At 73.5% G+C, this 56,815-nt stretch carries 50 protein-coding genes and 1 pseudogene (2 of these 51 only partly in view); 29 read left to right on the forward strand and 22 right to left on the reverse strand.

Annotated elements, in window-relative coordinates; genetic code table 11:
- Together ABZ117_RS03540 and ABZ117_RS03545 are read left to right on the forward strand one after the other, a co-directional pair.
- Positions 1-33: pseudogene (locus tag ABZ117_RS03540) on the forward strand (hypothetical protein) (its annotated part extends 617 nt beyond the left edge of the window); the annotation flags it as partial.
- 136 nt (positions 34-169) lie between these two features.
- Positions 170-1,420, forward strand: coding sequence for a M14 family zinc carboxypeptidase (locus ABZ117_RS03545; RefSeq protein ID WP_356816972.1), 1,251 nt, complete (start codon positions 170-172; stop codon positions 1,418-1,420).
- Positions 1,421-1,459: 39 nt separating this feature from the next.
- On the opposite strand, the gene ABZ117_RS03550 is transcribed toward ABZ117_RS03545, so the two are convergent.
- Together ABZ117_RS03550 and ABZ117_RS03555 are read right to left on the reverse strand one after the other, a co-directional pair.
- Positions 1,460-1,873 (reverse strand): SSI family serine proteinase inhibitor, encoded by a 414-nt coding sequence (locus tag ABZ117_RS03550; RefSeq protein ID WP_356816974.1) that lies wholly within the window; start codon positions 1,871-1,873, stop codon positions 1,460-1,462.
- Positions 1,874-1,981: 108 nt separating this feature from the next.
- Positions 1,982-2,533 (reverse strand): DUF1707 and FHA domain-containing protein, encoded by a 552-nt coding sequence (locus tag ABZ117_RS03555; RefSeq protein ID WP_356816976.1) that lies wholly within the window; start codon positions 2,531-2,533, stop codon positions 1,982-1,984.
- Positions 2,534-2,727: 194 nt separating this feature from the next.
- On the opposite strand from ABZ117_RS03555, the gene treZ reads away from it, so the two are divergent.
- Positions 2,728-4,473: a malto-oligosyltrehalose trehalohydrolase gene (gene treZ / locus ABZ117_RS03560; protein ID WP_356816978.1), complete on the forward strand. Its 1,746-nt coding sequence runs from the start codon at positions 2,728-2,730 to the stop codon at positions 4,471-4,473.
- A 19-nt stretch (positions 4,474-4,492) separates the two neighbouring features.
- On the opposite strand, the gene ABZ117_RS03565 is transcribed toward treZ, so the two are convergent.
- The 7 genes from ABZ117_RS03565 to ABZ117_RS03595 form a co-directional block, all read right to left on the reverse strand.
- A complete protein-coding gene (locus ABZ117_RS03565; protein WP_356816980.1) occupies positions 4,493-5,428 on the reverse strand; it encodes an aminoglycoside phosphotransferase family protein in 936 nt (311 codons plus the stop codon).
- A gap of 49 nt (positions 5,429-5,477) precedes the next feature.
- On the reverse strand, positions 5,478-6,605 hold the full coding sequence (locus ABZ117_RS03570; protein ID WP_356816982.1) for an aminopeptidase P family protein: 1,128 nt from the start codon (positions 6,603-6,605) through the stop codon (positions 5,478-5,480).
- Positions 6,606-6,872: 267 nt separating this feature from the next.
- The gene (locus ABZ117_RS03575) at positions 6,873-7,436 is read right to left on the reverse strand and encodes a PDZ domain-containing protein (RefSeq protein ID WP_356816984.1); all 564 of its coding nucleotides are present in this window, start codon (positions 7,434-7,436) and stop codon (positions 6,873-6,875) included.
- 123 nt (positions 7,437-7,559) lie between these two features.
- Positions 7,560-9,434, reverse strand: coding sequence for an O-aminophenol oxidase PhsA (gene phsA / locus ABZ117_RS03580; RefSeq protein ID WP_356816986.1), 1,875 nt, complete (start codon positions 9,432-9,434; stop codon positions 7,560-7,562).
- 115 nt (positions 9,435-9,549) lie between these two features.
- Positions 9,550-11,712, reverse strand: a complete 2,163-nt coding sequence (gene cyc2, locus ABZ117_RS03585) for a germacradienol/geosmin synthase Cyc2 (protein WP_356816988.1) — start codon at positions 11,710-11,712, stop codon at positions 9,550-9,552.
- Positions 11,713-11,864: 152 nt separating this feature from the next.
- Positions 11,865-13,064 (reverse strand): damage-control phosphatase ARMT1 family protein, encoded by a 1,200-nt coding sequence (locus ABZ117_RS03590; RefSeq protein WP_356816990.1) that lies wholly within the window; start codon positions 13,062-13,064, stop codon positions 11,865-11,867.
- 22 nt (positions 13,065-13,086) lie between these two features.
- A complete protein-coding gene (locus ABZ117_RS03595; RefSeq protein ID WP_356816992.1) occupies positions 13,087-13,734 on the reverse strand; it encodes a ScbR family autoregulator-binding transcription factor in 648 nt (215 codons plus the stop codon).
- Between the two features lie 345 nt (positions 13,735-14,079).
- Here ABZ117_RS03595 and ABZ117_RS03600 point away from each other — a divergent pair, with 345 nt between their 5' ends.
- On the forward strand, positions 14,080-15,006 hold the full coding sequence (locus tag ABZ117_RS03600) for a lytic polysaccharide monooxygenase (RefSeq protein WP_356816994.1): 927 nt from the start codon (positions 14,080-14,082) through the stop codon (positions 15,004-15,006).
- 18 nt (positions 15,007-15,024) lie between these two features.
- Here ABZ117_RS03600 and ABZ117_RS03605 read toward each other — a convergent pair whose 3' ends face one another.
- Positions 15,025-15,675, reverse strand: a complete 651-nt coding sequence (locus ABZ117_RS03605; RefSeq protein ID WP_356816996.1) for a Tat pathway signal sequence domain protein — start codon at positions 15,673-15,675, stop codon at positions 15,025-15,027.
- 638 nt (positions 15,676-16,313) lie between these two features.
- Here ABZ117_RS03605 and ABZ117_RS03610 point away from each other — a divergent pair.
- The 3 genes from ABZ117_RS03610 (at position 16,314) to ABZ117_RS03620 (ending at position 18,623) form a co-directional block, all read left to right on the forward strand.
- A complete protein-coding gene (locus ABZ117_RS03610; protein WP_356816998.1) occupies positions 16,314-17,012 on the forward strand; it encodes a DUF6230 family protein in 699 nt (232 codons plus the stop codon).
- Positions 17,006-17,470, forward strand: a complete 465-nt coding sequence (locus tag ABZ117_RS03615) for a DUF6114 domain-containing protein (protein WP_356817000.1) — start codon at positions 17,006-17,008, stop codon at positions 17,468-17,470. Before ABZ117_RS03610 ends, ABZ117_RS03615 begins: the two co-directional genes overlap by 7 nt.
- Positions 17,471-17,618: 148 nt before the next feature.
- Complete coding sequence (locus ABZ117_RS03620) at positions 17,619-18,623, forward strand: sporulation protein (protein ID WP_356817002.1); 1,005 nt, start codon at positions 17,619-17,621, stop codon at positions 18,621-18,623.
- A gap of 143 nt (positions 18,624-18,766) precedes the next feature.
- On the opposite strand, the gene ABZ117_RS03625 is transcribed toward ABZ117_RS03620, so the two are convergent.
- From ABZ117_RS03625 to ABZ117_RS03660, 8 genes are all read right to left on the reverse strand, one after another.
- Positions 18,767-19,726, reverse strand: a complete 960-nt coding sequence (locus ABZ117_RS03625) for an ABC transporter substrate-binding protein (RefSeq protein WP_356817004.1) — start codon at positions 19,724-19,726, stop codon at positions 18,767-18,769.
- A 208-nt stretch (positions 19,727-19,934) separates the two neighbouring features.
- Positions 19,935-20,603 (reverse strand): ABC transporter permease, encoded by a 669-nt coding sequence (locus ABZ117_RS03630; protein ID WP_356817005.1) that lies wholly within the window; start codon positions 20,601-20,603, stop codon positions 19,935-19,937.
- The gene (locus ABZ117_RS03635; protein WP_356817007.1) at positions 20,600-21,253 is read right to left on the reverse strand and encodes an ABC transporter permease subunit; all 654 of its coding nucleotides are present in this window, start codon (positions 21,251-21,253) and stop codon (positions 20,600-20,602) included. Before ABZ117_RS03635 ends, ABZ117_RS03630 begins: the two co-directional genes overlap by 4 nt.
- Positions 21,253-22,380 (reverse strand): ABC transporter ATP-binding protein, encoded by a 1,128-nt coding sequence (locus ABZ117_RS03640; RefSeq protein ID WP_356817009.1) that lies wholly within the window; start codon positions 22,378-22,380, stop codon positions 21,253-21,255. The genes ABZ117_RS03635 and ABZ117_RS03640 overlap by 1 nt, the downstream gene beginning before the upstream one ends.
- 183 nt (positions 22,381-22,563) lie before the next feature.
- Positions 22,564-22,971, reverse strand: a complete 408-nt coding sequence (gene msrB / locus ABZ117_RS03645) for a peptide-methionine (R)-S-oxide reductase MsrB (RefSeq protein WP_356817011.1) — start codon at positions 22,969-22,971, stop codon at positions 22,564-22,566.
- 17 nt (positions 22,972-22,988) lie between these two features.
- A complete protein-coding gene (gene murC, locus ABZ117_RS03650) occupies positions 22,989-24,380 on the reverse strand; it encodes a UDP-N-acetylmuramate--L-alanine ligase (RefSeq protein WP_356817013.1) in 1,392 nt (463 codons plus the stop codon).
- A gap of 101 nt (positions 24,381-24,481) precedes the next feature.
- Entirely contained in the window at positions 24,482-24,955 is a 474-nt protein-coding gene (locus ABZ117_RS03655; protein ID WP_356817014.1) for an indole-3-glycerol phosphate synthase, read from the reverse strand.
- Positions 24,956-25,125: 170 nt separating this feature from the next.
- Complete coding sequence (locus ABZ117_RS03660; protein ID WP_356817016.1) at positions 25,126-26,001, reverse strand: pyrimidine reductase family protein; 876 nt, start codon at positions 25,999-26,001, stop codon at positions 25,126-25,128.
- A gap of 37 nt (positions 26,002-26,038) precedes the next feature.
- Here ABZ117_RS03660 and zapE point away from each other — a divergent pair, with 37 nt between their 5' ends.
- The 14 genes from zapE (at position 26,039) to ABZ117_RS03730 (ending at position 42,243) form a co-directional block, all read left to right on the forward strand.
- Positions 26,039-27,142 carry a cell division protein ZapE gene (gene zapE / locus ABZ117_RS03665; RefSeq protein ID WP_356817017.1) on the forward strand — a complete coding sequence of 368 codons (1,104 nt, stop codon included), beginning with the start codon at positions 26,039-26,041 and terminating at the stop codon, positions 27,140-27,142.
- A gap of 206 nt (positions 27,143-27,348) precedes the next feature.
- Positions 27,349-27,744, forward strand: coding sequence for a hypothetical protein (locus ABZ117_RS03670; RefSeq protein WP_356817019.1), 396 nt, complete (start codon positions 27,349-27,351; stop codon positions 27,742-27,744).
- Between the two features lie 87 nt (positions 27,745-27,831).
- Complete coding sequence (locus ABZ117_RS03675; protein WP_356817021.1) at positions 27,832-28,410, forward strand: carbonic anhydrase; 579 nt, start codon at positions 27,832-27,834, stop codon at positions 28,408-28,410.
- A gap of 8 nt (positions 28,411-28,418) precedes the next feature.
- Positions 28,419-29,924 (forward strand): SulP family inorganic anion transporter, encoded by a 1,506-nt coding sequence (locus ABZ117_RS03680; protein ID WP_356817022.1) that lies wholly within the window; start codon positions 28,419-28,421, stop codon positions 29,922-29,924.
- Positions 29,925-30,030: 106 nt separating this feature from the next.
- Entirely contained in the window at positions 30,031-30,942 is a 912-nt protein-coding gene (locus tag ABZ117_RS03685) for a slipin family protein (RefSeq protein WP_356817023.1), read from the forward strand.
- A gap of 258 nt (positions 30,943-31,200) precedes the next feature.
- A complete protein-coding gene (locus tag ABZ117_RS03690; protein WP_356817024.1) occupies positions 31,201-32,070 on the forward strand; it encodes a PPK2 family polyphosphate kinase in 870 nt (289 codons plus the stop codon).
- A 28-nt stretch (positions 32,071-32,098) separates the two neighbouring features.
- Positions 32,099-33,643: an FAD-dependent oxidoreductase gene (locus ABZ117_RS03695; protein ID WP_356817026.1), complete on the forward strand. Its 1,545-nt coding sequence runs from the start codon at positions 32,099-32,101 to the stop codon at positions 33,641-33,643.
- 197 nt (positions 33,644-33,840) lie between these two features.
- On the forward strand, positions 33,841-34,689 hold the full coding sequence (locus ABZ117_RS03700) for a polysaccharide deacetylase family protein (RefSeq protein ID WP_356817028.1): 849 nt from the start codon (positions 33,841-33,843) through the stop codon (positions 34,687-34,689).
- Between the two features lie 18 nt (positions 34,690-34,707).
- On the forward strand, positions 34,708-34,890 hold the full coding sequence (locus tag ABZ117_RS03705; protein WP_356817030.1) for a hypothetical protein: 183 nt from the start codon (positions 34,708-34,710) through the stop codon (positions 34,888-34,890).
- 91 nt (positions 34,891-34,981) lie between these two features.
- A complete protein-coding gene (locus tag ABZ117_RS03710; protein ID WP_356817031.1) occupies positions 34,982-35,722 on the forward strand; it encodes a peptidyl-tRNA hydrolase in 741 nt (246 codons plus the stop codon).
- Positions 35,723-36,644: 922 nt separating this feature from the next.
- Entirely contained in the window at positions 36,645-37,976 is a 1,332-nt protein-coding gene (locus ABZ117_RS03715; protein ID WP_356817033.1) for a DUF692 domain-containing protein, read from the forward strand.
- 671 nt (positions 37,977-38,647) lie between these two features.
- Positions 38,648-39,436: a DUF4142 domain-containing protein gene (locus ABZ117_RS03720; RefSeq protein WP_356817034.1), complete on the forward strand. Its 789-nt coding sequence runs from the start codon at positions 38,648-38,650 to the stop codon at positions 39,434-39,436.
- A gap of 107 nt (positions 39,437-39,543) precedes the next feature.
- Positions 39,544-40,326 carry a TIGR04222 domain-containing membrane protein gene (locus ABZ117_RS03725; RefSeq protein WP_356817036.1) on the forward strand — a complete coding sequence of 261 codons (783 nt, stop codon included), beginning with the start codon at positions 39,544-39,546 and terminating at the stop codon, positions 40,324-40,326.
- 267 nt (positions 40,327-40,593) lie between these two features.
- Positions 40,594-42,243 carry an alpha/beta hydrolase gene (locus tag ABZ117_RS03730; protein WP_356817038.1) on the forward strand — a complete coding sequence of 550 codons (1,650 nt, stop codon included), beginning with the start codon at positions 40,594-40,596 and terminating at the stop codon, positions 42,241-42,243.
- Positions 42,244-42,270: 27 nt separating this feature from the next.
- On the opposite strand, the gene hemQ is transcribed toward ABZ117_RS03730, so the two are convergent.
- Entirely contained in the window at positions 42,271-43,002 is a 732-nt protein-coding gene (hemQ, locus tag ABZ117_RS03735; RefSeq protein ID WP_356817040.1) for a hydrogen peroxide-dependent heme synthase, read from the reverse strand.
- 5 nt (positions 43,003-43,007) lie between these two features.
- Positions 43,008-44,543: a protoporphyrinogen oxidase gene (hemG, locus tag ABZ117_RS03740; protein ID WP_356817042.1), complete on the reverse strand. Its 1,536-nt coding sequence runs from the start codon at positions 44,541-44,543 to the stop codon at positions 43,008-43,010.
- A gap of 157 nt (positions 44,544-44,700) precedes the next feature.
- Here hemG and ABZ117_RS03745 point away from each other — a divergent pair, with 157 nt between their 5' ends.
- The gene (locus tag ABZ117_RS03745) at positions 44,701-45,663 is read left to right on the forward strand and encodes a DUF4349 domain-containing protein (protein ID WP_356817044.1); all 963 of its coding nucleotides are present in this window, start codon (positions 44,701-44,703) and stop codon (positions 45,661-45,663) included.
- Between the two features lie 28 nt (positions 45,664-45,691).
- Positions 45,692-47,095 carry an FAD-dependent oxidoreductase gene (locus ABZ117_RS03750; protein WP_356817046.1) on the forward strand — a complete coding sequence of 468 codons (1,404 nt, stop codon included), beginning with the start codon at positions 45,692-45,694 and terminating at the stop codon, positions 47,093-47,095.
- Positions 47,096-47,113: 18 nt separating this feature from the next.
- Here ABZ117_RS03750 and ABZ117_RS03755 read toward each other — a convergent pair whose 3' ends face one another.
- Positions 47,114-47,374 carry a hypothetical protein gene (locus ABZ117_RS03755; protein WP_356817397.1) on the reverse strand — a complete coding sequence of 87 codons (261 nt, stop codon included), beginning with the start codon at positions 47,372-47,374 and terminating at the stop codon, positions 47,114-47,116.
- 122 nt (positions 47,375-47,496) lie between these two features.
- Between ABZ117_RS03755 and ABZ117_RS03760 the strand changes: the two genes are divergently transcribed.
- Entirely contained in the window at positions 47,497-48,321 is an 825-nt protein-coding gene (locus tag ABZ117_RS03760) for a rhomboid family intramembrane serine protease (protein ID WP_356817048.1), read from the forward strand.
- A 1-nt stretch (position 48,322) separates the two neighbouring features.
- Here ABZ117_RS03760 and hemE read toward each other — a convergent pair whose 3' ends face one another.
- Positions 48,323-49,390 (reverse strand): uroporphyrinogen decarboxylase, encoded by a 1,068-nt coding sequence (gene hemE / locus ABZ117_RS03765; RefSeq protein ID WP_356817050.1) that lies wholly within the window; start codon positions 49,388-49,390, stop codon positions 48,323-48,325.
- 86 nt (positions 49,391-49,476) lie between these two features.
- Here hemE and ABZ117_RS03770 point away from each other — a divergent pair, with 86 nt between their 5' ends.
- From ABZ117_RS03770 to ABZ117_RS03790, 5 genes are all read left to right on the forward strand, one after another.
- Complete coding sequence (locus ABZ117_RS03770; RefSeq protein ID WP_356817052.1) at positions 49,477-50,148, forward strand: DUF3000 domain-containing protein; 672 nt, start codon at positions 49,477-49,479, stop codon at positions 50,146-50,148.
- A gap of 284 nt (positions 50,149-50,432) precedes the next feature.
- Complete coding sequence (locus ABZ117_RS03775; RefSeq protein WP_121786344.1) at positions 50,433-51,092, forward strand: response regulator transcription factor; 660 nt, start codon at positions 50,433-50,435, stop codon at positions 51,090-51,092.
- Positions 51,093-51,237: 145 nt separating this feature from the next.
- Positions 51,238-52,527: a ribonuclease D gene (locus tag ABZ117_RS03780; protein ID WP_356817054.1), complete on the forward strand. Its 1,290-nt coding sequence runs from the start codon at positions 51,238-51,240 to the stop codon at positions 52,525-52,527.
- 1,675 nt (positions 52,528-54,202) lie between these two features.
- On the forward strand, positions 54,203-55,420 hold the full coding sequence (locus tag ABZ117_RS03785; RefSeq protein WP_356817055.1) for an acetyl-CoA C-acyltransferase: 1,218 nt from the start codon (positions 54,203-54,205) through the stop codon (positions 55,418-55,420).
- On the forward strand, positions 55,417-56,815 hold the 5' portion of the coding sequence (locus ABZ117_RS03790) for a 3-hydroxyacyl-CoA dehydrogenase NAD-binding domain-containing protein (RefSeq protein ID WP_356817056.1). 731 nt of this gene lie beyond the right edge of the window; only the first 1,399 of its 2,130 coding nucleotides appear in the window; the start codon lies at positions 55,417-55,419; its stop codon lies off the right edge, out of view. Before ABZ117_RS03785 ends, ABZ117_RS03790 begins: the two co-directional genes overlap by 4 nt.

Consider the following 56,815-nt stretch of genomic DNA (forward strand, 5'->3'; position numbering starts at 1 on the left):
ACGCTCGCGGGGCGCGGTCTGCACCAGCAGTGAGCCCACGGCACACAGCCGGCCGCGGCCCCGCCGGGGAACCGCTCCCGGACGCCGGGGACAACTCCTGCCGCACGCTTGACAGTTCACACCTCCCGTGCGGGACTGAGAGGGCGAAGCCGGGCGGAACCAGTCGGGGGTGAGTCTTCTGCCGGAGCTGCGCTATCCCAGCGTTCCCGAACTCATCGCCTGCGCGCGGACGCTGGCCGCTCGCGATCCCGGGCTGTGCGCGCTGCGCGAGGTGGGTGTCTCGCGCGCGGGAAGACCGCTGCACCTGCTGTCGGTGGGGCATGCCCGCCGGGCGGTGCTGGTCGTGGCGGGTGCCCACGCCAACGAGCCCGCGGGCGGTTCCACCCTGCGGGTGCTGGCCGAAAGAGTGCTGTCGGAACGGGAGCTGCGGGGGGACACCTCCTGGCACTTCCTGCTGTGCGCGGACCCGGACGGGGCGAGCCTGCACGTGACCCCGGCGCCGCGCAGCCTGCTCGACTACCACCTCGGGTTCTACCGGCCGACGGGCGCGGAGCAGCCGGAGTGGTCGCCGTCCGTGCTGCCCCCGGACCGGCTGCCGCCGGAGACGCGGACGCTGACCGGGGTCATCGACGAACTGCGCCCGTACCTCCAGGTGACGCTGCACGGCACCGATCTGGGCGGCAGCTGGGTGCAGCTGACGAAGGACGTGCCGGGGCTGGCCGAGCCGTTCGCCAAGTCCGCGGCGGAGCTGCACATCCCGGTGGAGACGGGGGCCTCGGACGCGGCGCTCTGGCCGGCCTCCGGTCCCGGGGTGCATGTGATGCCCGGCCCGGAGACGGGCGTGGCCTACCCGAGCATGCCGGACGACGCCCGGCACAGCACCTGGTACCACGCGCACCGGTACGGCGGACTGACGGCCGTGGTCGAGGTGCCGATGTGGGCCAGCGACCTGGTGGGCGACCCGGCGCCGCACCCGGCACCGGCCGCGGCCATACAGCGGCTGGCGGCGCGGCTGCTGCGGGACGCGCGGGAGGTGGAGCGGGTCCTCGCCGAGGCGCTGCCCCGGTTGGACGGCCGGGACGGGCCGCTGCTGCGGGCCGCGCGGTGGGCGCTGGAGCTGGTTCCGGGCCTGGCCGAGGACTGGGTCCACACGCCGCCGGCCGGCAACACGATGGCGTACGTCGGCAGTGTGGACGCCTTCGGGCGGCGGCTGCCGCTGCGGGCGGCGTCGATGCTGCTCCGGGTGCTGCGGGAGGCGGACGACCGGGCGGCGCCCCGGCTGCAGGAGCTGGTCGCCACCTGGTGCGACGCCTTCGCCGCGCGCTTCGGGGCCCGCTGGGTGCCGTTGGAGCACCAGGTGGAGCACCAGTCGCGGACGGTGCTGGTGGCGGCGCAGCGGGCGCGCGACCGGGTGGCGTGAGCCGCTGCCGGCCCCCACCGCCCGGTCACCGTGCGCCGGTCAGCCGTCCAGGGCGAAGACGGAGCCCGTACGCGCGTTCATCACGCACGCACTGGTGTACGTCTGCTGGAAGTCGACCGCCCGGCCGTTCCAGTGCCCGCGCGCGTGGGTGGTCACCGGGGCGTAGATCATCGGGCAGAACACCTCCTTGGCGGGGATACGGCCGACGTCGCCGTCGGCGGCGTCCAGTTCGGCGCACGCGTCGGCCGCGTGGGCGTGCCCCTGCGGCGGGTCGCACAGCAGTACGGTGCCGCGCGTGTCGCCGGACCGGGCGTCACCCCTGGTGATCGTCAGGTAGAGCCAGTTGTCCGGGCGGATGTCGCGGGAGGCGGCGTGGGCCGGGCCGGCGGTGAGGAGGCCGGCGGCGGCCAGCAGGGCGCCGGCCGCCGCTGCCGCTCTGGTGAGGTAGGTCATGTCCGTTGCATCGGCACGGCGGCCCGTCTTCCGCAGTCCGGCTCACCCGATCGGTGCGGTACGCACGCCTCGACGGACGTAAGTTCGAACGCGTCCGGCCAGGGGGACTCAGCCCGTGGCGAGGCGGTACGCGATCCTGCCGAAAGCGACCTGGTCGCCCTCGCGGACGACGACCGACCCGATGACCCGGCGGCCGTTGACGGTGGTGCCGTTGGTGGATCCCAGGTCCCTGAGGATCCACAGGCCGCCCCGGTGGCGGAGCTCGGCGTGCACGCGGGAGACCGTCTCGTGGTTCAGGCGCAGCCCGTTCGCGGGGTCGCGGCCGATGCGCAGCGGATGGGTGTGCGCCGGGTGCGGCAGCAGCAGCTTGGGCAGCCGCTCGGCCTGCCAGGCCCGGCGCAGCCGTACGGTGAACCCGGACACGGCCTCCACGGAGCCGAGGACCGCGCGGGAGAAGCGGTTCTCCCGGGGCAGGTCGGCGACGAGCACGGCCAGTTCGTCGGACCGGCGGGCCACGAGCGCCAGTTCCATGCGGCGCACGAACGTGTCGTGCGAGAGCCGGCCCACGGCGACGCCGTCACGCAGCACCTGGAGCGCCTTGTCGCGCTCCGCGTCGGACGGACGCGCCGGGTAGGTGGAGAACTCGAAGGACGACGTCACGAGGGTGATTGTCGGGCAGTGGACCCCGGGTGTCCAGAAGACGCGGGACGGGTGCCGGGACAGGGGTACTTCCACGACACCCGCCGGGAAACGGAGGATTCGCAGGCGGACCGGTCATGCGGAACGGCACGATGGGAACGCGGGACATCACGGTGGCAGACGCACCGACACAGGTAGACGAAGGGGAACCGTCCGTGCAGTTCGAGGTGTGGGCACCGCAGGCAGACCGAGTGACGCTCCATTGCGAGGGCAGCACGCGCGCGTTGACGCGTGACCCCGGGCGCCCCGGCTGGTGGACGGGTGAGGCGGAGGCCGGGGACGGCGCGCGGTACGGCTTCGCGCTGGACGACGGCCCCGTGCTGCCGGACCCGCGTTCCCGCCGCCAGCCCGACGGCCCGGACGGGCTGAGCGCGGTCGTGGACCACGGGCGGTACGCGTGGCGGACCGAGTGGGCGGGGCGCGGGCTGCCGGGTGCGGTCCTGTACGAGCTGCACGTGGGCACGTACACCCGCGAGGGCACGCTGGACGCCGCCGCCGAGCGGCTGGAGCACCTGGTGGAACTCGGCGTGACCCACGTGGAGTTGATGCCCCTGTGTCCGTTCCCGGGGCGGCACGGCTGGGGGTACGAGGGGGTGTCGCTGTGGGCGGTGCACGAGCCGTACGGCGGCCCGGAGGCCCTGAAGCGGTTCGTCGACCGCGCGCACGCCCTCGGACTGGGCGTCGTCCTGGACGTCGTACACAACCATCTGGGCCCGTCGGGCAACTATCTGCCGCTGTTCGGGCCCTACTTCACGGACACGCACACCACACCGTGGGGCTCGGCGGTGAACCTGGACGCGCCCGGCTCGGACGAGGTGCGTGCGTTCCTCCTGGGCAGCGCGCTGGCCTGGCTGCGGGACTACCGGCTCGACGGGCTGCGGCTGGACGCCGTGCACGCGCTGTACGACACGCGCGCGAGTCACTTCCTCGAGGAGCTGTCGGCGGCCGTCGACGGACTCGCCGGGGAACTGGGCCGGCCGCTGTTCCTGGTCGCCGAATCCGACCTGAACAACCCCCGGTTCATCACCCCGCGCACGGAGCACGGCCTCGGACTGCACGCGCAGTGGAACGACGACTTCCACCACGCCCTGCACACCACGCTGACCGGCGAGTCCCAGGGTTACTACGCCGACTTCGCGCGTGAGCCGTTCGCCGCGCTCGCCAAGACCCTCACCGGGGGCTACTTCCACGACGGGACGTACTCCAGCTTCCGGGGCCGCCACCACGGCCGCCCGCTGGACCGCGCGCGCGTGGGCGGGCACCGGCTGCTCGGCTACAGCCAGACCCACGACCAGGTCGGCAACCGCGCCCAGGGCGACCGGCTCGCCGCCCACCTCTCCCCCGGCCTGCTGGCCTGCGCGGCCACGCTCACGCTGACCGCACCCTTCACCCCGATGCTGTTCATGGGCGAGGAGTGGGCGGCGGGCACGCCGTGGCAGTTCTTCACCGACCACACCGACCCGGAGCTGGCCGAGGCGGTACGGCGGGGCAGGCGGCGGGAGTTCGCGGAGCACGGCTGGGCCGAGGAGGACGTACCCGACCCGCAGGACCCGGCGACCCGGGAGCGGTCCTGCCTGGACTGGTCGGAGCCGGAACGCGAGCCCCACGCGCGCGTGCTGGCCTGGTACCGGCAGCTGATCGCGCTGCGCCGCGCCCAGCCCGACCTCACGGACCCGGATCTCGCCGACACCAAGGTGGCCTACGACACGGAGGCCCGCTGGCTCGCCTTCCGGCGCGGGGACGTACGGGTGGCGGTGAACCTGGGCAAGGAAGCGGCGGCGATCCCGCTGGGCACCGGCCGGGTGGAGGTCCTCGCGGCCTGGGCCCGGGTGGAGGAGCCGGGGCCGGACGGACTGCTCCAGGTGCCCGGGGAGTCCTGCGTGGTGCTGACACAGCCCTGAGCGGACCCCGGCGGCTCGCTCAGAGCTCCGTCCCGTCCTCCTGGAGGTCCGTCACGCGCTCCAGCAGGATCGGCTCCCAGACGCGCCCCAGCTGGATCCGCAGCAGCGGCAGGGAGCCGTCCGTGCGGCCTTGCAGGCGGCCGGTGAGGCGCAGGACGGTGTCGCAGCGGGCGAGCCACAGGCCGCGCAGACAGGGGCGGGCGCCGTAACCGGCCAGGGTGGCGGCGCGGACGGCCGCCGGGGAGCCCACGGCGAGAGCGAGTCCGGCGATGTCCTCGGCGGGGTCGCCCACGGTGGCCGCGGTCCAGTCCAGAATGCCGCGCACCCGGCCGTCGGCGCTGACCAGCACGTGCGCGCCGGTCAGCCCGTGATGGGTGAGGACGGCGGTGCCGGCCTGCGCGGCCAGCTGGGCCGCGCCGGCCGGGGTGAGCTGGTGCAGCCGGGCGGCGTCGAACTCGTCCGCCTCGGCGAGCCGTTCGGCCGCGTGCACGGCCATCCGGCGCAGCGCCTCCAGCGAGCGCGGCGCGGTCCGCGGCACCCCCTGTGCCTCCGCCTGGCGCACGGGGACCGCGCGCAGTCCGCCGAGCAGCCCGGCGAGGTCGGCCTCGCCGACGGCGGAGACGTCGTAGGTGTCGGCGGTGCCGCCGGGCAGCCTGGTGTCGAGGGTGTAGGCGAGGCCGGGCGCCCAGTCGCCGTGGGCGACGCCGGCCGGGACGGCGACGGGCAGGTGCGGCCGGACCAGGTCGCGCAGCCGCAGCTCCCGGCGGCGGCGCACGGAGGCCTCACGGTCGGGCGCGAGCCGCAGCACATACCGGCCGCCGACCCACCAGGTGTAGTCCCGGTCCTCCGACACGGGCCGCACCTCCGGTCCCCCGGTGCCGTCACCGCCGTCCTTGAGCAGCGAGCGGACCAGTCGGCGGACGGTGTCCGCGGTGGGTGTCGGTGCCTGGGTCATGGATCGCGCGTCGCCGTTCCGGGTGGGGTCGAGGGGTCTCCAGGTGCTCTCAGTCCACTATGACCATCTCACGTGTGGTGTTGTTGAGGCGGCGGCCGCCGTCCTCGGTGACCGTGACGATGTCCTCGATGCGCACCCCGAAGCGGCCGGGCAGGTAGATGCCGGGCTCCACGGAGAAGCACATGCCGGGTACCAGGGGCTGTTCCTCGCCCTCGATCATGTACGGCGGCTCGTGTGTGGTGACGCCGATGCCGTGCCCCGTACGGTGGATGAAGTACGCGCCGTATCCGGCGTCGGTGATCACCGCGCGGGCGGCGCGGTCGACGTCCTGGCAGGCCGCGCCGGGGCGTACGCCCCGGAAGCCGGCCTCCTGGGCGGCGCGCACGACGTCGTGGACGCGGCGTTCCTCCGCGGTCGGCTCGCCGACGTGCACCGTGCGGGTGGTGTCGGAGCCGTAGCCGTCCTTCAGGCCGCCGAAGTCGAGGACGACCATGTCTCCGTCGCGGATGACGCGGTCGCCGACCTCGTGGTGCGGGTTGGCGCCGTTGGGGCCGGAGCCGACGATGGTGAAGTCAACCTGGGAGTGGCCGAAGCGGCGCAGCAGGCCGGCGAGGTCCTGGCCGACGTCCGACTCGCGGCGGCCGGCGAAGGGGACCTTCCGGATCTCCTCGAACGTCGCGTCGGCAGCGGCGCCGGCGGCGGCCAGGAGTTCCAGCTCGGCCGTGTCCTTGACGGCGCGCAGCATGGGCAGGGCGTCGGTGAGGGAGGCGTACGAGGTGCCGGGGAGCGTCCGTTGGAAGCCCAGCAGGTGCATCGCCCAGGTGTTGTCGCTGATGCCGAACCGGCCGTCGCCGTCGAGGAGGGCGGCGGTGACGGCGTAGGGGTCCGTGCCGTCGGTCCAGTCGCGCAGGGTCAGCGCGCCGACGCCCACCGCGTGCTCGGCGTCCGGGGCCTCCAGCGTGGGCACGACGAACACGGGGTCCCGGCCGGGGGCGAGGACCAGCACGGTGAGCCGTTCGGTGACCGCGGTGGGCGTGTAGCCGGTGAGCCACACCATGTCCGGTCCGGGGGCCACCAGCAGCCCCGCGAGACCGGCGTCGGCGGCGGAGCGCACGGCGCGCTCCATGCGGGCCGTGTGGTCGGCGGCGGTGAAGGGCGCGGGCGGGGAAACGGTCATCCGGGCCTCCGGGCGCGGGCGGGGAAACGGGGCGTGGGCGTCTCGGTGAGCATCCTGCCCGCCCGGACGGACGCACGCGAGCCGGTCACGGGGACCGGCATCCCGACGCAGCCCCGACGGGTCAAGCGGACCGGCATCCCGCCCGAGCCAGCACGGCCGGGCACGGCAACCGGTCTCCCGCCGGGGGCATCGGGGCTGTCGTGGCCGGTGGGGCAGGAGATGTCCATGGGTTCCCGGCGCGGCAAGGCAGCCGTCAGCCCGGTCAGGTCAGGTCACCACCGCGGGGACCACCGTGAGCCGCTGGTAGCCGCCGCTGCTGTGGCGCACGGTGAGCGGCACCGCCTTTCCGGGGTCGGCCCGGACGACCGCCCGGGCTAGGTCGGCGGCGCTGTCGACGCGGTGCGTGCCGAACTCGAGGACGACGTCCCCGCGGATCAGGCCCGCCGAGTAGCCGGGACCGGGCACGTGCACGCCCACCACCATGGCACCCGGCTTCCGGGTGTCCACGGCCTCCACCCCGAGGGATGCCGCGGCCGGCGCCTGAGCGGGGCCCGGGCCGGCCGCGGAAGTGGCCGTGGCCGAAGGCGCGTACGGCCGGGTCTCGCCCTGTGCCTCGGCGAGTCTGCTCATACCGATCACCGTGGCGCCGACCGTGCCGAGGCCGACACCGGCCAGCACCAGCAGCGTGCCGGCGCCGACGCTCAGCAGCAGGGGCCGCAGCCGCCGGCCGCGCCGGCGCGCGGCATGCGGGCGGCGGGTGGCGCCGGGCGTGCCGCTCGCGCGCCCGGCCTGGCCCGGCATGGGCTTGGGACGCAACGCAGTCTGTTCCATGGTTCGCTCGCCTCCGGCTGGTGCTCTACCCGCGTGGCCGGGCCGCGACGAGACACGAACGAGTGAGACTGGCCGGAGGGTGGCGGAGGGGAGCCATGGCGGCCGCCTTCCGCGGGTGGTTCCTCAGCCCGTGTGGCCCTCCCCATGGCCGCCGTGCGCCCCGCCGTGGTCGAACTTCAGGGCCTCGGGCGGCATGACGACGAAGGGCCGCATCATGCCCATGTCCTCGTGCTCCAGCAGATGACAGTGGTACATGAACCGGCCGTACGCGCCGTCGAAGCGGCCCATGACCCGCAGCATCTGGGCGCCCGGCACCCGGAAGACGTCCTTGTGGCCCCGCTCGTTGGGCGCGAGCGGGATCGTCCGGCCCGTGTCGTAGCGGATCGGGGTGCGGGTGCCGCCCGCCGCCGGGTCGAAGCCCGAGACGTCGTAGGCGTCCCGGCCCAGCAGCTGGAAGTCGGCCAGGTGGATGTGCATGGGGTGCACGATGGGCGCGAGGTTGAGGAAGCTCCACTGCTCGTAGCTGCCCTCGGCGACGGTGAAGCCGAGGCCGTCGTTGAACGTCCGGGCGGTGCGCCGGTACGTCCTCGTGGTGCCGTCGGGGCCGGTGACCTGGACGATGCCCTCGGCCGGGAGCCGCAGGCCGGCCGTGCTCAGGACCTCGGTCATCTCCCAGATCTCCGGGTGGCCGCCGGCGCCCTTGGTGGCGGGCGGGGTGAGCAGGATCAGGCGGTGGCCGTGCGGGATGTCGTGGCCGAGGCGGCGGAAGGAGCCGGAGAGCACCTCGGGCAGTTCGAAGGTGTCCTGCTCGCAGCTCTCCCGGACCCGGAACTCCAGCACGGCCGGGAAGGGCACGTCTCCGGCCGGGTCGGGCACGCCGGCCGGCTGGTTGACGCCCTTGTTCACCAGGCGCAGGGTCCGCCCGGCCAGGGCGCGGAAGTCGACCAGCAGGTCGAACCGCTCGGCCGGCGCGGCGGTCAGGGCGGGCAGTTCCTCGTCGAAGTCGACCGGGACCGGGCGTGGCAGCAGGCCGCCGTCGCTGCCGATCTGGTGGACGGTCCCCGGCACCGGCTCGCCGTCCTCGTCGATGAGGACGAGTTCGAAGATGCGCGCGTTGGAGGCGTTGACCAGCCGGAAGCGGTACCAGGCCGGGTCGACGTCGGCGTAGGGCCAGATGCGGCCGTTGACCGTGGTGTACGGGCCGGTGAACGGTATGGAGACCGGCTTTCCGGTCTCCGGGTTGCGGTCCTGGACGATCACCGTCTTGTGCAGCAGCCGTCCGTTGAGCCGGCCGTCCTCGTCGGTGTCGAGGTTGCGGTCGGCGATGAGCAGCGGGATCTCCCGCTCGCCGGAGGGCAGGTGGAGGGCGTCCTCCTCGTCGTCACGGACGAGGTAGGTGCCGTACAGGCCCGCCATCACGTTCCACCGGGTGATGTTCATCGCGTGGTCGTGGTACCACCACTGCACCGCCTGGTGGTCGTTCGGGTACTCCGACAGCTGGGCGTCGCCGTGGCCGACGGCGTTGTCCGGCCAGCCGTCGTTGCCGCCGCCCGTCTGCGCGCCGTGCAGATGGGTCACCGACCAGGCGGGCAGGGCGGCGACGTCCTTGTCCGGTTCCGCGCCCTCGCGGCCGGGCTCGGTGGTGGCCTGGGGCCGGCCGTCCGTGCGCAGCTTCACCTCCACCGAGGTGACCGGGTACTCGCTGTCCCTCGGTATGCGGTTGGTCCAGGCGATGCGGACGCGCTGCCCGCGCCGGACCTCGATGGTCGGGCCCGGGACATGGCCGCCGTACCCCCACATCAGGGTGGGCGGCAGCTGCGGGTGCAGACGCACCCAGGCCGGGCGCAGGGCGATCTCGGTCTCGCGCAGGACGTCGTCCGCCGCCGGCCGCAGGACCGGCGGGACCGTCAACGGCGCGACGTACGGCGTGAGTTCGCTCGCCGCCGGTGCCTGCACGTCCGCGGTCGCCGTGGTGGGCCTTTCGATGATCTCGGTCAAGATCGGACACCCCCGTGTGTTCTGCTGTCTGTTGCTCCCCTTACTTCACAAGACTCCCGAGGGCGCACCGAAGTTCCCTGAATGCCCGGTTCCGCACGAAAAGATTCGGTGGCCGTCAGCCGCGCGGCAGGGCGGGCACGGCGGGGGCGCGGTCGGGCAGGAAGCCGTGGGTGCGGCTGCCGAGCCATCCGGCCTTGTAGCGGTCGACCTCCCGGTGCCAGTTGAGGATGCCGGCCAGCCAGTTCTTCAGGTCGAGGACGTAGCCGTCCATGGTGGCCCTCGCCTCCCCGGACAGGCCGAAGTCGTCGTAGAGGACGGGGAGTTCGTGCGCGATCACGTGTTCGAACTGCCGCATGCGCTGGGTCATCAGGTCGTGGACGACGCCGAGTGCGGTCGGATAGTCCACGCCGAAGAAGTTCTGTACGACCAGGATCGCGTTGTGGATCTCGCCCTCGTACTCGATCTCCTTCTGGTACGAGAAGACGTCGTTGAGCAGGCAGGCGTAGTCGATGGCCGAGTTCTCCAGGGAGCGCACCGGGCCGCTGGCGTACACCTCGGCGGGGATCGCGGGGCCGTGGCCCATCCGGCACATGCTCAGGGTGAGGTCCGAGCCGAACGTGGAGCGTCGCATCTCCAGGTAGTCGACGGGGTCGGGGATGCGGTTGAACAGCTGGTTGGACACCTCCCAGACCCAGCTCTCGGTCATGGTGTCCACGGAGGCCCTCAGGGTGCGCCGCTGATCGGCGGTCATCCCGGCCGTCGTACGGGCCCACAGGTCGGCCAGGGCCCGCTCCATGGCGTTGGCGGGGGCCGGGGCGGGCTCGCCGTCGACGGGCATGCACAGGGAGAGCCGGGCGGTGGTCAGCCGGGCGGCGGCGAGGTCCCGGCGGTGGCCGTAGACCAGCGGGTAGTAGTCGTCGCCGTAGGTGCCGAAGGCGAGCCACTGCGCGCTGAGGTCGAGGGCCTCGGGCGTGGCGTCCGGGTCCAGGCCGGCGGAGCACAGCGCGAGGTCGTACGCGGCGAGCTTGTCCAGGTCCCAGACGCCCTCCTGGAGGATGCCCGTCCGGTGGCACCAGTCGACGAGGTGGTCGCGGGAGCGGTCCAGGTGGGGGCTGAGCTGCACCTCGAAGGGCATGTGGAGGTCGGGGACGAGGGAGGGGCCGACCTTCTGGAAGGGCACGTGCGCGTGGGCGCGCAGGCGCTCCCGGGCGGCCGGGGCGAGCAGCGCGCCGATGTCGGCGGCCGAGGTGCCGGGGCCGGCCGGGATGTGCCACGGCGGGGCGGGGCGCGCGCCCTTGTTCATGTAGCGGCTGGAGCGCAGGTGCCATTCGTGGCCGCCGGACTGCCAGTCCTGGAGTCCCTTGGTGTAGGCGGCGACCGCGGCGAGTTCGGCGGGGGTGAGTCCATTCTCCAGGGCGACGGCGGGGACCTCGGTGAGCGCGGTGTGCTCGAACTGGTGCAGCCGGGAGGTGAGGACGTCGTTGACGGTGTCGGCGGCCTCCTGCGTGGTGCAGCCGAAGAACTTCTCCAGGACGAGGACGCCGTTGCTGTTCTCGCCCTCGTCCTCGACCTCGCGCTGGTAGGAGAACAGGTCGTTGCGCAGGTGGACGGCGTCGGAGAACGTCTCCATGAGAACGCGCAGCGGCCGGGTGCCTGCGACGGCGGCGGGCACCTCGGCGGTCGCGTACTCCACGAGCCCGGCGGACCAGGGCGCTCCGCCCACCTTGCGGCGCATCTCGATGTACTCGACGGGGTTGGCGATCCGCCCCTCGTCGATGTTGGACAGCTCCCACATCGACTCGTTGAGCAGGTGCTCGGTGGCGACGGAGAAGCGGCGGCGCCAGTCCGCGGACATGGCCGGCACCGTACGCGCCCACAGGTCCTTCAGGCCCGCCTCGACCGGGTTCTCCGGCTCGGGCACCGGGGTGGCGGGGTCGAGCGGCATGAACAGCGGCAGGCGGTCCAGGTGGGCCTTGCCGGCGGCGCGGTCGGGGGTGCGCTTGAACATGTCCAGGAAGTGGTCGTCGAAGAAGAACACCCACACGTACCAGTCGGTGATCAGCGAGAGAGCGGGTCCGTCGCAGTCGGGGTGGGTATAGGCGCACAGGAGCCCGTAGTCATGTGCCTCCAGGTCGGCCTGCTGCCAGATCCCGGAGCCTTCCAGCATGCCCATCTCGCGTGCCCACCCGGTCGAGTGGGCCCGGGCCTCGTCCAGGTGCGGATTGAGGCGCGCCGGGTACGGCATGTAGAAGCGCGGGAGGTGAAACGGCTGCGTCATGGCCGGGCCCTACCCGCGGTCCCGGAGCCCCATCCATCCGGCCGTACATGATCACACCATCGCGTGAACCACCCGAGAAACGCGGAATTCCGTGCGCCGAACGGTCCCGTGCGCGCCCGCGCCGGGCCGGCACGGCGCACGACGGCGTCACGTCACCGCCGTCGTGCGCCGTCCGCCGGGTCGGCCTGGATGAGCGCGTGCGTCCCGCTCGTCCGCCAGCGCTGCCCCTCGGCGGCCACCAGCGCGGCCTCGGTCGCGGCGGTCAGGCCGGTGATGACCTCGGACTTCAGGGTGCGCAGCGCGGCGACCGGGCCGGGGAAGTACGCGGTCGTCTCCCGGAAGGGCGTGGTGGGCGGCCAGAACCGGTCGCCCACCAGACGGCGGTAGTTGAGGTCGCCCTTGACGACGGTCAGGGTGGCCGCCGCGAACTCGGCGCGCAGGTCGTCCGGCATGTCGGCGTACGGCAGCGGGGCGCAGGAGAAGGGGTGGGCGCGGACGGTGAGGCGACCGTCGGCCATGGCGGACCACAGCACGCGCCCGTACTCGCCCGCCGCGCCGGGGGCCGTGCGCAGCCGGTGCAGGGCGTCGACCACGTCGGCGGTGGTGGCGTCGGAGACGTAGTAGGGGTACGGCTTGACGTGCAGGACGGCCCGCGCGGTCCGGCCCTCGGCGAGGAGGTGGGCGATCAGCAGGAGATCGGGGAGGAGTTCGCGGCCGGCGTTGTCCGCGACCAGCACCAGTGTGCCGGTGCCGGTGGGCGGCAGCAGCGACCACAGGATCTCGCTGTCGTCGGCGACCAGGGCGGGGACCGGCTGCCGGGTTCCGGCGTCCGCAGCGGAGAGCCGGAAGCCGAGGTCGGCGCGGTTTCCCCACAGTGAGCCGTGCAGCAGGGCGCGCGCCCGCTCCTCCTCGGGCAGGTCCCGCAGGCCGTCCAGGGCGGCCAGTTCCCCGTCGGTCTCGGGGGCGTCGAGTTCGGCGCGCTTGAACGGGCGGAAGGGGTCGATGCCCTGCCAGGCGCCCGGGCCGGTGTGACCGACGGCGTCGAGGAGCCGGCGGTAGAAGTAGCTCTCGGACCACAGCCACGGCACGTCGTACCAGGAACGGCCGATGGCGGCGGACAGGCCCCAGGCGTCCCAGCGGTCCCGGTCCGGGGCGTCGGCGGGCAGCGGCCCGACGGTGCCCTCGGTGCAGTTCCTCAGCAGCTCGTCCAGCGCCGTGTGCTGCGCGGGGCCGTACGGGAAGGCGTCCCGTACCTGCCGGATGATCGCGGGGTGCCGCTCGGCCAGCACGCTGTGCGGGAACGAGCCGGGCTCGTCACCGCGGATCACGGGTGCGAAGGGGGTGTCGGGCATGTCCGTCACCGTACCGCCCGGGTCAGGCGGCTCTGATCTCCCGCTCCAGCTGGGTGGCGAGGGTGACGTAGCGGGGGCGGCGGTGCACGGGGACGAGGCCCCGGATCATCAGGTGCCACATCTCGGCGACCCGGCGCGGGAGCCGTCCGATCGGTTCGAGGGAGCGGCCGGCGACCCGGGTGCCGATGAAGAAGCAGACGAGGGAGTGGGCGACGGCACCGACGTCGAGTTCGCCGTGCACGTCGGACTCCCGCACGGCTCCGCCGAACTTGCGCGTGGCGTACTCCAGCCATTCGGTGAACGGGTGCCGCAGCGGCGGCCGTACGGCGATGTCCGCGGTGGCGAGGCGGAGTCCGGCGCGCGGCACCGGGTCCTCCACCGCGAGCCGGGCGATGCCGAACGTCGTGCGCATCAGGGACTCCAGGGAGGAGCAGCCGCGGCTCTCCACGTCGGCCACGACCCGTTGGGCGGCCCTGGCCTGGAGTTCCAGGATGGCGTGCGCGAGGTCCTCCTTGGCGGCGAAGTGGAAGTACAGGGCACCCTTGGTGACCTTCGCGTGTGCGACGATGTCGCTCAGGCTGGTGGTCTCGTAGCCCTGCCGGTCGAACAGGTCGGCGGCGGCCGTGATGATGGTTGCCCGGGTTTGCTCGGCGCGTAACTGCCTTGCCATCGTGGGACCCCTCCTCGCGCTGCGAACGAACGGGACATGCGGTTTGTTTTAACCCCTTGCATACGATAACTCACCGAACGGCAACGGAAGTCCGGCGTCCCGGCCCCTGGGCGGGACACGTGTCAACGGCTCCGGGCGCTGGCCGCCGCGCCCATGATCGCCACCATACGAGGCGGGTGGCGCGCCGCTCAACGAGATCTCGGAGCAGGCGCGAAACAGCGGGACCGGTCGGTGCTTTCACGCCCCTCCCGTCCCGCCCGGGAGCCCCGGTGAACGGGGCGGGCGCCTGCGCCGTACTGGACGCCGCAGCCCCCGATTCCCGTACTCGCCGAGGAGACGTCCCCGATGACCCGGATGACCGTCCGTCTGAGTGTCAGGGTGGCCGCCGCGGCGGCGCCGCTCCTGCTCCTGCCGTTGGCGGCGGGGCCGGCGCGGGCGCACGGCGCCCCCACGGATCCGGTCAGCCGGGTCTACGCGTGCTCCCCGGAGGGCGGCAGCGTCACGCGGTCGGCGGCCTGCCGGGCCGCGGTCGCGGCCAACGGCGCGCCGTTCACCGCGTGGGACAACCTGCGGGTGGCGGGGGTGTCGGGCCGTGACCGGCGGGTGATTCCGGACGGCCGGCTGTGCAGCGGCAACCTGCCGGCGTACCGGGGGCTGGACCTGGCCCGGCCGGACTGGCCGGCGACGCGGCTGACGCCGGGGGCCCGGCTGACACTGACGTACGCGTCGACCATCGCGCACACCGGCACGTTCCGGTTGTATCTGACCCGGCCGGGCTACGACCCCGCGAAGCCGCTGGCCTGGTCCGACCTGCCGGAGCGGCCCTTCGCCGAGGTCACCGACCCACCGCTGCGCGACGGCGCCTACCACATCGGCGCGACGCTGCCGGCGGACCGGACGGGTCGGCAGGTCCTCTACACGGTCTGGCAGAACAGCAGCACGCCGGACACCTACTACTCGTGTTCCGACGTGGTGTTCCCGGGGCGTGCGAAAGCCGCCGGCGCGGTCACCGGCAGAACACCGGACGCGACGGCTCCGGCGTCGTCGCGCCCGCGGCCCGCACGGACGGCGGGTTCACCGCCGACGGGCTCGGCTGCCGCGCACGGGCGGCAGAACGGGCGCCCCGAGGCCGCCGCGGGTGACGGGTCGCCGGTGGTGGACGCCACCCGCGACGGCTCGGGGGTCCCGGCGCCGCTGCTCGCGGGCGGCGCCGCCGCGGTGCTGTTGCTCACCGGGGGCGCCGCCCTCGCTCTGCGGCTGCGACGACGCTGACCGAGATGCTACGACGCGTTAGTTGACGTAGACCCGCACGCCCGCGTCGGTGACGGGCGCGTACTTCGCCGTGAAGAAGCCGTTGGCGAAGCAGAGCGACGAGCCGGAGAACTTCGTGAACTGCTGGTTGGTGAAGGTGATGCTGCTGTCGGCGTTGCCGGACTTGCCGGTCAGGCCGGGCGCACGGTAGACGCAGGTGACGCTGCCCAGCAGGGTGCGCAGCTTGACCGTGGCCTGGATGACGGAGCCGCTCGGGGGTGTGACGGTGAGGGTGCCGTCGGAGGCGACCGTCGCCGCGTAGGGCAGGTTGTCGATGGTGATGCCGTTGACCCCGAGCACGCCGGTGACGTTGCTGGTGCAGGTCGAGCTGTCGAAGGTGTGCGCGGTGACGGACTCGGTGGCCGTGCCGGGGGCGGCCGGGTTGCCGGTGACCTTGGCGGTGAACTGGGACCCCGTGCACTTGACGCCGCTGGTGCCGGTCGCGCTGGAGTAGAACGTGGCCGACGTGCCGGAGGCCAGGGGCGCCGTGAGGGTGTCGCCGACCGCGACCGCGGTGCCGCCGGCGCTGCCGGTGGTGAGGACCGCGCCGGCCGCGGAGGCCGGGGTGGCCGCCGCGAGAGCGAGTGCGGTGGCGGTGCCGGCGAGGGCGAGGAGGGAGCGCTTGCGCATGCGAGTGCCTCTCTTCAATGAGTGGGGGGACAGCTGAGGTGAGGTGGGGGGTGGAGCGGTGCGGGGGTGCCGCCGGCGCGGGGCCGTTGCGCCTTCTCCGTACACGACGGACCGGCGACGGCGGCGGACCGGACACGGCCGGAGGCCTCGGGGGAAGACCTCCGGCCGCACCGGCGAAAGGGGCGGCCGGCACGGAACCACAAGGGGGAACGACCGTGACGGAGCCGCGCTGCGAGGGGATCGGTTGCCGTGACAGGGCCGGGAACGCGGCCGGTCCGCGTGGCGGACGCGGCGGACACCGCGCCGGGACCCGGCTGGTGCCGCTTGCTGGATCCGGCGCCACGGATCCGTGGAAACAGAGGCAGTTGTAGACCTGATGGTTCGTCAACGTCAAGGTGTAGGCGCCGAGTTGTGCCAGGCGGAGGCGGTCCGCGCACATCCGGCACCCTTTTTTCACATCTCCCTTGACCCTTCAATGTAACCGGCGGTAACTTCCTCGAAAGGCTACTGCCGCGTAACCAGAAAGCCCTTGCGTCCCCCGGGAGTCGCGAGGAGGCGTACGCGGTTGCCCCTGTCCGCGCCAGGACACCGCGCCACTGAAGCCCACACCGCATTGATCCATGCCCATGGGAGCAGTTATGGCCTCGTCCCCGGACGTTCCGTCCGCCGGCAACACCCCCGAGAATCCGGCAACGGGTTCACCCTCCGACATCCCGGACACCGCCGGAACCGCCACCGGCGGCGAACGGCGGGGCCGCGTCCGGGCCCGCCGGGCGGCGGTGATGGCCGTACCCGCCACGCTGATCGCCGCCGGCCTCGCCGTCCTCACCGCCCAGGGTGCGCTCGGTGTGCAGTTCGCGATCTCCGGCATGCCGTTCACGGTCACCGCGACCGAGCTGAAGGGCACCGGCTTCGAACAGTTCGGCTCGCTCGACAACATGGCGGACGGCAGCCCCAACGCCGGGGACAGCGGCGGCCAGGTGCTGGTCATCACCTCCGCGATCAAGAACGCCACGCTGACCAAGCTGTGCCAGAGCGTCGACCTGGGTGGCACCAACCTGCTGATCAAGGCGGGCGGCGGCAAGGAGAAGGTCAGCGCGCGCGACCTGACCACCGACTCCACCGAGCTGTCGGGTGACGCCTCGTTCGACAACATCGAGATCGGCAACGACGCCAGCACGCTGACCAAGGCGGGCGTCAAGGGACCGATCGGAGTCTTCAGCCAGCAGGCCGACACCGTGCGGATCGCCAACCTCCGGCAGACCAACTACGCGACCACCGCGGGAGTGTTCCGGCTGCCGGGTCTGAAGCTGAGTTTCAGCGACTCGGGTTGCTGATAGCCGTGCCGGACCGTCCACGTCTGGGACCGAGGCCCGCCTTCCACAGGTGGCGGGCCCGCCGGCCGTTCTGGGGCGGACTGCTGCTCGCCCTGGGCGGCGGCGAGATCCTGCTCACCGAGAAGGCCTCGCTGAAGGTCGTGCTGCACATCGGCATGCAGGGCCTGGCGGGCTACCTGCTGCCCGGGCTGATGGTGCTGCTGGGCCTGCTGATCCTCTTCAACCCCTCCCAGCGGCTGTTCTACTCCATCACCGGCGTCCTGCTCTCGCTGGGCACCTGGCTCACCTCCAACCTGGGCGGCTTCTTCGTCGGCCTCCTCCTCGGCGCCACCGGCAGCTGCCTGGCCTTCGGCTGGCTCCCCGACCAGCAGCCCCGCGTCAGCCGCCGCGCACGCCGCAGGCAGGCGAGGACGGCGGCACGGGCGCCGGCACCCGAGGGCGCGGAAGGCGCGACCTGAGGTCCGCCAGGCGCCGGGCCACGACCCGGCGGGACTGTCCCCCGAACAGGTGACCTGGGAACTTCTGCGCCGCGGCCGCGAGTTCACCATGCAGCCGGACGGCGGTGGAACGCCGTGCGGACGAGGCGACGGACGAAGGAGCTACGGCATGGTGTTCAAGAGGCTGCTGGGCGCGCTCGGGGTCGGCGGCCCCTCCGTGGACACGGTGCTGGACAGCGACGCGGCCCTGCCCGGCGGCGCGCTGACGGGCCGGGTACTGGTGCGCGGCGGCGGCGCGTCCGTGGAGGTGGAGCGCGTCGGCCTGGAACTGATCGCGCGCGTGGAAGCCGAGCACGCGGAAGGTGAGAGCGAGGGAACGGTCGTCTTCGAACGGTTCCCGGTCGGCGGCGGCTTCCGGCTCGGCGAGCACGAGGAGCGCGAGCTGCCGTTCAGCGTGCCGCTGCCCTGGGAGACGCCGGTGACCGAGCTGCACGGCCGGCCCCTGGGCATCGTCCTCGGCGTGCGCACGGAGGTCGCGGTGGCCGGCGCCCGGGACAGCGGCGACCTGGATCCGCTCGCCGTGCGTCCCCTCCCGGTGCAGGAGGCCGTGCTGGAGGCCCTGGGCGGGCTGGGCTTCGGTTTCCGTTCGGCCGACCTGGAGTACGGCCGCATCGGCGGCACGGGCCAGCGGCTGCCGTTCTACCAGGAGATCGAGCTGACCCCGCCCCCGCGGTACGCGCACGCGGTGAACGAGATCGAGCTGACCTTCCTCGCCTCCCCCGCGGGCGTCGAGATCGTGCTGGAGGCGGACAAGCGCAGCGGGCTGCTGTCACCGGGGCACGACGCGCTGACCCGGTTCACGGTGCGCCACGAGGACGCGCCGGCCCTGGACTGGCAGGCAGAGGTCAGCGGCTGGATCCACCGGCTCACCGAGCACCGCGACGCCTACGACAGCCACGCGGCGTACGGCCACGACGGGCCGCCCGGAGCCGGTCACGGCTTCGGTCATCCGTCGGGCCCGGGCGTGGGGACGGCCGTGGCCATGGGCGCGGCGGGTCTCGCCGCGGGAGTCGTGGGCGGCATGGTGGCCGCGGAGGTCGTGGACGAGATCGGCGACTTCTTCGAGGACCAGGACGACGGGCAGGACGACGAGGGCTGGGACGACGAGGGCTGAGAGACGCGGGCTGAGAGACGCGGGCCCGCTTCTCCCGGCCGGGGGAAGCGGGCCGGGAGAAGCGGGAGCGCGACGGCGCGGGTGCCCCGGTGCTCCGGGGTACCCGCGCCGTCACCGGCCCGGCCGTGGCCGGCAGTGGTCCGTCAGGCGAGACCGGCGGACTTCAGCCAGGCCTTGGCGACGTCCAGCGGGTCCTTCTTCTGCACCTGCGCCTGGGTGTCCAGGTCCAGCAGGGTCGCGGTGTCCAGCTTGGCCGAGACCGCGTCGAGGGCGTCGACACCCTTCTGCGGCAGGGAGTTCTTGTGGACGAGCGGCTGGACGTTCTCGAAGCCGAAGAGGTTCTTCGGGTCCTGGAGGACGACGAACTTCTCCTTGGAGATGTTCGGGTCGGTGGTGAAGAGGTCCGCGACCTGCACCGCGTCCTTCGACAGCGCCGCCAGCGTGAGCGGGCCGCCCGCGTCCAGCGCCTTGAAGGACTTGAAGTCCAGGCCGTAGACGGACTTCAGGCCCACCAGGCCCTGCTGCCGGGTCTGGAACTCCGGCGAGCCGCCGATGACCAGGTCCTTGGCGATGGCCTTCAGATCGGCGACGGAGGACTTCCGGTTCAGGTGGTACTTCTCGGCGGTGGCCGCGTTGACCGTCACCGAGTCCTTGTTCTGGGCCGGCGCCGGGTTCAGCAGCGTCAGCTTCGGGTCCAGCTTGGCCTTGATGGCGGCCGTGGTCTCCTCGGCGGTCTTCGGCGCGGCCTTCTGGTCGAGGTAGGCCAGCAGCGCGCCGTTGTACTCGGGCAGCACGGTCACGGCGCCGTTCTTGAGCAGCCCGTAGGTGGTCTCGCGGCTGCCGATGTTCGGCTTGTACGTGATGCTGAAGCCCTTGGCCCTGAGGGCCTCGCCGTAGATGTCGGCGAGCAGGGTGCTCTCGGGGAAGTTGTTGGAGCCGACGACGACGCTGTCGCCGCTCGCCTTGTGGTCGGTGAGCGGGTTGCCGCCCTTGTCGTCCGTGGAGGAACAGCCCGCCAGCAGAGCCGTCGCCGCCGCGAGGGCGACCACCGCCGCGCCTCGGTTCCTCCGGATGGACCTGCTGAAGTGGGTCGTGTAAGTCACCAGTCGATCCAATCCAGCCGGTTCTCGGTCAGTCAAGTGCCTCCGATCACCGATTGGCCTCGATCTGCGGCCTGTTGTCCCCGTGTCCGTGCCGCGCGGGGTCGCCGACGGCCCCCGGGCCACCCCGGCTCCCGGGGGACATCGGGTGACCTGCGATGACAGTGGGTGGCCGGCGGTCAGGGCGCGTCGCGTGCCGGACGGTGAGTGCTCAGCCGCTCCGGCGTACGCCCGGGGACACGGTGAGCCGGGCCGCCGCCCAGAACAGGCCGAGGGTCGCGAGGGCCAGTCCGGCGACCAGGGTGGCGCCGCCGACGACCTTGTCGTAGTTCCTCTGGTAGAGGCCGTCGATGATGTACCGGCCGAGGCCGCCGAGGCTGACGTACGCGGCGATGGTGGCGGTGGAGACGATCTGGATGGCCGCCGTGCGCAGTCCGCTCAGGACCAGGGGGAGCGCGACCGGCAGCTCGACCTGGAGCAGCACACGGGTCTCGGACATCCCCATGCCGCGGGCCGCGTCCACCGGGGACGGGTCGACCGAGCGGACCGCCTCGTAGGCGGTCACCAGGATCGGCGGTACGGCGAGCACCACCAGCGGGATCATCACCGGCAGCAGGCCGAAGCCGATCCAGAGGAACATCAGCACCAGCAGGCCGAAGCTGGGCAGGGCGCGCCCGGCGGTGGCGAGGAGGGCGAGCGCGTTGCCGCCGCGCCCGGTGTGGCCGGTGAGCAGGCCGACGGGCAGTCCGATCGCGGCGGCGATCAGGAGCGCTTCCAGCGAGTACCTGAGGTGCTCGGCGAACCGGGTGGGGATGCCGTCGTAGCCGTGCCAGTGGGCGCTGTCGCTGAAGAAGGAGTGCGCGAAGTCCAGAACGTTCACCGGGTGGCACCCTTCCGCGGCATCCAGGGGGTGAGCAGGAGGCGGAGAACGACCAGCACGCCGTCGGCGAGGATGCCCAGCACCGCGATGGTCACGACCGAGTTCACGGCGAGGGCGGGGCGGTGGTAGGTCTGGGCGTCGTAGAGCATGTTGCCGAGGGCGCCCTGGTTGCCGATGAGCATGCCGACGCTGACCAGGGAGATGCTGGAGACGGTCGCCACCCTGAGACCGGCGATGATCGCGGGTACGGCGATGGGCAACTGGATCTGGAAGTAGCGCCGTACGGCCCCGAAGCCCATGGCCTGGGCGGCGGCGAGGGTCTCGGGAGGCACCGAGCGGACACCGTCGACGATCGCCGGGACCAGCACGACCAGGCTGTAGAGGGCGAGCGGGACCATCACGGTCGTCTCGCTCTGCCCGAAGTAGTCGATGAGCACGACGAAGAAGGCCAGCGACGGGATGGCGTAGAGGACGGTGGTGATGCCGAGGACGGGCGGGTACATCCAGCGGAACCGTACGCACAGCTGGGCCACGGGCAGCGAGACGAGCAGTCCGGCCAGCACCGGCAGCAGGGCCTCGCGCAGGTGCAGCCCGACGAGTCCGAGATAGCTGTGCTGGAGGTCGCTGGGGAGGTCGAAGAAGCCGCTCATCACCCGGCGTTCACCTCGGCCCGCTCCGCCGCGCGGTCGTGGGCGGCGCGGATCGCCTCGCCGATGACCTGCTGGGAGACGACGCCGACGGCGTGCCCCTCGCCGTCCACCGCGACCGCCCACCCGGTCGGCGAGAGCACGGCCCCGTCGAGCGCGGTGCGCAGCGAGTCGGTGCCGGGCACGAACGGCCGCCCGTACGGCAGGAGCCGGTCCCGGTCGACGGATCCGGCGGTCAGCCGGTCCGGCTCGCTCCAGCCGAGCGGCCTGCCGTCGGCATCGGTGACGAGGAGCCAGTCGGCCGTGGCCCGGGAGGCGAGTTGCTCGGCGTCCGCGTCGATCGGGACGACGGGCCCGGTGTCCAGCCGCAGTCCCGCGGACGGGAAGAAGGACAGCCGGCGGATGCCGCGGTCGGCGCCGAGGAAGTCCTCCACGAAGGAGTCGGCGGGCGCGCTGAGCAGTTCGGCGGGCGGGGCGAACTGGGCGAGCCGGCCACCGGTGCGCAGCACGGCGACCTTCGTGCCCAGCTTGATCGCCTCGTCGATGTCGTGGGTGACGAAGACGATGGTCTTGGCCAGCTCCTGCTGGATGCGCAGGAGTTCGTCCTGGAGGCCCTTGCGGACGACGGGGTCGACGGCGGAGAACGGTTCGTCCATCAGCAGTACCGGCGGGTCGGCGGCGAGTGCGCGGGCCACGCCGACGCGCTGCTGCTGGCCGCCGGAGAGCTGGTAGGGGTACCGCTTGGCCAGCGCGGAGTCGAGGCCGACCCGCTCCATCAGCTCGGCGGCCCGGGCCCGGGCCTTCCGCTTGTTCCAGCCGAGCAGGCGGGGCACGGTGGCGATGTTGTCGAGGATGGTGCGGTGCTGGAAGAGCCCGGCGTTCTGGATGACGTAACCCATGGACCGGCGCAGGGTGTTGACCGGCTGCCGCCGGATGTCCTGGCCGTCGAGGAGGATGCTGCCCTCGCTGGGCTCCACCATCCGGTTGATCATCCGCAGGGTCGTCGTCTTGCCGCAGCCGGAGGGTCCGACGAGGACGGTGATCGCGCGGTCGGGTATGTCCAGTGACAGCCGGTCGACCGCGACCGTGCCGTCCACGTATCGCTTCGTGACTGCGTCTATCCGTATCAAAACGCCGAACGCCCTTCGGGTTTGGCCGATTTCCGCCCGCTTCCGCCACTTTTCTTCACTGCGCAGGCCGTTGGGCAGCGAGTCTAGACCGCCTGCGCCACCGCGGTCCGGCGGCGGCAGGCGGCCGGGCGGTACGGCGGCGAGGCGGCCGGAACGTCCCGGCCGCCGGGCACGCCGGCCGCGTCAGCCCTCGTGGGGGCTCAGCCGCAGGGAGATGGAGTTGATGCAGTAGCGCTGGTCGGTCGGGGTCGGATACCCCTCGCCCTCGAAGACGTGCCCGAGGTGCGAACCGCAGCGGGCGCACCGCACCTCGGTGCGCACCATGCCGTGGGAGCGGTCCTGCACCAGCTCCACGGCGTCGGTGTCCTTCGGGTCGTAGAAGGACGGCCAGCCGCAGTGCGACGCGAACTTGGTCTCGGAGGTGAACAGCTCGGCACCGCAGGCCCGGCAGGAGTACACGCCCTCGGTCTTCGTGTCCGTGTACTCACCGGTGAAGGCCGGCTCGGTGCCGGCCTGGCGCAGGACGGCGTACTCGGCCGGGTTCAGCTCCGCGCGCCACTGCTCGTCCGGCTTCTCGACGTCGTACGACATCAGTTCTCAGCCCCTTTTCACTGCGACAGGCGGTCCAGGATCAGCGGGCCCAGGTCGGTCACATCACCCGCGCCCATGGTGAGAACGAGATCACCGGGCTTCGCCATTCCCGCGATCACCGCGGGGATCTCCGCCTTGTCGGACACGGCGGTGACGTCGGCGCCCGCCGCGCGCGCGGCCTCGATGATCAGCTCGCTGGTGACACCGGGGATCGGGTCCTCCCGGGCCGGGTAGATGTCCAGGACCACCGAGGCGTCGGCGAGGGCCAGCGCCTGCCCCATCTCCTTGCCCAGTTCCTGGGTGCGGGAGAACAGGTGCGGCTGGAAGACGACGAGGATGCGGGCGTCACCGGCGGCGGCGCGCATGGCCTCCAGGTCTGCGGTCATCTCGGTGGGGTGGTGGGCGTAGGAGTCGATCACCTGCACGCCGGCCGCCTCGCCCTTGAGCTGGAGACGCCGCTTGACGCCGGTGTAGGCGGCGAGCGCGGGCGCCAGCTCGGCGGCCGGGATGCCGAGGGCGGCCCCGGCGGCGAGCGCGGCGACGGCGTTGAGGGCGTAGTGCCGGCCCGGCACGGAGACGGCGAAGGTCAGCTCCTGCCCGTCCAGCACCGCGGTGACCTCGCTCTTCAGCCCCTGCGGGACGATCCTCAGGACGCGCACGTCGGCGTCCTCGGCCTCGCCGTAGGTGACGGTCCGCACCGCGCGCTCGCGGACGCGCCGGGTCAGCTCTCGGGCGCCCTCGTGGTCGGCGGAGACGACCAGGGTGCCGCCCTCGGTGACACGGTCCACGAACGTCTCGAACGACTCGTAGATCTCGTCGATGGAGGCGTAGTTGGCGTGGTGGTCCAGCTCGACGTTGAGGACGATGGCGACCTCGGGGGCGTACTTGTGGAAGCTGCGGTCCGACTCGTCGGCCTCGGCGACGAAGATGTCCCCCTCGCCGTGCAGCGCGTTGGAACCCGGGGCGTCCAGGTCGCCGCCGATGGCGTACGACGGCCGCAGGCCCAGCTCGGTCAGGCAGACCGCCAGCATCGAGGTGGTGGTCGTCTTGCCGTGGGTACCCGCCACGGCGATCGGGCGCAGTCCCAGCATCAGCGCCGCGAGCGCGTCGGAGCGGTGCACCACCGGGATGCCCAGCTCGGCGGCGCGGGCCAGCTCCGGGTTGTCCGTGCGGATCGCCGACGACACGACGACGCAGCTGGCGTCGTCCGCGAGGTGCCCGGCGGCGTGTCCGATGTGCACGGTGACGCCGAGCGCCCGCAGCGCCTGCGCGGTCGCCGAGTCCTTGGCGTCGCTGCCGGCCACCCGCGCCCCGCGCTGCGCGAGGATCTTGGCGATACCCGACATTCCGGCGCCGCCGATGCCGATGAAGTGCGGTCGGTCCATGGCGGCAGGAAGGCCGGGTGCCATGCGTTTCTCCCCAGAGACGGTACGAGCCAGAGTAAGGCCTAGCCTATGCGCTGACGCGCCGGGCGCCGCGCAGGGAGGCGGCCGGGCCTCCCCCGCTCCGCCTACGCCTTGCTGTGCGAGAACAGCTTGAGCACCGGCACGCCCACCTTGTGGCGGGCCTGGGAGGCCCAGTCCCGGTGGAAGAACTCCTCGACGTAGTGGGGGTCGGTCAGCACGATCACCTCGTCGGCGTTCACCTCGGCCACGATCCCCTTCAGCGCCTCCAGCGGATGGTCCTCGACCAGCCGCCCCTGCGCCGTGCCGCCCGCCGAGCGCAGCGCCTGGAGCGACACGTCGAGGGCCTGCTGCCCGACGCTCCTGGCGTCCTGCCCCTCCGGGGTCTCTCTCTCCCGCACCGCCTCGTCGAGTTCGCCGAGCGCGATGTCGTCGATGGCCCGCAGCAGACGGTCCGCCTGGTCGCCGCGCGGCTGGAGCAGCACGTGGAAGGAGACGGGCTCGTCTCCGTGCAGGGTGGTGACGAACTCCACGTCGGCGGACGTCAAGGCCTTCTCGATCATCAGCACGCTTGTGAACACCAGGCGCCTTCTTCCTGCGAGGGCCCGCGGGGCCCGCTGTCCTGCGGGGCCCGGCAGGGCCCCTGCGGAAACCATCCTTCCCCGTGATCGCACGGGTACTGCCGACAAAGTCTGCCCGCCGAGCCAATCGGAACAGCGGATTCCGTCGGTGTCGGCGTCGGGGGCCGGCGTCAGGGACGGCGGTAACGGCTGTACAGGAACCCGTCCTCCTCCAGCAGGGACGCGAGGACGAACCGCTGCGGAACGGCGACCGCCGGCCCCCCGGCGATGCGCTGCGCGTCCCCCGCGGTGAGCGTCGGCGACACGGTCAGGCACAGCTCGTCCAGCACCTCGGCGGCGATCAGCTGGCCCAGGAGCCGGGGGCCGCCCTCGGTCAGCAGCCGGGTGTGGCCGAGGCCGGCGAGGGCGCGCACCGCGCGCGCGGGCTCGACGCCCGTGCCGTCCCCGGCGACCAGCACCCGGGCGCCGGCCTTCTCCGCGGCGGCGACCCGGTCGGGGGCCGCGGCGGCCCCCGTCAGGACCAGCGTGGGCACCAGCGGGGAGGTGAACAGCGGGAGCGTGAAGTCCAGTTCCAGACTCGCGCTGACGATCGCGATCGCCGGGACCGGGTCCTGCCCGGCCGCCGCGCGGGCCCCGGCGAACTCCGCGCGCACGCGTGCCGGGCGGTACCCCTCCTGCCGTACCGTCTCGGCGCCCACGAGGACGACGTCCGCGAGCGCCCGCAGCGTGCCGAAGACCCGTATGTCGGTGGCGCTGGAGATGGGCTGGGAGCGGCCCTCGTGCTGGGCGGCGCCGTCGAGGGAGGAGACCATGTTGGCCCGCAGCCAGGGCCGCGGGACGCCCGGTCCGGGCGCCGGATAGGCGTACGCGGCGGCCAGCTCGGCGAGGCTCCACTCGCGGTCCACGGCCGCGGCGGCGTCAGGGGCCTCGGCACGGCCCGTACCGGCCGCCCCCACCTCCCCTACCGGTCCCCGGCTCGCGGCCTTCGCACCGGTGCCGGGGGCCTGGGCTGCTGTTTCGTCGGTCACAGGGAACAGGCGTCGCATGTCGTGCAGTGTGGCACGGCGCTTAGCATGAGGAACTGTGTCGTCCTCCACCACCGCCCCCGGATCCAGCCCTGTGCCGGACGCGGGCCCCGTGTCCCTGTGCGCCCGTGAGCCGCGCGTCCCCGCCGACCGCCTGGTCGCGGAGATGGTGCCGCCCCCGCGCTTCGACTCGGTCCGCTTCGCCACGTACATCCCGGACCCCGGGCAGCCGAGCCAGACGGAGGCCGTCCAGGTCCTGGAGGGCTTCGCGGCCGGGCTCGGCGGCGCACCCGGCGGCGGCACCGGCCGGCGCGGCCTCTTCGGCCTCGGCCGGGCCAGGGCGCCCAAGGCCCCGGCGGGCCCGCGCGGGGTGTACCTGGACGGCGGCTACGGCGTCGGCAAGACCCATCTGCTCGCCTCCCTGTGGCACGCCGCTCCGGCCGACGCCTCCCGCAAGGCGTTCGGCACCTTCGTGGAGCTGACGAACCTGGTCGGCGCCCTGGGCTTCCAGCAGACCGTGCAGACGCTGTCCGGGCACAGCCTGCTGTGCATCGACGAGTTCGAACTGGACGACCCCGGCGACACGGTCCTCGTCTCGACGCTGCTCGGCAAGCTGGTCGAGGCGGGTGTGGCGCTCGCCGCCACCTCCAACACGCTGCCCGGCAAGCTGGGCGAGGGGCGGTTCGCCGCCGCCGACTTCCTGCGCGAGATCCAGGGCCTGTCGGCCCATTTCCGCGCCCTGCGCATCGACGGCGAGGACTACCGTCACCGCGGGCTGCCCGAGGCGCCGGCGCCGTTCTCCGACGAGGAGGTCATGAAGACGGCCTTCGCCACCGAGGGCGCCTCGCTGGACGACTTCACCGGGCTGCTGGAGCACCTGGCGCGGGTGCATCCGAGCCGGTACGGCGCGCTGACCGACGGGCTCCGGGCGGTGTGCCTGACCGGCGTGCGGCCCGTCCCGGACCAGTCGACGGCGCTGCGCCTGGTGGTGCTCGCCGACCGGCTCTACGACCGCGAGGTCCCGGTGCTCGCCTCGGGGCAGCCGTTCGACCGGCTGTTCAGCGAGGAGATGCTGAACGGCGGCTACCGCAAGAAGTACTTCCGCGCGATATCCCGGCTCACCGCGCTGGCCCGGGACGCGAAGGGACTGGTCGGCGGCTAGCCGGCACGCCCTCCCCGTCCGGCCGGCCGGACGGCCGCGGGGCAGGGGCGGGTTCACGCCATGCCACCCACCGTTTTCACGCTCTCTCGGGCGCGTAACGCGCTGTTAACCCTGCAAAGGCCTTCGCGGGGTTAACGTGTTTCTTGACCATCCATTGACCAGTACTTGGTCTGGACAAGAGGCGTGATCGCGGCGGAGGGGGGCTCATGTTCCGAGGTACGACAGCCCGGACCCTGCTCACTCTCCTCGGCGCCACACTGCTCGCCTTCCAGCTCTTCACCCCCGCCGGAACCTTCGCATCCGCGCACACGCACGGCCAGGCACTGGCCAAGGCCACGACCGGAACCCACCTCTCGGTACCACCGGCGCACGACGGCACGGAGACGGTCCGCTCCCCGGACCGGCCGGACCGTCCCGCGGGTGTCCCGCAGGTGCGCGACACGCACCGGGGTCCCGGCTCCGCCTGCGCGCAGGAGCACCCCCTCATATCCGGCCGGGCGGCCGGCACGGCCCCGTCCGGCCCCTCCGGCGGCCGGCACCGCCAGGTACCCGGAGCCTCCAGAGCGCACACCCCGGCCGCCCTCCAGGTCTTCCGCTGCTGAGAGCCGGGCCCGCCGCTCCCCTCCCCACCCCCACAACCGTTGTTCGAGCCCGACGCGCCAGGCAGGCGCGCCAGGAGGACCACATACATGCAGCCCCTCATCGACAACGCCCGTACCTTCGGACAGCGCCCTGAGGAGTTCGCCGAGCTCGCCGAAGGCCAGTCCCCGCAGGTGCTCTTCATCACCTGCTCCGATTCCCGGGTCGTCCCGGCCCTGATCACGGGCGCCCGCCCCGGCGAGCTGTTCGAGCTGCGCACCGCGGGCAACATCGTCCCGCCGTACGCCTGCGCGCACCCCACCGGCGAGGCCGCCACCATCGAGTACGCCGTGGAGGTGCTCGGCGTCCGCGACATCGTGGTCTGCGGCCACTCGCACTGCGGGGCCGTCGGCGCGCTGGTGCGCGGCGAGGACCTGACCGCCGTACCGGCCGTGCGCGACTGGCTGGCGCACGCCACTCCGCGCCCGGCCGGCGCGGCCGAGGACCCGGAGGTCGCCGAGGGCGTGCAGAGCCACGTCCTCACCCAGCTGCTGCGGCTGCGCTCGTACCCCTGCGTCGAGCGGAAGCTGGCGCAGGGCCGGCTGGGCCTGCACGCCTGGTACTACGAGGTGCACACCGGCGCCGTACGGACGCACCGCCCGCAGACCGACACCTTCGAGGCCCTGTGAGCGCGCCGATGACCGACGACCGCACCCTCATATCCCGCATATGCCGCCTGCCCCGCGCCACCCGGCCCCCGCACCTACGGCAGGACTTCGCCGCCTCGCTCGTCGTCTTCCTGGTCGCGCTGCCGCTGTGCGTGGGCGTGGCCGTCGCCTCGGGTGTCCCGGCCGAACTGGGCCTGGTCACCGGCATCGTGGGCGGCCTCGTCACCGGGCTGATGCGCGGCAGCAGCCTTCAGGTGTCGGGCCCGGCGGCCGGCATGACCGTGCTCGTCTTCGAGGCGGTCAAGGAGTTCGGGCTGCCGGTGCTCGGCGTGATCGTGCTCGCCGCCGGACTGCTCCAGATGGCCATGGGCCTGCTGCGCCTCGGCCGCTACTTCCGTGCCATCTCGGTCTCGGTCGTGGAGGGCATGCTGGCCGGGATCGGCCTGGTGCTCATCGCGGGGCAGCTCTATCCGGCGCTGGCGGCGAAGGCCCCCGACTCCGGCCTGAGCAAGATAACCGGGCTGCCCGGCGCGTTCCTGGACGCCCTCGGCGACAGCGGAGCGCTGGCCTCGCTCGCGGTGTGCGCGGGCACGGTCGCGGTGCTGCTGCTGTGGAAGCACGCCCCCGCGAAGCTGCGCACGGTGCCCGGCGCGCTCGCCGCGGTCGGGCTCGCCACACTGGCCACGCTCGCGCTGAACCTGCCCGTGGCCACCGTGGAGGTGCGGGGCCTGCTCGGGTCGGTCCAGCCGCCGCCGCTGAGCGCGTTCGGCGAACTGGCCGGCGTCGGACTGCTGGGCACGGTCGTCGCCTTCACCCTCATCGCGTCCGCCGAGTCGCTGTTCAGCGCGGCGGCCGTGGACCGGCTGCACTCCGGGCCGCGCACCCAGTACAACCGTGAACTCCTCGCCCAGGGCGCGGGCAACACGGTGTGCGGCCTGCTCGGCGCGCTGCCGATGACCGCGGTGATCGTGCGCAGCGCGGCCAACGTCCAGGCCGGCGCCCGTACCAAGGCCTCCCGGGTGCTGCACGGCGTCTGGCTGCTGCTGTTCGCGGCACTGCTGCCGGGCGTCCTCGCCTACATCCCCGTACCGGCTCTCGCGGGCATCCTCGTCCACGCCGGCGCCAAGCTGATCCCCGTCCGGGCGCTGGCCGGGCTGTGGCGCGAGCACCGCGGAGAGGCACTGGTCCTCGCCGTCACGGCGGTCTCCATCGTGACGGTCAGCATGTTCGAGGGCGTGCTCATCGGTCTCGCCCTGGCGGTGGCGAAGACCGCCTGGGAGGCCTCGCACATCCGGCTGGAGGTCACCGACGAGGGCGCGGGCCCCGTCGAGGGGCACCTGTCGGGCAACGCGACCTTCCTGCGGCTGCCGAAGATCCTGGACACCCTGGAGTCACTCCCCCAGGACCGCCCGGTCCGGCTCGACCTGTCCGGGCTGCACCACCTGGACCACGCCTGCCGCACGGCCCTGGAGAACTGGGCCGCACGGCACAGCGCGGCCGGCACGGAGCCGGTGAAGCTGGTCACGGCGGCGTGAGGGGCCGCCCGTGGGGCCGGGACGCCGGAACCTCTCGGCATCCCGGCCTTACGGGCCTATCGTGGCAACAGCAGACAAACCCGACCTCTGGCCGAGGAGGCTCACCATGGTCGAGGGGCTTGTGGTGGCCGTGGTGGTGGCATGCGCCGCCGCACTGGTCTACCTGGCGATGGCAGCGCGGGTGGTCAAACAGTACGAGCGCGGTGTGCTCTTCCGCCTCGGCCAGGTCGCGGAGGAGGTACGGGCACCGGGCCTGAACCTGATCATCCCCTTCGTGGACCGGCTGCAGAAGGTCAACATGCAGATCGTGACGATGCCGGTCCCGGCCCAGGAGGGCATCACCCGCGACAACGTGACCGTCCGGGTGGACGCGGTGGTCTACTTCCGGGTGGTCGACGCGGTGAGCGCCGTGGTGAAGGTCGAGGACTACAGATTCGCGGTGTCCCAGATGGCGCAGACCTCCCTGCGGTCGATCATCGGCAAGAGCGAGCTGGACGACCTGCTCGCCGACCGCGAGAAGCTCAACCAGGGCCTGGAGCTGATGATCGACAGCCCGGCCGTGGGCTGGGGCGTCCAGGTCGACCGGGTCGAGATCAAGGACGTCTCCCTGCCGGACACGATGAAGCGGTCCATGGCCCGCCAGGCGGAGGCGGACCGTGAGCGCCGGGCCCGCATCATCAACGCCGACGCCGAACTCCAGGCGTCCCGCAAGCTCGCCGAGGCCGCCCAGCAGATGGCCGATACCCCGACCGCGCTCCAGCTGCGGCTGCTCCAGACGGTGATGGCGGTGGCGGCCGAGAAGAACTCCACGCTGGTCCTGCCCATCCCGGTGGAGCTGCTGCACTTCCTGGAGCGGGCCGGACGGCCGCAACAGGCGCAGCCGGTTCCGCAGCAGATCCCGGAGACGGCGGCGCAGCAGGTCCCGCGGCACGCACCGGAGACGGCGGCGCAACAGGCCCCGGAGACGGTGCCGCCGGCGTCCGCGTCCGGCCCCGACGGCGGACCGTACCCCGGCTAGGGTCTTTCGTTCGGATCGGGCCGGATCGGGCCGGATCAGAGGGCGGGGCCGGGTGCGGTGCATCGCAAGGCGGAGGAGGGCGCCATGGCGGAGCCATGGCAACCGACGACAACGCGGCGGTGGGGGTACCTCCGGCATGATCCGAACGGCCGGCCCTCACACCCACGCCCCCGCCCGGGGCCGGCCGCGCCCCGGGCAGCGCGTGCGCCGTAGCCTTGAGGGCCACGCCCCCGCCCCGGACGGAAGGACCGACCAGCTGTGCCGAAGCGGTCGAGCAGGAAGAAGGACGAAGCCCTCCGGGACCTGCTGCGCCTCCCGCCGGGCGAGCGCGTCGACCTGGCCGGGTACGACACCCGGGCCACCCCCGGTGCCCCGGGCGGCAAGCAGGCGGGGCTCGCCGACACCGCCCGGACCGGCCGGCGCCTGGCCCGGCTCCAGGAACGGCTGTGGGCGGCGGGCACGGCGGGCGACCGCCGCCGGGTATTGCTGGTGCTCCAGGGCATGGACACCAGCGGCAAGGGCGGCACGGTCAAGCACGTCATCGGCGAGCTGAACCCGACGGGCTGCCGGATCAAGGCGTTCAGGGCGCCCAGCGAGGAGGAGCGGCGGCACGACTTCCTCTGGCGGGTGCGGCGCGCGCTGCCCGAGCCCGGTGAGATCGGCATCCTCGACCGCTCGCACTACGAGGACGTGCTCATCGCCCGCGTCCGGCACCTCGCCCGGCCCGCCGAGATCGGCAGCCGCTACGGCCTGATCAACGACTTCGAACGCTCCCTCGCCGAGGACGGCGTCACCGTCGTCAAGTGCTTCCTGCACCTCTCCCCCGAGGAGCAGAAACGCCGGCTGCTGCGCCGCCTGGACCGCCCCGACAAACACTGGAAGTTCGACCCCGCCGACATCGACGAGCGCGCCCTGTGGCCCGCCTACCAGGAGGCGTACGAGCTGGCGCTGGCGCGCTGCTCGGCGCCGCACGCGCCCTGGTACCTGGTGCCGGCGGACCGCAGGTGGTACCGCAACTGGGCGATCAGCCGGCTGCTCCTGGAGCATCTGCGGGAGCTGGATCCGCGGTATCCGCAGGGCGAGTTCGACGTGGCGGAGTGCCGGGAGCGGCTGCTGAAGCAGACGTGAGCCGGGCGGGCCGGGGTACCCGGCGGGCATGCACGAGCAGCGAAAGGTCACCGATTCGTACTGGCTGCGGACCGCCCCCGGCCCGGACCACCCCGCCCTGACCCGGGACCTCGACGTCGACGTGGCCGTCGTCGGCGCGGGTATCGCCGGGCTGAGCACCGCCCACGAGCTGGCCCGGGCCGGGCTGCGGGTGGCGGTGCTGGAGGCCGGGCGGGCCGCGGCCGGCGTCACCGGCCACACCACCGCCAAGCTGACCGCCCAGCACACCCTCGTCTACGACCGGCTCCGGCGCACCCGGGGCCCCGAGGGAGCCCGGCTGTACGCCCGCTCGCAGACCGAGGCGATCGAGCACGCGGCGGCGCTGGTGGCCGAGCTGGGCATCGAGTGCGAGTGGGAGACCAGGGACGCGTACACCTACGTCCGGGACCCGTCGCGGGCGGACGAGGTGCGCGCGGAGGCGGAGGCCGCCCGGGAGGCGGGCCTGCCGGCCGTCTTCACCACGGAGACCGGGCTGCCGTTCCCGGTGGCGGGCGCCGTCCGGGTGAGCGGACAGGCGCAGTTCCACCCGGTCAAGTACCTCCGGGCGATCACCGCCGACCTGCTCGCGCACGGCGGCCAGGTGTATGAGCACACACGGGTCACGGACCTGACAGAAGGCGAGCCGTGCCGGCTGACGACCGAGGGGGGCGCCGTCGTGACCGCCCGGGACGTCGTGGTCGCCACCCACTACCCGGTGTTCGACCGGGCCCTGCTGTTCAGCCGGCTGTCCCCGCGCCGGGAACTGGTCGTCGCCGGCCCGCTGGGTGCCGGCCCCGACCCGGACGGCATGTACATCACACCGGACGAGAACACCCGCTCGGTGCGCACGGCGCCCCTCGGCCCGGACGGTCAGCGGATGCTCGTCGTCACCGGGGAGCACTTCACACCCGGCACCGGGGACCCGGAGGCCGGATTCGCACGGCTCGCCGCCTGGGCCGAGGAGCACTTCCCCGGGGTGAGCCTGGACCACGCCTGGGCCACGCAGGACAACGAGTCCACCGACACGGTGCCGCTCGTCGGCCCCTTCCACCCGGGCGCCCGGCACACGTACGTCGCCACCGGGTTCGGCGGCTGGGGCCTGAGCGGCGGCATCATGGCGGGGCTGCTGCTGACCGCCCTGATCGCCGGCCGGGACTGCGCCTGGCGGGAGCTGTACGACCCGCGCCGGCTGAAGTCGGTGGTCCGCGAGACGCCGTCGCTGCTGAAGACGCAGGCGGAGGTGGCCCGGCACTTCGTCGGCGACCGGCTGAAACCGCCGGCCTCGGTGGACGAGCTGGCCCCCGGCGACGGCGCGCTGGTCCGGTCCGGCGGCGGACGGGTCGCCGTGCACCGCGACGAGGCGGGCGCCCTGCACGCCGTGTCGGCCCGCTGCACCCACATGGGCTGCCTGGTCTCCTTCAACCGTGCCGAACGCGCCTGGGAGTGCCCCTGCCACGGGTCCCGCTTCGACGTGGACGGCTCGGTGATCGAGGGCCCGGCGGTCAAGCCGCTGGAGCGCCGCGACCTGGACGGCTCCCCGACGGACACGGACTGACGGACGGACACTGGTTGACCTACACCGGCCCGGACTGACCGACACCGGCCCGCACGGAGCGGGACCGGCCGGGACCGGCGGACCGCCGGGGCTGACGCGGGTTCACCGGGGGCTGCCCACCGCCGCGCGGGTGACCGTACCGTCGCGCCATGAGTCATATCACCGTACAAGCCGATATTGCGCCCTACGTTCGTACGGTGATCCCACATGTACGTCGCATCACCGCCGTCTGCGCCGCCCTGGGCGCGGCGCTCACCGCCTGCGGCACCGCGGGCGGTGGGCACCCCGCCCCGGCCGCCTCCTCCGTCTCCGCGTCCCCCTCCTCCACCCGCCCGCCCGTGCTCGCGCCGGGCCCCGGCGGACTGACCCCGGTCTTCCAGCACGGCCCGCGCACCCGGGGCAAGACGGTGGCGTTCACCTTCGACGCCGACATGACCGCCGACCAGGGACCCCGCGCGGCCTCCGGCGAGCACTTCGACAACCCGGGTCTGATCAGCGCCCTGCGTGCGCTGAAGGTGCCGGCGACCGTCTTCATGACCGGCCGGTGGGCGGACCAGTACCCGGCCGAGGCCCGCGGTCTCGGCACCGACCCGCAGTTCGAGGTCGCCAACCACTCCTGGAGCCACTACGCGTTCACGGCCGACTGCTACGGCCTGCCCACCGTCGACTCCGGCCGGATGCGGGCGGACGTCGAACGGGCGTACACCTCGCTGCGCGCGGCCGGCGTGCCGCACCCGATGCCGTACTTCCGCTTCCCCGGCGGCTGTTACGACCAGCAGGCCCTGCGGGCGCTGAACGGACTCGGGGTGACCGCGGTGCAGTGGGACGTGGTGAGCGGCGACGCGTTCGCCACGGACGCCGACGCGGTGACCCGGCAGGTGCTCGACGGGGTGAAGCCGGGATCGGTGGTCGTCATGCACTGCACCCGCAGCGCCGCCCCGACCACCGAGCAGGTCGTCCGCACGGTCGTACCGGAACTGCGCCGACGCGGCTACCGGTTCGTGAAGGTCTCCGAGCTGATCGGCCAGAGCCGCGGACACCGCTGACCGTCCTACGCTGAAGGCATGGACGACGAGAACCTCTGCCCGGGCGCCGACGCGACACGGCCGGCGAAGGCCGACGGCCCGCCGTACGCGGAGTGCGTGCTGTGCCGGGAACCGACGGAATACCCGGACTCGTACAAGGGCATCACGCTGTGCCCCGTCTGCGCCTGGCAGGAGGCCCAGCGCACCGCGTGCTCCGGGTGACGGGAGCGGGGGCCGGTCCCCGCTCCCGGATCACCGCCGCCGGGGCACGCGCGTTGATCCGCGCGCTCACGGCTTCGTAGGCTGGTCCGTCGTGAGCCATGTATCCGCCCCCAGTGCCGACAGCCCCTCCGACTCCCCGCGCGAGCCCCGCGACCAGGCCCCCCAGTTTGTCCTGCCGCTCGTCGTACGGATCGAACGCGACGCGCCGCCCGCCCGCACCGACGCGCTGGAGACGGCCGCCCGGGCCGTGCTCGTCCTGCTCGGCGACGACCGGGCACAGGGCGACGGCGCATGGGCCGAGGCCGTCCGGAACTGGGAGGACGCCCGCATCCGGAAGGTGGTCCGGCGGGCCCGGGGCGCCGAGTGGCGGCGCGCCGGGACCCTGCCCGGGATCACGGTGACCGGCAGGTCCGCCGAGGTCCGGGTCTTCCCGCCGATCCCCCTGGACGGCTGGCCCAAGGATCTGGCGAAACTCCAGGTGTCGGGCACGGAACTGGACGACCCTGAGCCGCCCGCCGCCGCCGACGCGGCACAGCCCGTGCTGTGGCTGAACCCGGAGGTGGAGATGTCGGCCGGCAAGGCGATGGCCCAGGCGGGCCACGGCGCCCAGCTGGCCTGGTGGGCGCTGTCCGACGCGGACCGCACGGCGTGGCGGGACGCCGGCTTCCCCCTGACCGTCCGCACGGCCGACCCCGCCGACTGGTCCCGCCTGACCACGAGCGGCCTGCCCCTGGTCCGGGACGCCGGCTTCACGGAGATCGCCCCGGGGCTGACCGTCGCGGTGGAGGGCGTGGACCGCGTCAGCTCACTTCCTCGCGTGCGGCGCCCCTGACCGGCGCACCCGAAGGCCCCGCCCGTCCGCCACGGGGGCGGACGGACGGGGCCGGTCCGGCGTCCGTCTCGCCGCCGACGCAGGGAAGCTTCGCGACGAGGGAAGCTTCGCGACGGTCGACGGGAAACGGCATGTCGTCGGTGACGACCTCGACGACGGTGAGCGCCGCCGCGTCCCTCTGCCGTCAGCGACGGACGTGGACCGTCACCCGCGTGCCACCGCTGCCGGCGACGGCCGCGCCCACCGAGGCCACCGCCACGGCTGCCTCGGCATGTCCGCCCACGGCTAAGCCGACCGAGACGACGATCGCCAGCAGGCCCACGCACGCCGTGAACCAGGCCAGAGCACGGCTGCCGCTCCGGGGGTCGACTGGGATACCTTCGAAAGGCATCAAGGGAACCACTCTCCTCGCAACAGGATGAAGACCCGTCGGTGCGCGAGGGAGATCCGGAGAGGCCAGCCGCCAAGCAAGGGCCTCGCCGGGTCTCCCGGCGCCACATCCAAGGGCCATCGGACGCGCTTCGCATCCGCATCAGGGATTCTCGCCCGGCGCGAACAGCGGCCGGGATTCTTCCGGCCGCGTGGTTCAGGGTTCAACGCGGCCTGCACGCTGGAGATTTGAGGTCGTTCAACCAGCGCGCAAGCGAGCCTACCGCTCACAGCCCCAGAGCCGTCATGAGCCGCATGTGTACAAAAAGGCGCCCCGAAATTCGACTGTATGTACAGGGACGGCACCCTCTACTTGGACATGCCGTCACTTGCCGTCTCGCGGATGGTGGGACTTCGGCGGAGCGACGGCCGGTCCGGGGCCGAAGCTCAAATGTTGCTCTGAACGCGGCAGACGGGGGGTTCGAGGCCCGTCGGCGGGGCCATATCCCCCTCGCTCGACGCACGAACGCGGGCCGAGGAGGGGGAACGCACCATGGGGCGACTGGGGACCGGGATCGGATGGCGGCCGGAGATCGCGGAGGCCGTGGAGGGGATGCCGGGCATCGACTGGGTGGAGGTCGTGGCGGAGAACGTCTGCCCCGGCCATCTCCCGGACTCGCTGCTGCGGCTGCGCCGGCGCGGTGTGACGGTGATCCCGCACGGTGTCTCCCTCGGCCTCGGCGGCGCGGACCGTCCCGACGCCGGAAGGCTGGCGGCGCTCGCCGAGCGGGCGGAGGCACTGGGAGCGCCGCTGGTCACCGAGCACATCGCCTTCGTCCGGGCGGGCGGGGCGCTCACCGCGTCCCCGCCGCTGGAGGCCGGGCACCTGCTGCCCGTGCCGCGCACCCGGGACGCCCTGGACGTGCTGTGCGAGAACATCCGCATCGCCCAGGACGCGCTGCCGGTGCCGCTGGCGCTGGAGAACATCGCCGCGCTGTTCTCCTGGCCGGGCGAGGAGCTGACCGAGGGGCAGTTCCTGTCCCAGATGGTCGAGCGGACCGGCGTACGTCTGCTCATCGACGTGGCCAACCTGCACACCAACCACGTCAACCGGGGCGAGGACCCGGCCGAGGCGCTGGCCTCGCTGCCGCTGGAGGCGATCGCCTACGTCCATGTCGCGGGCGGCTTCGAGCGCGACGGCGTCTGGCACGACAGTCACGCGCACCCCGTGCCGCGCCCGGTGCTCGACATCCTGACCGACCTCGCCTCCCGCGTCGCGCCGCCCGGGGTACTCCTGGAGCGGGACGACGACTTCCCCGAACCAGCGGAACTGGAAAGGGAGTTGGCCGCCGTACGGGAGGCGGTGGCGGCCGGGCGATCCCGTGCGGCGGACGGTACGGCGGCGACGGGTACGGCGACCGGGGGCGCCGTCGGCACAGGGGCCGGGGGTGTCGGTGTCCTGGCGCCGCCCGTGGCCGGGGTCCGCGAGCGGCTCGGGGTGGCGCAGACCGCCGTACTGTCCTCGCTGGTGGCGGGGACGCCGGTGCCGGAGGGTTTCGACCGGGCGCGGATGCGGGTGCAGGCCCGGGCCCTGGCGGCGAAGCGGGCGGACGTGGTGGCTAAGGTGGCGCCCGAGCTGCCGGTGATCCTCGGGGCGGAGTACCGGGAGGCGTTCCTGGCGTACGCGCGGCAGCGGCCGATGACCGCCGGGTACCGGCGGGACGCGCTGGATTTCGCGGGGCATCTGCTGAAGCTGGGGCGCCCGGAGAACGCGGGGGCGCGGCGCGGGCTGCGGGAGTGGTGGCTGGACCGAGCAGGACCGGCACCGCGGCGGGTCTCGCCGACGGCACGGGCGATACGGGGACTGCTGCGGCGCGGAGTCTGACGCGGCCGGAGCGTTACGCGGGTGGAGCTTGATGCCGGCGGGGTGCGTGCGGGTTGGGGGGTGGCGGTCGCGCAGTTCCCCGCGCCCCCGGGGGGCGGCAGCGATGCCCGGGCGGGCCGTAGCGCCGTTGCGGGCGCGGCGAGTGGTGAAGTGCGGGTTGGGGGGGGTGACGGTCGCGCAGTTCCCGCGCCCCCGGGGGGCGGCAGCGATGCCCGGCGGCCCGTAGCGCCGTTACGGGCGAAGCGAGTGGTGAAGTGCGGGTGGCAGGGTGGCCGGTCGCGCAGTTCCCCGCGCCCCTGAGGGCGGCAGCGATGCCCGGGCGGGCCGTAGCGCCGTTACGGGCGAAGCGAGTAGTGAAGTGCGGGTGGCAGGGTGGCCGGTCGCGCCGTTCCCCGCGCCCCCCGGGGGGCGGCAGCGATGCCCGGGCGGGCCGTAGCGCCGTTGCGGGCGCGGCGAGTGGTGAAGTGCGGGTGGCTGGGTGGCCGGTCGCGCAGTTCCCCGCGCCCCCCGGGGGAGTCGGTGGTCACGTCGGTCGGGAGGTGCTCGGGGGTCCGCCCGCGGCTCCGGCCAGGCTCTCACCGGCGCCGCGGACGGCCTCCCTCCGCCTCGCAGTAATATGCCAAGCCCGCAGCCATCCCGAGCACACCACGGCGTGCGGTGCAGGAGGCAGCATGCGACCGCGACCCCCGATCGAGGGCCGAGGCATATTCAGCGGTACCGGACTTATCGTCGCCGCCCTGGCGGCGACGGTCGTCGCGCTGCTCGTTCCGCTCTGGTCGTACGCCGGCCGGCAGGACCCGGCGAGCGGCGACGTGCTCAGCGCGGCGACGGTGACGACCCCGTACGGTCCGCTGTCCGCGCAGGACCGGGACTTCGTCACCAAGGTGCGGCTGGCCGGGCTGTGGGAGCTGCCCGCCGGGGAGCTGGCGCAGCGCAAGGGCACCACCGCGGCCGTCCGCACGGCGGGACAGCACCTCGTCGACGGCCACACCTCGCTGGACGCGCACGTACGGACCGTCGCCACCCAGCTCGGTGTGGCCCTGCCCAACGAACCCAACGCGCAGCAGAAGCAGTGGCTGGCCGCCCTCGACGCGGCGCGGGGCCAGGACTTCGACCGGCAGTTCGCCGGTCTGCTGCGGCTCGCGCACGGCCGCGTGTTCTCCCTGGTCGCGCAGGTGCGGGCCGGTACGCAGAACTCGCTCGTCCGCGATCTCGCCGACGACGCGAACACGACCGTGCTGGACCACATCAAGATCCTGGAGGCGACGGGGTACGTCGACTTCGCGGCGCTGGCCCGGGACCTGACGTCCCCGGCGTCCCCGGTGCCGACGCCGCCGGAGGCCGACCCCGGTGCCGCGGTACCGGTCACGCCGGCATCGTCGCCGTCGCCGTCGCCGGGCGAGACGTACGCCCTGCCGCCGGCCACCGCCGGCCCGCCACCGGCGACCAGCGGTCCCTGACGGCCGCCGCCCCGCCCGGGGAACGGAACGTCACATACCGGCGACGCTCTGTCCGGATCGTGAACAGGGCATGGCGTCCGACCGGGACCCTGGCATAGAAACACGTCATGTTCTGGGTCCTTCTCCTGCTCCTGGCCTGGGCTTTCGCCGGTACGGCCTGCGCCCTGCTGTGCCTGGCGGCCGTCCGCGCGGCGGCCGCGGAAGCGCGTGCCGCGCCGGCGGACCGGGAGCGCGGTCTGACGCTGTACGAGGCGGCCTTCCTGTCCGGCGGGCCCGCGCGGGTCGCCGACGTGACCCTGGTCTCCATGGCCCGCCAGCGGCGGCTGCTGCTCGCGCACACCGGCTGGGCGACGGTCGTCGACCCGCGGGGCCGCGACGAGATGGAGCGGTCCGTCATAGGGGCCATAGGGCCCGAGGGCCAGTCGCGGATCGCGCCGGTGCGGGCGCGGGCGGCTGGCGCCGAGGCGGTGGGCCGGCTGGCCGACGGGCTGGTGCGCGCGGGGCTCGCGGTGCCGGAGGGGACGGGGGCCACCGTGGGGGCCGCCGTCCGCCGCGTGCGGGCCGCCGCGGTGGCCGTGGTGGCGCTGGGTGTGACCGCGCTGCTGCTGCCCGTCCAGACCGGGACGCCGCGCCCGCTGGTGGGCCTGTGGTTCGCCCTGCCCCTCACGCTGTCACTGAGCTGCCTGGCCATCGCCCGGTTCGAGGTGCACCCGTACTCGCGCTGGGCCTCCCCGGCCGGGCAGCGGCTGCTGGGCGCGCTGGCCGGCAGGCCGGCCGGTGACGAGCGGACGTTCCTCACGTCCGTCGCCGTACGCGGCGTCCGCGCGATCGGCGAACCGGAGCTGCGCGCGGCCTTCACCCACCGCGACCAGCCGCCCTGGCGGGAATGAGGTCCCCCTTTCCGGAGCGGCTACCGCCAAGGGGCGTGCGCGGGGCGCTCGGAGCCGCTCGCGGCCCTCAGCCACCGCGCTCGGCCCCGGCGGGAGGCAACCGTCCTTCCCGGAGTGAAGGCTCCTTCCGGGGGCGCACGGGGGGCATTGCCGCCGACACCGGCCGGGCGGTGCTTGCCTTCGCCGGCAGCCGCCCGAAGCATCCCTTGTGACGTCGCCGGGCCGTGGCAGCCGTGCCATCGCCGCCGCGCACCGAAGGGACACGCGATGAAAGCTGCCGCCCTCTACTCGGCCGCCGGGTCCTTGCTGCTGACCGGCCTGGCCGCGGCCCCGGCGGGCGGCGCGCCCGGCAGCCCCGGTGCCCCCGGCGCGGCCGAGCTGCGCGGGACCGCGGTGGCGGTGGCCCGGGCCAGGGCGGCCGGCATCGACTTCGGCCCGTGCCCGGCCGCGGACGTGCCGCAGGCCCCGGCGGGGATGCGGTGCGGCACGGTGACGGTCCCGCTGGACTACGCCCACCCCGACGGCAAGAAGATCACGCTGACGGTCAGCCGGACCCGGGCCACACAGCGGGACCCGCACAACAGCAAACGGAAGGTCCCCCGGCAGGGCGCCCTCGTCTACAACCCGGGCGGTCCGGGCGCCTCCAGCATGTACTTCCCGATGATCGGCGTGATCCCGCGGTGGAAGCGGACCGCCGCCGCGTACGACCTGGTGGGCTACGCCCCGCGCGGGGTGGGCCGTTCGGCGCCGCTGTCCTGCGAGGACCCGGAGCACTTCTTCAAGGCGCCCACCGCGGCACCGGTCCACCCGTCGCAGGCGTACAAGCGGCAGCGCATCGCGCAGGCGAAGGCGTACGCGCGCGGCTGCGCCCGGCGGTCCGGGAGCAGGCTGCGGTACTACACCTCCCTCGCCAACGCCCGGGACCTGGACGTCCTGCGGGCCGCGCTGGGCGAGGACCGGCTGACGTTCATGGGCGCGTCGTACGGCACCTACTTCGGCACGCTGTACGCGGCGATGTTCCCCTCGCACGTGCGGCGCATGGTGCTGGACTCGGCGGTGAACCCGGACCCGGAGAAGGTCTGGTACCGCAACAACCTCGACCAGTCGGCCGCCTTCGAGGAGCGCTGGGCGGACTTCCGCGACTGGATCGCCCGGCACGACGACGTGTACGGGCTCGGTGACACGCCCGGGAAGGTGCAGCGCTCCTACGACACCGCGCGTGAGCGGCTGGCCGGGAAGGCGGCGGACGGCAGGGTCGGCCCGGGCCAGCTACAGAACGCGTTCCTGACGGCCGGGTACTACGACGACTTCTGGCCGAGCCGCGCCGAGGCCCTCGCGGCGTTCCTGCACGGCGATCCGGAGCCGCTGGTGCGGCTGTCCGCGCCGAGCCCGGACACGGCCGTGGAGGCGGAGAACGGCAGCGCGGTGTACACGGCCGTCGAGTGCAACGACGCGCCGTGGCCCACGCGGTGGCAGGTGTGGGACCGGGACAACACGCGGCTCGCCCGGGTGGCGCCCTTCGAGACCTGGGACAACGCGTGGATGAACCTGCCGTGCGCCTACTGGCCGGCGCCCCGGCAGCGTCCGCTGGACGTGCGGACCGCTCCGGGCGAGCTGCCGCCGGTGCTGATCCTGGCGGCCGAACGGGACGCGGCGGCCCCCTACCAGGGCGCCCTGGAGACGAACCGGCGGCTGGCCGGGTCGGTGCTGGTGACCGAGCGGGACGCGGGCACGCACGGTGTCGGGGGCGGCCCCAACCCGTGCGTCAACGCGTACCTGGACGCGTATCTGCTGGAGGGCCGTCTCCCGGCGCGGCACGCGTCCTGCGCACCGCGCCCGGAGCCGGAGCCGGACACCCCGGCCGCCCCCGACCCGTCCTCGCGGGACGTCCTGAAGGGCCGGGCCGCCCGGCGCTAGGCGTTCCGGGTGGGCCCGTCAGGCCCGTCAGGCCAGGCCGGCGATCAGGTCGGCGACGTCCTTGCGGCGGCCCGTGTAGAACGGCACCTCCTCGCGGACGTGCCTGCGGGCCTCGGAGGCGCGCAGGTGGCGCATGAGGTCGACGATGCGGTACAGCTCGTCGGCCTCGAACGCCAGGATCCACTCGTAGTCGCCGAGGGAGAACGAGGCGACGGTGTTGGCGCGCACGTCGGGGTAGCCGCGGGCCATCTTGCCGTGGTCGGCGAGCATGCGCCGGCGGTCCTCGTCGGGCAGCAGGTACCAGTCGTAGGAGCGCACGAACGGGTAGACGCTCACGTAGTCGCGGGGCGTCTCGTCGGCGAGGAACGCCGGGATGTGCGAGCGGTTGAACTCGGCGGGGCGGTGCAGCGCCATGTTGGACCACACCGGCTCCAGCGCCCGGCCAAGCCGGGTGCGGCGGAAGAGGTTGTACGCCTCCTGGAGCTGGTCGCTGGTCTCGGCGTGCCACCAGATCATGACGTCGGCGTCGGCGCGCAGGCCGGAGACGTCGTAGGTGCCGCGGACCGTGACGTCCTTCGCGGCGAGCTGGTCGAACAGCTCCTGGACCTCGTCGGCGTATCCCGTGCGGTCCTCCGGCAGCACGTCCTTCAGCCTGAACACCGACCAGAGGGTGTAGCGGATGACCTCGTTGAGGTCCTTGGCCAGCTTGCCCTTGTTCGGGATCCTGCCGGGCTCGGTGGTGGGGGCGTCGTCACTCATGGTCCCTATTCTCCCGCTCCGCCGTGCAGGCTCTGCACCGGGTTGGCGGTCAGCTCCGCCACGCCGCCCGGGTCGCCGTCCAGCTGGTCGACCGCGGCGTACGCGCTCGCGATGCACGCGGGGATGCCGACCCCGTCGTACTGGGCGCCGCACACCGCGAGGCCCGGGAGCCGGGCGACGTGTCCGCGGATGCGGGCCACGCGCGCGTGGTGCCCGACGGGGTACTGCGGCAGGCCGTCGGTCCAGCGGGTGACGCGGGTCTCGAGGGGCTCGGCGTCCAGGCCGGTCGCCTCGCGCAGGTCGTGCCGGGAGATCTCCACGAGGCCGGCGTCGTCCCGGCCGAGCACCCGCGTCTCGCCGTGGCGGCCGACGGAGGTGCGCAGCACGACCACGTCCGGGTCCTGCTCGGCGATCCATCCCCACTTCTGGGAGGCGAACGTGGACGCCTTGATGGTGCGGCCGTCGACGGGCGGCACGAGGAAGCCGCTGCCTTCGGGCAGGCGCAGTCCGGCGCGCCGGTAGGCGAGGGTGACCAGGGCCATCGAGGCGTACTCCACGGCGGCCAGTTCGGCGGCGGCCCCCGGGGACTCGACGCGCAGCAGGTCGGCGGCCGGGCGGGCGGGGACGGCGAGGACGACGGCGTCCGCGTGCAGCACCCGGTCTCCGGCAAGGACGCGCCAGACGCCGTGCCCCACGGCTGCGTCTCCCGTGGCCGTACGGGCCTGCGCCTCGTCGGCGGCGCCCGGCCGGGCCGGGCCGCCGCGGCGCAGCTCCCGTACCGGGGTCCGGGTCAGGATCTCGCCTCCGCGGGCCCGTACGGAGTCGGCGACCGCGAGCGGCAGCGAGCCCACGCCGCCCTCGATGCCGAGGAACACCGGTCCGGTCTGCCGGGCCGCCGCCGCCCTCGCCTGGATCGCGCGGACGGCCTCCGTCAGGGAGTCGTATGTCTGGGCGGCCTGGAAGAGCTGGGGGACGGCCGAGCGCAGGGAGATGCGGTACGCGTCGCCCGCGTAGACCCCGCCGAGGAGGGGCTCCACCAGGCGGTCCACGACCTCGCGGCCGAGCCGGGCCGCCACGTACTCCCCCACGGCGATGTCGTCGCCGGTCTCCGTGCGGGGCAGGTCGGCGTCGCGCCCGATGCGGGCCAGGCCCTCGTCGGACAGGACACCCGCGAGCGCGGCGGCGGTGCCGGGGACGCCCATGACATGGCCCTTGGGCATGGGCCGCAGGGCGCCGCGGGTCCAGATCGCGGCGGTCGCCGTGGCCGGCGGCCGGAGCCGGTCGCCGAGGCCGGCCTCGCGCGCGAGCGTCACCGCCTCGGGGCGGCGGGCGAGCATGGACTCGGCTCCCAGGTCGACGCGTACGCCGGCGATCTCGCCGGGCAGCAGCTTGCCGCCGACCCGGTCGCCGGCCTCCAGTACGGTCACGCGCGCGCCGCGGTCCAGCAGCCGGTGCGCGGCGGCGAGCCCGGCGACCCCGGCTCCGATGACGACGACGTGCCCCAGGCCCCTGCCCGTCGCACCGTTACCCGTTGTGCTCATGCCTCCCACTCTCTCAGACCCCGCCGGCACTCCCGCCGGGCCCAGGTGTCCGGTCCGAGTCCGGACCGTGACCGCACCGGAACCGGCGGCGCCGAACGTTCCCGCCGGGGCCGCCGTCGAAGGAACGCCACAGTCCACAGCCACGGGAGCACCGCCGATGCGCACACCACACGTCACCCGTTCCGTCCGGCCCGCGCGGGTCCTGGCCGGGACGCTGCTCGCCGCCTCCCTCGCGCTCGCCGGGTGCGGCGGCGCCGGCGACACGGACGGCGGCTCGGCGAAGTCCGCCGCGGACGCCGCGGTGCGGCCGACGGGTGCCGGCGGCGGCCGGGCGGACGGCGCGAAGGCCGTCCGGGGCGCGCCCCGGCTCGCCCCGGACGCGATCATCCGCACCGCGTCCCTCACCGTCGAGGTCAAGGACGTGTCCAAGGCCCTGGCGGCGGCCCGTACGGCCGCCGGCGAGGCGGGCGGTTACGTGGGCACGGAGAGCACCAGCCGGGACCGCCACGGCCACGAGCACACCCGGGTCGTGCTGCGTGTGCCCACCGGGAAGTACGACGAGGTCCTCGCCGGCCTCCAGGGCACGGGCCGGGTGGTCCACCGCACCGCCAGGGCCGTCGACGTCACCGACCAGGTCGTGGACGTGGACAGCCGGATCACCTCGCAGCGGGCCAGTGTGACCCGGATCCGCGCGCTGATGGACAAGGCGGACAAGCTGAGCGATGTCGTCACGCTGGAGGGTGAGCTGAGTAGCCGTCAGGCAGATCTGGAGGCCCTGCTCGCCCGGCAGGCGTCCCTCGAGGACCGTACGAGCCTGGCCACCATCACCCTGTCGTTGTCGCGGACACCGGTGCGGGAGGCGCCCGGCGACGGCTCGCCGGGCTTCGCCGACGCGCTGGCGGGCGGCTGGCACGCGTTCGTGACCGTGCTGCGCTGGATCGCCCTCGCGCTCGGCGCCGTCCTGCCGTTCGCGGCGCTCGCCGCGCTGCTCGCGCTGGTGTGGCTGCGCGTCGTACGCCCCCGGCTGCCGCGCCGTGCGGGGCCCGCGCCGGTGACGGCCACGCCCGGCCCGCTGCCGTCGGCCCGCCCGGTCGGGCCCGGGGAGGCCGGGCGGAAGTGAAGTGCCCGTGCCCCGTAGCGTGTTCCTCATGAGCATGGACCAGGGGCGCGGCGAAGGCGGCAGGGAACGGCTGGTCGTGATCGGGGGCGACGCGGCGGGCATGTCCGCGGCGTCGCAGGCGCGGCGGCTGCGGGGTCCGGACGAGCTGGACATCGTGGCCTTCGAACGCGGCCACTTCACCTCGTACTCGGCGTGCGGCATCCCGTACTGGGTGGGCGGTGAGGTCCCCGAGCGTGATCAGCTCGTCGCCCGTACGCCCGGGGAGCACCGGGAGCGGGGGATCGACCTGCGGCTGCGTACGGAGGTCACGGAGATCGACGTGGCCGGACAGCGGGTACGCGCGCGTGACGTCGATTCCGGAGCCGAGTCCTGGACGCCGTACGACAAGCTGGTCATCGCCACCGGAGCCCGCCCGGTCCGCCCGGACCTGCCCGGCGCCGACGCCCCCGGTGTGCACGGCGTGCAGACCCTGGACGACGGCCAGGCCCTGCTGGACACGCTGGCACGCACGCACGGCCGCAAGGCAGTGGTCGTGGGCGCCGGCTACATCGGCGTGGAGATGGCGGAGGCGCTGATCAACCGGGGCTTCGAGGTGACGGTCGTCAACCGCGGCAAGGAGCCCATGTCGACGCTCGACCCGGACATGGGCCGCCTGGTGCACCGGGCCATGGAGGGCCTCGGCATCACCATGGTCAACGACGCCGAGGTCACCAAGCTCCTCACCGCGGAGGACGGCCGGGTCCGCGCGGTGGTCACGGAGGACGCCGAGTACCCCGCGGACCTGGTGGTCCTGGGCATCGGCGTCCGCCCGGAGACCGCCCTCGCCCGGTCCGCCGGTCTTCCCGTCGGCGCGCACGGCGGTCTGCTCACCGACCTCGCGATGCGGGTGCGCGGCCACGGCAACATCTGGGCGGGCGGCGACTGCGTGGAGGTGCTGAACCTGGTGTCGGGGCAGGAGCAGTACGTCCCGCTCGGCACGCACGCCAACAAGCACGGCCAGGTCATCGGCACCAACGCCGGCGGCGGCTACGCCACCTTCCCCGGTGTCGTCGGCACGGCGGTCAGCAAGGTGTGCGACCTGGAGATCGCCCGTACCGGGCTGCGCGAGAAGGACGCGCGCCGGGTGGGCCTGCGGTTCGAGACGGTCACCGTCGAGTCGACCAGCCGCGCCGGTTACTACCCCGGCGCCGCCCTCATGACGGTGAAGATGATCGCGGAACACCGTACGGGCCGGCTGCTCGGCGTGCAGATCGTCGGCCGGGAGGGCGCCGCCAAGCGGGTCGACATCGCGGCGGTCGCGCTGACCGCGCGGATGACGGTGGAGCAGATGACGGCCCTGGACCTGGGCTACGCCCCGCCGTTCTCACCGGTGTGGGACCCCGTGCTGGTGGCGGCGAGGAAGGCGACGGCGAAGGTGAGGGCAGCGGCTTAGGCCGTCCCGGGCAGCGGCTCAGCCCGTCCCGCTGATGCGGGGCAGGGAGGTGACGGCCGCACCGGGTGTCATGGCCGTGGGCTGCTCGCCGGCGGGCTTGGCGTGGGTCGCCGGCGGCCGGGTGGACCGCAGCCGGTAGCTCACCGCCTCGTCCAGGGTGACCGGCCGCTGCATCTGCGAGGCGAGCCGCCCGGCCTCCTGGCCGAGCCGCGCGACGTCCTCCCAGGGAATCCGTAGCACCAAGGACAGCTCGGCCTCGCCGTCGGGCAGCGCATGCATCGCCGGTACCTGCGGAGCGTTCGCACTCATCGCCTGATCCTCACGTCGGTTGTGAGGGGATACGCACGCACGCCCGGCGGTGTTCACCGGTTCACCGGCCGCATGGCGGGCACTGTTCCTGTGTGGTCATACCCGTCCATGACGTGAATCCCGTGCGCGGTACCCCCTGGGTGACGTATGCGCTGATCGCCGCCAACGTGCTGGTGTTCCTCACCACGCCCGGCATCGCCGGTGCCGTGGCGGGCGGCAGTGATCCGGTGCAGCTGTGTCATCTCCAGGCCTTCATGGATCACTACGCGGCCGTCCCCCGGGAGCTGATCCACCATCAGATGCCCCGGCTCGTGCCGACCGGAAGCGTCGGTGTGGGCGCGCACGGCCCGGGCTGCGTCGTGGCGCCGCCCGCTTACGACAAGTCCCCGGCGCTGTCGGTCTTCACCGCGATGTTCGTGCACGGCGGCTGGCTGCACCTGCTCGGCAACATGCTCTTCCTGCTGATCTTCGGCAACAACGTCGAGGACCGGATGGGCCACATCCGTTACTTCCTCTTCTACGTCGTCTGCGGCTACGCGGCCGGCTACGGCTTCGCCCTGCTCAACGCCGGCTCCACCGACCCGCTGATCGGGGCGTCGGGCGCGATCGCCGGCGTCCTCGGCGCCTATCTGGTGCTGTACCCGAAGGCCAGGGTGTGGGTGCTGGTGCCGTTCCTGGTCTTCCTGCCGCTGCGGCTGCCCGCCTGGCTGGTGCTGGGCTTCTGGTTCGCGCTCCAGGCGGTGTACTCCTCCGGGCACGGCGTGTCCGGCGCCGGCACGGTGGCGTACGCGGCGCACGTGGTCGGCTTCGTGGCGGGCATGCTGCTCGCCTGGCCGCTCAAGCCCGGTACGCCGCCCCCGCCGGAGCCGCCCGGCCTGCTGTTCGGCAGGCGGGCCCGGCCCCACTACTCCTGGTGAGTCAGCGCGCGGTCGCGGTGTGCACGTACTCGACGAGCCGGGTGAGCGCGTCCGGGTCGGCGTTCGGCGGGACGCCGTGGCCGAGGTTGAAGACGTGCCCCTCCAGGCCGGCGGCGGCGTCGAGCACCTCGCGGGCCTTGGCGGCGACGGTGTCCTTGTCGGTGAACAGGACCGTCGGGTCGAGATTGCCCTGGAGGGCCTTGCCGGGGCCGACCCGGCGCGCGGCCTCGTCCAGCGGGACGCGCCAGTCGACGCCGACGACGTCCGCGCCGGCCTCGCCCATGAGCCGCAGCAGCTCGCCGGTGCCGACGCCGAAGTGGATGCGCGGGACGCCGTACCCGGCGACGGCGTCGAAGACCTTCGCGGAGGCCGGCATGACCGACGTCCGGTAGTCCGCGGGGGCCAGGGCGCCGGCCCAGGAGTCGAAGAGCTGGACGGCACTGGCGCCGGCCTCGATCTGGACCTTGAGGAAGGCGGCCGTGATGTCGGCGAGGCGGTCGAGCAGGTCGGCCCAGAGTCCGGGGTCGCCGTACATCATCGCCTTGGCGTTCTCGTACGTGCGGGACGGGCCGCCCTCGACCAGGTAGCTCGCGAGCGTGAACGGCGCGCCCGCGAAGCCGATCAGCGGGGTGCCGCCCAGTTCGCCGGTGAGCTGCCCGATGGCCTCGGTGACGTACGGGACGTCCTCGGGGGTGAGGTCGCGCAGCCGGGCCAGGTCCGCGCGGGTGCGGACGGGCTGCTCGACGACCGGGCCGACGCCGGGCTTGATGTCCAGGTCGATGCCGATGGCCTTCAGCGGGACGACGATGTCGCTGAAGTAGATCGCCGCGTCGACGTCGTGCCGGCGCACCGGCTGGAGGGTGATCTCGGTGACCAGTTCGGGCCGCATGCAGGACTCCAGCATGGGCACACCCTCGCGCACCTTGCGGTACTCGGGCAGGGAGCGGCCGGCCTGGCGCATGAACCACACGGGGGTGTGCGGCACGGGCTCGCGCCTGCACGCCCGCAGGAAGGCGCTGTCGTACGTCGCTGCGGGCTGCCGGCCCGTGAGGATGTCGTTGGCGGTCACGGGGCAAGTCTCGCATGACATCGGTGACCGGCGGCGCGGGGTGTCTTGCCCCGCACCGGGCCCCGCTTCCCCTTACTCTTCCCCGCATGGCTGCGGCTCAGGGACGACTGTCGGACGGCGCTGACGGAATGGACGACGCGGAGGACACCGCGCAGGAGCGGGCGGGCAGCGGGCTGCCCGCGGCGTTCCGGTCCGCGGTCGACGCGCTGCGCACCGCGCGGGTACGGCCGCAGGTCGAGGTGGAGCCGACGCCCGCCCCGCAGCGGCTCGCCCCGCACGCGTACGCGCTGGAGGCCGTGGTGGCCGACGGCGAGCAGGAGCTGGCCGACGGACGGCTGGTGCTGCTGCACGATCCGGCCGGGCACGAGGCCTGGCAGGGCACCTTCCGTCTGGTGACGCTGGTGCGGGCGGAGCTGGAGCCGGAGATGGCGGCCGATCCGCTGCTGCCCGAGGTGTGCTGGTCGTGGCTGACGGGGGCGCTCCAGGCGCGCGGGCTCGGGTACGGCGAGCCGAGCGGCACGATCACGCGGGCCGGCTCGCACTACTTCGGCGGGCTGGCCGAACGGCCGGCCGCCTCGCAGATCGAGATCCGGGCGTCGTGGACGCCCCGCGAGGGTCTCGGCGGGGTGCCGGACACCGCCGCCCACCTGGCGGCCTGGTGCGATCTGCTGGCGCAGGTCGCGGGCCTGCCGCCGGCCGGCCCGGGCGACGCGTCGGTGGTGACGCTGCCGCAGCGCCGGGGGCCGCAGTCCCGGTGACCTGACGCCGCCGTACGGACCGCATCACCCTTGTGGGCGTCCGATTGACCATCTCTTTGTCGATACGGCCACTTTCTGTACTCGAATCGCACTCGCTCGAACCGACTCGATCTTCGGATGATCGATCGCGTGTCCGAATTGCACGGATTGTTACTCACTAGATCGTGATCATTCTCTAAAGGCGGACAGGTTTGCTGCCGAAGACGACTGTGACCTTGAAAGCACGGTTCGTCCCCGGCTTCCTCCCCACAAGCCGGCCCCGTCCCCCCCACCCAGGAGGCCTGGTGTCCGTTCTCCTCGAGCAACCCGCAAGCCTGGTCGCCTACCGCCCGAACAAGCCGACCGCCATGGTGGTCGTGGCCGACCCCCGCGTCCGCTCCACCGTCACCCGCCACCTGTGGGCCCTCGGTGTGCGCGACGTCATCGAAGCCTCGTCCATCGCGGAGGCTCGTCCCCGCATCGGCAACCCCCGCGACATCTGCGTCGCCGACGTCCACCTCCCCGACGGCTCCGGCCTCACCCTGCTGTCCGAGACCCGCGCCGCGGGCTGGCCCAACGGACTGGCGCTCTCCGCCGCCGACGACATCGGTGCCGTCCGCAACGCGCTGGCGGGCGGCGTCAAGGGCTACGTCGTCACCGGCACCCGCACCAACATCGGACTCCCCTCCCGGCCCGGCGCCACCCCCCTCGGTGCCGCCGCCCGGATGCACCGCCGCCCCCCGGGTGCCCCGAGCCACCCGGGCGGCTACCGGGAGCTGTCCGGACGCGAGGTCGAGGTGCTGAGACTGGTCGCGGAGGGCCAGTCGAACAAGGCGATCGGCGTCTCCATGGGCCTGTCCGCCCTCACCGTCAAGAGCCACCTCGCCCGCATCGCCCGCAAGCTGGGCACCGGCGACCGGGCCGGCATGGTGGCCGTGGCCCTGCGCACCGGGATCATCCACTGACCCTCCGGATACCCCCTCCGGAGCAATCACCGTTCACCCTGGCGAACCCCGTGCCGCCCCAGGGTGACTGGTTTACGCCCCTTCAGCGTCCGTCGGCGGAACGTTCCGTCGACGGGCGCCGTCCACACACGGATACCCTTGACAGGTGACCGACGCCCAAGACACCGCAGCAGACGGCTCCCTGCGCATCACCGGAGTCACGCCTCCGGACGACGCCGGATCTTCTGTGACGGAGGCGCCGACCCCACTGCTCGAACCCCGCGAGGGCATTCCGCCCGTGATCACCGACGAGGCCGCCCTCGCCGAGGTGACCGCCGCCTTCGCCGCCGGCTCCGGGCCGGTCGCCGTGGACGCCGAGCGCGCCTCCGGCTACCGCTACGGACAGCGCGCCTACCTGGTGCAGCTGCGCCGCGAGGGCGCCGGCAGCGCGCTGATCGACCCCGTCGCCTGTCCGGACCTGTCCGGCCTCGGCGAGGCCCTGTCCGGCGTCGAGTGGGTGCTGCACGCGGCCACCCAGGACCTGCCCTGCCTGCGCGAGATAGGCATGGTGCCGACCCGCCTGTTCGACACCGAGCTGGCCGGCCGGCTCGCCGGGTTCCCCCGGGTCGGCCTCGGCGCGATGGTCGAGGGCGTCCTCGGGTACGTCCTGGAGAAGGGCCACTCCGCCGTCGACTGGTCGACCCGGCCGCTGCCCGAGCCCTGGCTGCGGTACGCCGCGCTGGACGTGGAGCTGCTCGTCGACCTGCGCGACGCCCTGGAGAAGGAACTGGACCGGCAGGGCAAGCTGGACTGGGCGCACCAGGAGTTCGACGCCATCGCCGCCGCGCCGCCGGCCGAGCCCCGCAAGGACCCCTGGCGCCGCACGTCCGGCATGCACAAGGTGCGCCGGCGCCGGCAGCTGGCCGTCGTACGGGAGCTGTGGGAGACCCGGGACCGGATCGCGCAGCGGCGCGATGTGTCACCGGGCAAGGTGCTGAGCGACGCGGCCATCGTCGAGGCGGCGCTCGCCGTGCCGGCCAACGTCCACGCGCTCGCCGCGCTGAACGGGTTCGGGCACCGGACGGGCCGCCGGCAGCTGGAGCAGTGGCAGGCGGCCGTGGACCGGGCCAAGGCCCTGCCGGAGAGCGCGCTGCCGCAGCCGGGCCAGCCGGTGACCGGCCCGCCGCCGCCCCGGGCGTGGGCCGACAAGGACCCGGTCGCCGCGGCCCGGCTGTCCGCGGCGCGGGCGGCGGTGTCCGCGCTGGCCGAGCGGGTCACGATGCCGCAGGAGAACGTGATCTCCCCGGACACCGTGCGGCGGATCTGCTGGGAGCCGCCGCAGACCGTGGACGCCACGTCGGTGGCGACCGCGCTGGCCGGATACGGCGCCCGCCCGTGGCAGGTCGAGCTGGTGACACCGGCACTGGTGGACGCCCTGTCACCCCAGAACACGTAGGACCCCCGCCCGCCGGAACCGGGGGTGCCGCCGCCCGCCCGGTCCCCGGCGGAACCGGGGGTGCCGCCCGCCCGCCCGGTCCCCGGCGGATATCCGCCGGAGCGCGCGGGGGCCGGGGCCGCCCACACGTCCACGGCCGAGGGGCTGCCCGCCGGAAGGCGCGGGGGTCGGGGCCCGCCCGCACGTCCGCGGCCCAAGGGGCTGTCCGCCGGGTCGCGAGCCCGCCCGCACGTCCACGGCTCAGGGGCCGCCCTCCCAACGCGCGGGGGGCCGGGGGCCCGCCCGCACGTCCGCGGCCCAGACGCCGCTCGCCGGAAGGCACGGGGGGCGCGGGTCCTGCACGCAGGCGCGGCCCAGAGGACGTCCACCGGAACGCGCGGGGGCAGCTGGGGGCCGCCCGCACGTCCGCGGCCCAAGGGGCTGCCCCCGGATCCACCGCGCCCGTCCGCAGCTCACGGGCCGTCCTCCGGAACTCGCGGGGGGCCAGGGGCCGCACGCCCGTCCGCGGCTCAGAGGCCCTTCCCCGGAAGGCGCGGGGGTCGCGAGGCCCGCCCGCACGTCCGCGGCCCAAGGGCCTGTCCTCAGAAACTCGCGGGGGCCGGGGTCCGCCCGCACATCCACGGCCCAGAGACCGTGCGCCGTAAGGCGCGGGGGGCGCGGGTCCCGCACGCAGGCGCGCCCCAGAGGACGTCTACCGGAACGCGCGGGGGCAGCTGGGGGCCGCCCGCACGTCCGCGGCCCAAGGGGCTGTCCCCCGGATCGGCCCCGCCGCGAGCCCCGCACGCACATCCGCAGCTCACGGGCCGTCCTCCGGAACGCGCGGGGGGCCAGGGGCCGCACGCCCGTCCGCGGCTCAGAGGCCCTCCCCCGGAAGGCGCGGGGGTCGCGAGGCCCGCCCGAACGTCCGCGGCCCAAGGGCCTGTCCTCAGAAACTCGCGGGGGCCGGGGCCCGCCCGCACGTCCACGGCCCAGAGACCGTCCGCCGTAAGGCGCGGGGGCCGCGGGTTTCGCACGCAGGTCCGCGATCCGGACGCCGTACGCCGGAACGCGCTGGACCGCACGGGTCCCCCACGCACATCTGCGGCCCAGAGGACGTCCACCGAACGCGCAGGGACCGGCGGCCGCCCGCACGTCCACGGCCCAAGGGGCTGTCCGCCAGATCCGCCGTGCCGCGAGCCGACGCTCGCACGTCCGGGGCTCAGGGGCCGCGCGGAGGCCAGTCGTGCACGCCCTTCCGCCGCCCAGGAGCCGTCCTCCGGAACGCGCCAGGACTGCACCCGCACGTCCGCGGCCCAGAGGGGTCCTCCCGTCTCGCCGAGTCGCGGGCCCCGCACGTCCGCGGCGGCGGCCTCGGTCACCGCCGCGGCGTCTGTCGTGCCGCGGTGGGCGTCGGGTGGTCCCGGTCGCGCGGCTGCCCGTGCTCCTCCGCGGGCCCCGGCGCGTCGCCGCCCGTGCTCCTCCGAAGGAGCACGGGCGGCGAGAAGCCCGGGTGAACGTCGAGATCGCGCCAAGATCCTGGGACGCGTGGCGGCGGCCGGGACGGTCGGCGGGTGTGACGTTCACCGCTTGGACCGGCAGGACTGTGCAGCTACGTTACTCATAAGTAGCATGGGTTCTGAGCGCGCGCTCAGCGCATCGCAGCAGTGCCATCCCGCACCCTGGAGGAGAGCCAATCGTGCCTCGTACCGTCAGGGATGTCGTCTTCGTCGACGGCGTCCGCACCCCGTTCGGCAAGGCGGGCCCGAAGGGCATCTACCACGAGACCCGGGCCGACGACCTCGTCGTGAAGGCGATCCGGGAGCTGCTGCGCCGCAACCCCGGTCTGGACCCGAAGAAGATCGACGAGGTCGCCATCGCCGCGACCACGCAGATCGGTGACCAGGGCCTGACCCTCGGCCGCACCGCCGGCATCCTCGCGGGCCTGCCGCAGTCCGTCCCCGGTTACTCGATCGACCGCATGTGCGCCGGCGCCCTGACCGCCGTGACCACCACCGCCGGTTCGATCGCCTTCGGTGCCTACGACGCCGTCATCGCCGGTGGCGTCGAGCACATGGGCCGCCACCCGATGGGCGAGGGCGTGGACCCGAACCCGCGGTTCGTCTCCGAGAAGCTGGTCGACGAGTCGGCCCTGTTCATGGGCATGACCGCGGAGAACCTGCACGACCGCTACCCGCACATCACCAAGCTGCGCACCGACGAGTACGCGGTGCGCTCGCAGGAGAAGGCCGCCAAGGCGTACGCCAACGGCAAGATCCAGCAGGACCTGGTGCCGATCTCGGTGCGCCGGACCAGCCCCGAGGGCGGCGAGACGGGCTGGGGCCTGGTCACCGCCGACGAGCCGATGCGCCCGGGCACCACGCTGGAGAACCTGGCGGGCCTGAAGACGCCGTTCCGTGTGCACGGCCGGGTCACCGCCGGTAACGCGGCCGGTCTGAACGACGGCGCCACCGCGTCGATCATCGCGAGCGAGGACTTCGCCCGCGAGAACAACCTCCCGGTGAAGATGCGCCTCGTCTCGTACGCCTTCGCGGGCGTCGAGCCGGAGGTCATGGGCTACGGCCCGATCCCGGCCACGGAGAAGGCCCTCGCCAAGGCGGGCCTGTCCATCTCCGACATCGGCCTGTTCGAGATCAACGAGGCCTTCGCCATCCAGGTCCTGGCCTTCCTCGACCACTACGGCATCGCGGACGACGACGAGCGCGTCAACCAGTACGGCGGCGCCATCGCCTACGGCCACCCGCTGGCCTCCTCCGGCGTCCGTCTGATGACGCAGCTGGCCCGCCAGTTCGAGGAGCAGCCGCACGTCCGCTACGGCCTGACCACCATGTGCGTCGGCTTCGGCATGGGCGCGACGGTCGTCTGGGAGAACCCGCACTTCGAGGGGGACAAGTGAGCACCACCACCGAGCTTCTGAAGCAGGCTTCGGAGCTGTTTCCCGACGAGGTCGTCACCAGCGCGCACGTGCGCCACTTCGACCTGCCGTTCGGCGCCGGCCGCTTCGCGCTGATCACGCTGGACAACGGCCTGGACCACACCAAGCCGACCACCTTCGGCCCCGCCTCGCTCGCGAACCTGGACACCGCGATCGACCAGGTGGAGAAGGAGGCCGCCGACGGCGAGATCGTCGGCGCCGGCATCACCGGCAAGCCGTTCATCTTCGCGGTCGGCGCCGACCTCAAGGGCGTCGAGCTGCTGAAGGAGCACGAGCACGCGCTCGCCATCGGCAAGGGCGGCCACGAGGTCTTCAAGCGCCTGTCGAAGCTGGCCGTCCCGACGTTCGCCTACTACAACGGCGCGGCGATGGGCGGCGGTGTCGAGGTCGGCCTGCACTGCACCTACCGCACCGTCTCCAAGGCGATCCCGGCGTTCTCCCTGCCCGAGGTCTTCCTCGGCCTGGTCCCCGGCTGGGGCGGCTGCACGCTGCTGCCCAACCTGATCGGCGCCGACAAGGCCGTCTCGGTCGTCATCGAGAACTCGCTCAACCAGAACAAGCAGCTCAAGGGCGCGCAGGTCTTCGAACTGGGCATCGCCGACGCCCTGTTCGAGGGCGCCGACTTCCTGGAGCAGTCGCTGCTGTGGACCGCCCAGGTCCTCAAGGGCGATGTCACGGTCGAGCGCCCGGCGATCGACCGCGGCGAGGCCTGGGACCAGGCGGTCGCGCGCGGCCGGTTCATCGCCGACTCCAAGGTGCACGGCGCGGCCCCGGCCGCCTACCGCGCCCTGGACATCATCGCCGCCGCCAAGAACGGCGACCTCCAGCAGGGTTACGACGCCGAGGACCAGGCCCTCGCCGACCTGATCATGGGCGGTGAACTCCGCTCGGGCATCTACGCGTTCAACCTCGTGCAGAAGCGCGGCAAGCGTCCCGCCGGCGCCCCGGACAAGAGCCTGGCGCGCCCGGTCACCAAGGTCGGTGTCGTCGGCGCCGGTCTGATGGCCTCCCAGCTCGCCCTGCTGTTCCTGCGCCGCCTGGAGGTGCCGGTCGTCCTGACCGACATCGACCAGGAGCGCGTCGACAAGGGTGTGGGCTACGTCCACGCCGAGATCGACAAGCTGCTCGGCAAGGGCCGCGTCAACCAGGACAAGGCCAACCGCCTCAAGGCCCTGGTCACCGGTGTGCTGGACAAGGCCGAGGGCTTCGCGGACGCGGACTTCGTCATCGAGGCCGTGTTCGAGGAGATCGGGGTCAAGCAGCAGGTGTTCGCGGAGGTCGAGGCGGTCGCCCCGGCGCACGCGATCCTCGCCACCAACACCTCGTCCCTGTCGGTGACGGAGATGGCGTCGAAGC

This window comes from Streptomyces sp. NPDC006309 (assembly GCF_040613095.1).
In the GTDB taxonomy this organism is placed as follows: Bacteria; Actinomycetota; Actinomycetes; order Streptomycetales; family Streptomycetaceae; genus Streptomyces.

What these genes read in the sequence shown, in the direction of transcription:
- ABZ117_RS03755 (WP_356817397.1), bottom strand. Translation starts at nt 47,374, where the DNA reads ATGCATGCGCTGCCCGACGGCGAGGCCGAGCTGTCCTTGGTGCTACGG.
- ABZ117_RS03720 (WP_356817034.1), top strand. Translation starts at nt 38,648, where the DNA reads ATGCGACCGCGACCCCCGATCGAGGGCCGAGGCATATTCAGCGGTACC.
- ABZ117_RS03675 (WP_356817021.1), top strand. Translation starts at nt 27,832, where the DNA reads ATGCAGCCCCTCATCGACAACGCCCGTACCTTCGGACAGCGCCCTGAG.
- ABZ117_RS03550 (WP_356816974.1), bottom strand. Translation starts at nt 1,873, where the DNA reads ATGACCTACCTCACCAGAGCGGCAGCGGCGGCCGGCGCCCTGCTGGCC.
- ABZ117_RS03680 (WP_356817022.1), top strand. Translation starts at nt 28,419, where the DNA reads ATGACCGACGACCGCACCCTCATATCCCGCATATGCCGCCTGCCCCGC.
- ABZ117_RS03635 (WP_356817007.1), bottom strand. Translation starts at nt 21,253, where the DNA reads ATGAGCGGCTTCTTCGACCTCCCCAGCGACCTCCAGCACAGCTATCTC.
- ABZ117_RS03670 (WP_356817019.1), top strand. Translation starts at nt 27,349, where the DNA reads ATGTTCCGAGGTACGACAGCCCGGACCCTGCTCACTCTCCTCGGCGCC.
- ABZ117_RS03705 (WP_356817030.1), top strand. Translation starts at nt 34,708, where the DNA reads ATGGACGACGAGAACCTCTGCCCGGGCGCCGACGCGACACGGCCGGCG.
- ABZ117_RS03610 (WP_356816998.1), top strand. Translation starts at nt 16,314, where the DNA reads ATGGCCTCGTCCCCGGACGTTCCGTCCGCCGGCAACACCCCCGAGAAT.
- ABZ117_RS03605 (WP_356816996.1), bottom strand. Translation starts at nt 15,675, where the DNA reads ATGCGCAAGCGCTCCCTCCTCGCCCTCGCCGGCACCGCCACCGCACTC.
- cyc2 (WP_356816988.1), bottom strand. Translation starts at nt 11,712, where the DNA reads ATGACGCAGCCGTTTCACCTCCCGCGCTTCTACATGCCGTACCCGGCG.
- ABZ117_RS03695 (WP_356817026.1), top strand. Translation starts at nt 32,099, where the DNA reads ATGCACGAGCAGCGAAAGGTCACCGATTCGTACTGGCTGCGGACCGCC.
- ABZ117_RS03595 (WP_356816992.1), bottom strand. Translation starts at nt 13,734, where the DNA reads ATGGCAAGGCAGTTACGCGCCGAGCAAACCCGGGCAACCATCATCACG.
- msrB (WP_356817011.1), bottom strand. Translation starts at nt 22,971, where the DNA reads ATGTCGTACGACGTCGAGAAGCCGGACGAGCAGTGGCGCGCGGAGCTG.
- ABZ117_RS03600 (WP_356816994.1), top strand. Translation starts at nt 14,080, where the DNA reads ATGACCCGGATGACCGTCCGTCTGAGTGTCAGGGTGGCCGCCGCGGCG.
- ABZ117_RS03730 (WP_356817038.1), top strand. Translation starts at nt 40,594, where the DNA reads ATGAAAGCTGCCGCCCTCTACTCGGCCGCCGGGTCCTTGCTGCTGACC.
- murC (WP_356817013.1), bottom strand. Translation starts at nt 24,380, where the DNA reads ATGGCACCCGGCCTTCCTGCCGCCATGGACCGACCGCACTTCATCGGC.
- ABZ117_RS03620 (WP_356817002.1), top strand. Translation starts at nt 17,619, where the DNA reads ATGGTGTTCAAGAGGCTGCTGGGCGCGCTCGGGGTCGGCGGCCCCTCC.
- ABZ117_RS03725 (WP_356817036.1), top strand. Translation starts at nt 39,544, where the DNA reads ATGTTCTGGGTCCTTCTCCTGCTCCTGGCCTGGGCTTTCGCCGGTACG.
- ABZ117_RS03745 (WP_356817044.1), top strand. Translation starts at nt 44,701, where the DNA reads ATGCGCACACCACACGTCACCCGTTCCGTCCGGCCCGCGCGGGTCCTG.
- hemG (WP_356817042.1), bottom strand. Translation starts at nt 44,543, where the DNA reads ATGAGCACAACGGGTAACGGTGCGACGGGCAGGGGCCTGGGGCACGTC.
- ABZ117_RS03770 (WP_356817052.1), top strand. Translation starts at nt 49,477, where the DNA reads ATGGCTGCGGCTCAGGGACGACTGTCGGACGGCGCTGACGGAATGGAC.
- ABZ117_RS03660 (WP_356817016.1), bottom strand. Translation starts at nt 26,001, where the DNA reads ATGCGACGCCTGTTCCCTGTGACCGACGAAACAGCAGCCCAGGCCCCC.
- ABZ117_RS03575 (WP_356816984.1), bottom strand. Translation starts at nt 7,436, where the DNA reads ATGGAACAGACTGCGTTGCGTCCCAAGCCCATGCCGGGCCAGGCCGGG.
- ABZ117_RS03590 (WP_356816990.1), bottom strand. Translation starts at nt 13,064, where the DNA reads ATGCCCGACACCCCCTTCGCACCCGTGATCCGCGGTGACGAGCCCGGC.
- ABZ117_RS03715 (WP_356817033.1), top strand. Translation starts at nt 36,645, where the DNA reads ATGGGGCGACTGGGGACCGGGATCGGATGGCGGCCGGAGATCGCGGAG.
- ABZ117_RS03565 (WP_356816980.1), bottom strand. Translation starts at nt 5,428, where the DNA reads ATGACCCAGGCACCGACACCCACCGCGGACACCGTCCGCCGACTGGTC.
- hemQ (WP_356817040.1), bottom strand. Translation starts at nt 43,002, where the DNA reads ATGAGTGACGACGCCCCCACCACCGAGCCCGGCAGGATCCCGAACAAG.
- ABZ117_RS03750 (WP_356817046.1), top strand. Translation starts at nt 45,692, where the DNA reads ATGAGCATGGACCAGGGGCGCGGCGAAGGCGGCAGGGAACGGCTGGTC.
- ABZ117_RS03570 (WP_356816982.1), bottom strand. Translation starts at nt 6,605, where the DNA reads ATGACCGTTTCCCCGCCCGCGCCCTTCACCGCCGCCGACCACACGGCC.
- ABZ117_RS03685 (WP_356817023.1), top strand. Translation starts at nt 30,031, where the DNA reads ATGGTCGAGGGGCTTGTGGTGGCCGTGGTGGTGGCATGCGCCGCCGCA.